Raw genomic sequence first — 52,724 nt, 5'->3', positions numbered from 1 at the left:
GGCCGTGCAGGACCCGCAGTTGGGCACCGGGCATGCCGTGCTGCAGGCTGAGGATGGGCTGGCCGGGTTTGCAGGCGTCGCGCTGATCCTGTTCGGTGACGTGCCGCTGGTGCGCGCGGACACGATGGCCCGTCTGGTTGCTGCCGTGAACGCTGGCGCCGCGATTGCCGTGCTGGGGTTCCGGCCGCCCAACCCGGGGGCCTATGGCCGGGTGATTGCCGACGCCGGGGACCGGATCCTGAAGATGGTGGAGGCGAAGGACGCCACGCCGGGCGAACTGGCCGTGCCCCTTTGCAATGCCGGGCTGATGGCGGTGGATGCCACGCGGCTGTTCGCGCTGCTGAAGCGTGTGGGGAACGACAATGCCGCGGGCGAATATTATCTGCCTGACATCGTGATGCTGGCGAATGCCGATGGCGACGTCTGCCGGGTGCTGGAAGCCGGCACCGACGAGGTTCTGGGCGTGAACAGCCGGGGTGAACTGGCCGAGGCCGAAGCGCTGTTCCAATCCCTGCGCCGCACCGAGCTGATGGCCGGCGGCGTGACGATGATTGCCCCCGAAACCGTGTTCCTGAGCTTTGACACCAGGATCGGGCGGGACAGCCTGGTGGAACCGAATGTGGTGTTCGGACCCGGCGTGACACTGGGCGACGGCGTGACCATCCGCGCCTTCAGCCATCTGGAAGGGGCTGATGTGGCCGGCGGCTGCGAAGTGGGGCCTTACGCGCGGTTGCGGCCGGGCACCGTGCTGGGCGAGGACGCGAAGATCGGCAATTTCGTGGAAACCAAGAAGGCGGTGCTGGGGCCGGGCGCAAAGGCGAACCACCTGACCTATTTGGGCGACGCGACGATCGGGGCGAAGGCCAATATCGGCGCAGGCACGATCACCTGCAATTACGACGGGTTCGGCAAATATCCCACCGCGATCGGCGAAGGCGCCTTCATCGGATCGAATTCGGCGCTTGTCGCGCCGGTGACCATCGGCGACGGGGCGATCGTGGCCGCCGGCAGCGTTGTCACGCAGGATGTGGCGGCGGATGCGCTGGCGCTGGGCCGCGCGCCGCAGGTTTCGAAAACAGGCTGGGCCGCGCGCTTCCGTGCCGCCGCCCTTGCCCGGAAAGGCAAGTAGCGCATGTGTGGAATCGTTGGAATCCTGGGGCAAGGGCCGGTCGCGGGTGACCTGCTCGACGGGCTGAAGCGGCTGGAATATCGCGGCTATGATTCCGCCGGCATCTGCACCCTTGTGGACGGCGAATTTGCGCGCCGCCGGGCGGAAGGCAAGCTGAAGAACCTGTCGGCCAAGCTGGCCGAAGACCCCTTGCCGGGCAGCATCGGCATCGCGCACACGCGCTGGGCCACGCACGGCGCCCCGACGGAGGACAACGCCCATCCCCACATCGTGGGCGACGTGGCCGTTGTTCACAACGGAATCATCGAGAATTTCAAGCCGCTGCGGGATGAACTTCTGGCCGAAGGCCGGGTATTCCTGTCGGAAACGGACACCGAAGTCGTGGGCCACCTGGTCGCGCGGGAACTGGAAGGCGGGAAATCGCCGCAGGAGGCGGTCGCCGCCGTGCTGCCGCGTCTGCATGGGGCCTTTGCGCTGGCGCTGCTGTTCCGGGCCGACCCGGACCTGCTGGTCGGCGCGCGGCTGGGCGCGCCGCTGACGGTGGGCTTCGGCGAGGGTGAAAACTACCTCGGCTCGGATGCGCTGGCGCTGGCCGGGCTGACGCAGCGCATCGCCTATCTGGAGGAAGGCGACTGGGTAATCGTGCGGCGCGGATCGGTGGAGATCTTCGACCGGATGAACCGGCCGGTTTCCCGCCCGGTCGTCAAGTCGGGCGTTTCCGCCACGATCACGGAAAAGGGCAATTACCGGCACTTCATGCAGAAGGAGATCCACGAGCAGCCGCTGGTGGTGGCCCAGACGCTGCAATCCTATCTGAAGCCGCTGCAGGGGCAGGTGGCGCTGCCGATCCCGGATTTCGATTTTTCCGGCGTATCCCGCGTGCAGATCGTGGCCTGCGGGACGAGCTATTACGCGGGCATGGTGGCGAGCTATTGGCTGGAGCAGTTCGCGCGGATCCCGGTGGAAATCGATTTCGCCTCCGAGTTCCGCTACCGCGAGCCGGTTCTGGAGGCGGGCGGGCTGGCGCTGTTCATCAGCCAGTCCGGCGAAACGGCGGACACGCTGGCGGCGCTGAGGCACGCCCGGGCCGAGGGGCAGAAGATTGCGGCCGTGGTGAACGTGCCCACCAGCAGCATGGCGCGCGAGGCCGACCTGCTGCTGCCCACCCACGCCGGAACCGAGATCGGCGTGGCCTCCACCAAGGCCTTCACCTGCCAGCTGGCGGTGCTGGCGGCGCTGGCCGCCAACCTGGCCCGTGTGCGCGGCAAGCTGAGCGCGGAGGCCGAGCGCGAGATCGTGACGCACCTGGCCGAAGCGCCGGCCGCGATGAACGCGGCGCTGAACCATGACGAAGCGGTGCTGGCCATCGCGCCGCTGGTGGCGAAGGCCCGCGACGTTCTGTACCTGGGGCGCGGCACGGATTTCGCCATGGCGCTGGAGGGGGCGCTGAAGCTGAAGGAGATCAGCTACATCCACGCCGAAGGCTATGCGGCAGGCGAGATGAAGCATGGCCCGATCGCGCTGATCGACGAAAATGTGCCGGTGATCGTGCTGGCGCCTTCGGGGCCGCTTTTCGAAAAGACCGTCTCCAACATGCAGGAGGTGATGGCGCGCGGCGGCAAGGTGATCCTGATTTCCGATGCCGCCGGAATTGCCGCCGCCGGCGACGGCTGCATGGCGACGCTGGAAATGCCGCAGGTGCATCCCCTGATTGCGCCGCTGGTCTATGCCGTGCCGATCCAGCTGCTGGCCTATCATGTGGCGGTGCTGAAAGGGACAGACGTGGACCAGCCCCGGAACCTTGCCAAATCCGTGACGGTTGAGTGACGGCTATGTTGCTGATCGGGCAGTATGATTCCCCTTTCGTGAGGCGGGTGGGGATCGCGCTGACCCTTTATGGGATGCCATTCCGGCAGGAAGGCCCATCGGTGTTCCGCAACGCGGACGAGATCGCCCGGCACAATCCCCTGCGCCGGGTGCCGACGCTGGTGCTGGACGACGGGCTGGCCTTGACCGACAGCATGGCGATCCTGGACGTGCTGGACGACATGGCGGGCCGGGAGCGGGCGCTGTTTCCGGTTGCCGGGCGGCCGAGATGGGAAGCCCAGCGGGCGGCTGCGCTGGCCTGCGGCATGGCGGAAAAGGCCGTCAGCCTGTTCTATGAGCGCGCCTTGCACGAGGTGACGTCTGACCTGTGGGAACAGCGCTGCATCGCGCAGATCCTGGACACGCTGGACAGGCTGGAGGCGGATTGGGCCGCACGGCCCGGCCCCTTCTGGGCCGGCGGCGCGATCGGCCATGCCGATATCGCCATGGCCTGCGCCTGGCGCTTCACGCAGGAAGCGCATCCGGGCCTGATCCCAAACGGGCGGCACCCCCATCTGGAGGCGCTTGCGGCCCGGTGCGAAGCGCTGCCTGCCTTCCGGGCGGTTTCCCAGCCCTTCTCTCCTCCGGCGCGATCCGGCCGGGGCTGATCTTCGCGCGGGCCGATCTATCAGAGTGAGAAGCAGGCTTTGTTGGCGCAGGGCCGGGCAGAGGCCTAAGGGGGCGTCATGGACTTCGACTATGATTATTTCGTGATCGGTGCGGGCTCTGGCGGGGTCCGCTCGTCGCGGATCGCGGCCGGGCATGGCGCGAAGGTGGCCGTCGCGGAGGAATTCCGCGTGGGCGGCACCTGCGTGATCCGCGGCTGCGTGCCCAAGAAGCTGCTGGTGATCGGCGCCCATTTTGCCGAGGATCTGGAAGACGCCCGCCGCTATGGCTGGGAGATCGAGGGCAAGCGGTTCGACTGGCCGACGCTGCGTGATAATGTGCTGGCCGACGTGGACCGGCTGGAGCGCGCCTATCAGTCCACGCTGGACAGCCACAAGGTGGAGACGATCCGTGGGCGGGCGACCCTGACCGGCCCGAACCGGGTGGCGGTGGACGGCCGCGAGGTGACGGCCCGCCATGTGCTGGTGGCGACGGGTGCGCGGCCGATGGTGCCGGCGATCCCGGGCGCGGATCTTGGCATCACCTCGAACGAGGTGTTTCACCTGCCCGCCCTGCCCAGGCGGGCGATCATCGTGGGCGCCGGCTATATTGCGAACGAATTCGCCGGAATCCTGCACGAACTGGGCGTGGACGTGACGCTGGTGGTGCGATCGGACACGCTGCTGCGCGGCTGGGATCGTTCGCTGGCGGACCGGCTGCTGGCGATCTCGACCGAAAAGGGCATCCAGTTCCGCTTCAACACGGTGCCGGCAAAGTTGGAGCGCCGGGACGACGGCAGCATCGCGATGACCTGCGAGAACGGCCGGGTGCTGGAAACCGACCTGCTGATCTGGGCCATCGGACGGGTGCCCAACAGCGAAGGGCTGGGGCTGGAGGCGCTGGGCCTTTCGCTGAAGCCGAACGGGGCGATTCCGGTGGACGCCGACAGCCGGAGCGCGCTGCCCTGGCTGCACGCTGTCGGCGACGTGACGGACCGGCTGCAGCTGACGCCCATCGCCATCCGCGAAGGCCATGCCCTGGCGGACCGGCTGTTCGGCAGCCGTCGCTGGCGCGTGGATCATGATTGCGTGCCGTCCGCCGTGTTCAGCCATCCGCCGCTGGCCAGCGTGGGATTGACCGAGGCAGATGCCCGCAACAGGCTTGGGGACGTTCGCATTTATACGAGTGATTTCAGGTCCATGAAGAACGTTCTTGCGGGCCGGAATGAGCGTTGCCTTTACAAGCTGGTGGTGGACGGCACCACGGACCGGCTGGTCGGGGCGCACATGATCGGGCCCGACTCGCCGGAAATTTTGCAGGCGCTGGCGATTGCCGTTAAGGCGGGCCTGACGAAGACGCAGCTGGACGAAACGGTCGCGCTGCATCCTTCCATGGCTGAAGAACTGGTGTTGATGCGATGACGAAAGCGAAGTGGACGCCGGAAAGCTGGCGCAAGGCCGAAGGCCGGCACATGCCATTGTGGCCGGATGCCGCGAAGGCGGCCGCCGTGGAAGCCGAAATGCGGAGCTTTCCGCCGCTGGTGTTCGCCGGCGAAACGCGCCAGCTGAAGGATCGGCTGGCCGATGTGGTGGCCGGTCGCGCTTTCCTGCTGCAGGGCGGGGATTGCGCCGAGAGCTTTGCGGAATTCCATCCGAACAACATCCGCGACACCTTCCGCGTGCTGCTGCAGATGGCCGTGACGCTGACGTTCGCCAGCCACATGCCGGTGGTGAAGGTGGGCCGGATGGCCGGCCAGTTCGCCAAGCCGCGGTCCTCTGACGTGGAAGAGGCCGGCGGGATCACCCTGCCCTCCTACCGGGGGGATATCGTGAACGACATCGCCTTCGAGGAAGCGGCGCGCGTGCCCGACCCCGAACGGCAGAAGCGCGCCTATATGCAGGCCGCCGCGACCCTGAACCTGCTGCGCGCCTTCGCGACGGGCGGCTATGCCAATCTGCACCAGGTGAACAAGTGGAACCTGGATTTCGTGGCCCGTTCCCCCTGGGCGGAGCGCTATGCCGAGGTGGCGAGCCGGATCGGCGAGGCGCTGGCCTTCATGGAAGCCTGCGGAATCTCGCCGGACACCGTGCCGCAGCTGAAGGGCACCGAATTCTACACCAGCCATGAAGCGCTGCTGCTGGGCTATGAAGAGGCGATGACGCGTCAGGACAGCCTGACCGGCAGCTGGGTGGACACATCCGCCCACATGTTGTGGATCGGGGATCGCACCCGGTTCGAGGGATCTGCCCACATCGAGTTCCTGCGCGGCGTGATCAACCCAATCGGCCTGAAGTGCGGGCCATCCATGAAACCGGACGAGCTGCTGCGCCTGATCGACACGCTGAACCCGGCGAACGAGGCCGGGCGGCTGACGCTGATCAGCCGGTTCGGCGCAGACAAGGTGGACGCGCATCTGCCCGCGCTGGTGCGGGCCGTGCAGCGCGAAGGGCGGCACGTGATCTGGTCGTGCGATCCGATGCACGGCAATACGGTGAAGGCCGGCTCCGGCTACAAGACGCGCCCCTTCGATCGCATCCTGGCAGAAGTGCGGCAGGTGTTCGCGGTTCATCGCGCCGAGGGCAGCTATATGGGCGGCATCCATATCGAGATGACCGGCCAGAACGTCACGGAATGCACCGGCGGCGCCGTTGCCGTCACCGACGAAGCGCTGGCGGACCGGTATCACACGCATTGCGATCCGCGCCTCAACGCCTCTCAGGCGCTGGAGCTGGCCTTCCTGCTGGCCGAGGAGCTGGCTGCCGTCCGCAAGGGCACGGCGAAGGCCGCCTGACGCCGGCTCAGGCGGGCGGCTGATCCGCCAGCAGGCGATCGGCCGCCGTCTTCCGGTGGCCGGTCGCGGGTGTCGTGCCCAGCGCCCTGCCCAGCCCGAATGCCGGCATGTTGCCATAGATGCATTCCACCTGTCCGGGGCGAAGCTCGATGGTTTCGTGGAAGATGCCGACGCTGGCGCCATCCGCGATCCCGACATTGCGCATGAAGGCTGTCCATGCCGGGCGGTGGAGCTGGCCGGCATCGCCCGCATAGCGGATCAGATCGTCGGTGGAGCGCCAGTATTGCTGCACGAGAATCCGTCGCCAGCCCACCCAGGTTTCGGCGGCGAGAAAACCTGAATCCGGATCAGCCGACAGCTCCGCGATCATCGGCCCCATCGACTTCGCGACCGGCACCCATTCCCGCATGGCCCGCCAGCGATTGACGCGCATGCCGATCAGGAACAGCACGCATGGGGCCTGAAGCGCGACCGTGTGGCGACCGAAACGGATGCTCATCCCGAATTCCTCCCGGCGGGAGCATGTTTCATTGGCCGTTGCTGTCAAGCCGCGTGCCGTCGGCGTTGCAGCGGCGGCCCGGATTGCGTATATCCGCTCCGCAAAAATCAGAACAAATGCATGTCGAGGGAGTAACGAATGAACGCACCGGTGAGCCCGAAGGACCTCTATCCTGCGGATCTGAAGTCCTGCGACTTCGAGGATCTGAAGCATGTGCCGGGGCCGGTGCCGGGGGGTTCCAGAACGCTGCGGACGATCAGGTTCCTTGCCGATCCACGCAAGATGATCGCCGAGCAGGCCGAAAAATTCGGCCCGGTGTTTCGCCGGCAGGATTATATGGGCTGGGGCGTCACCCTGCTGGGCCCGGACGCCAACGAACTGGTGCTGTTCAACAAGGACAAGATCTTTTCCAACAAGCTGGGCTGGGATCCGGTGCTGGAGCTGGTGTTCCCCAACGGCCTGATGATGATGGATTTCGATCCGCACCGGCAGGATCGCAAGACCCTTTCGGTCGCGTTCAAGCCGGCGCCGATGAAGGTTTATCTGAACGGGCTGAACGAGGGGATCGAGCGCCGGATCGGCAAGTGGAGCAGGACGGACAGCTTCAAATTCTATCCCGCGATCAAGGACCTGACGCTGGATCTGGCCGCCGGCTCCTTCCTGGGACTGCCCTGGGGGCCGGAGGCTGAAAAGATCAACCAGGCCTTCACCGACATGGTGCGCGCCTCTGTCGCCATCGTGCGGCGGCCGCTGCCCTTCACCCAGATGCGGCGCGGGGTTCAGGCGCGGGCCTATATGTGCGACTTCTTCGCGAAGGAGATCCCGAACCGCCGCGGCAAAGAGGGCGATGATTTCTTCACCCAGTTCTGCAACGCGCGGGACGAGGACGGCAACCTGCTGGGCGACCAGGCGATCATCGACCATATGAACTTCCTGATGATGGCGGCGCACGACACGCTGACATCCTCCATCACCTCGCTCGTCTATTGTCTGGGCATCAACCCCGAGTGGCAGGAGAAGCTGCGCGAGGAGGTGGACGGTGTGCGGGCACGGCATGGCGACGTGCTGCCCTATGAAGCGCTGGGCGAGCTGGAACTGGTGGAAATGGCCTTCAAGGAAGCCCTGCGGCTGGTGCCCCCGGTGCCGATGATGCCGCGCCGCGCGATCAAGGATTTCGAGTTCCAGGGCTACCGGATTCCGGCTGGTTCCGGCGTGGGCATCAACCCGCTCTATACCCACCATATGGAAGAGCATTGGCCCGAACCGGAGCGGTTCGATCCGCTGCGCTTCACCACGCAGATGTCGGCCAACCGGCACAAATATGCCTGGGTGCCGTTCGGCGGCGGGGCGCATATGTGCCTGGGGCTGCACTTCGCCTACATGCAGGCCAAGGCCTTCTTCTTCCGCCTGCTCTCTGAACGGCGGATCGTGCTGCCGGACGGCTATACCAGCGAGTTCTGGATGGTGCCGATCCCGCGCCCGAAGGACGGGCTGCCCGTCAGAATGCTTCCCCGCTGAGGCGCCGGAGGCGTTCCTTGGCGAGCGCCTCCACCCGCCCTTCCGCGATCGCATCGCGCAGGCCCTGCATCAGCTGCTGATAGTGCCAGATGTTGTGCTGCGTCAGCAGCATCGGGCCCAGCATTTCTTCCGCCTTGAACAGGTGGTGCAGATAGGCCCGGCTGTAATGCGCGCAGGTGGGGCATGGGCACTCCGCATCGAGCGGGCCGGTATCTTCCGCATGGCGGGCATTCCTGAGGTTCAGCGTGCCATCCATCACGAAGGCCTGGGCGGTGCGGCCCGAACGGGTGGGCAGCACGCAATCGAACATGTCCACCCCGCGCAGCACCGCGCCGATGATGTCCGACGGCTTGCCGACGCCCATCAGATAGCGCGGCTTGTCGTTCGGCAGCAGATCGGGTGCGTAATCCAGCGCTTCCAACATCGCCTGCTGGCCTTCGCCGACCGCAAGGCCGCCGATCGCATAGCCTTCGAAGCCGATCTCGATCAGCCGTTCGGCGGATTCCCGGCGCAGATCCGGAAAGAGGCTGCCCTGCTGGATGCCGAACAGGGCAGGCGCAGGGTTCGCTTCGAACGCGTCGCGCGAGCGTTTCGCCCAGCGCATCGACAGGCGCATGGAGCTTGCGGCCTGTTCGTGGGTGGCCGGGTGCTTCGTGCATTCGTCGAACGCCATCACGATATCCGACCCCAGCAGGCGCTGGATTTCGATGGAGCGTTCGGGGGAGACGAAATGCTTCGAGCCATCGACATGGCTCTGGAAGGAAACGCCTTCTTCCGTGATCTTCACAAGGCTCCCGAGGCTCATCACCTGGAAACCGCCGCTGTCTGTGAGGATCGGCTTTTCCCAGTTCATGAAGCGATGCAGCCCGCCCAGCCGGGCCATGCGCTCTGCCCCGGGGCGGAGCATCAGGTGATAGGTGTTGCCCAGGATGATGTCCGCGCCGGCGGCCCGCACCTGTTCGGGGTGCATGCCCTTCACGGTGGCGGCGGTGCCCACCGGCATGAAGGCAGGCGTGCGGATGGTGCCGCGATCCGTCTGGATCGTGCCCGTGCGGGCGCGGCCGTCTGTGGCGTGAAGCTGGAAATCGAACATGGTTGCGGCAGCGCTTAGGGCAGCAGCAGCGACGAGTCACCATAGCTGTAGAAGCGATAGCCATGCGCGATGGCGTGGGCATAGGCCGCCTGCATCCGATCCAGCCCCATCAGCGCGCTCACCAGCATGAACAACGTGCTTTTCGGCAAGTGGAAGTTCGTCATCAGCCCGTCGATGGCGCGAAAGCGATAGCCCGGCGTGATGAAGATGTCCGTGGTGCCCGTGAACGGCTCCAGCCCGGAGGATTCGAGCAGGCGCAGCGAGGTGGTGCCAACGGGGATGATGCGCCGACCTTCCGCCTTCGCCGCCTTCAGCCGGGCCGAGACATCGGCTGGCACATGGCCCCATTCGCTGTGCATGCGGTGATCCGCCGTGTCTTCTGCCTTCACGGGCAGGAAGGTGCCCGCGCCCACATGCAGTGTCACCGTTTCCCGCGTGATGCCGCGCGCGTCCAGCGCGGCCAGCAGATCGGCGGTGAAATGCAGCGCGGCGGTGGGGGCGGCGACCGCGCCGGGATCGCGGGCAAAGATGGTCTGGTAATCGCGGGTGTCGGCCTCGTCGATGCCCCGCTTGCGGGCGATATAGGGCGGCAGCGGCATCCGGCCGGCACGCTCCAGCGCCACTTCCAGCGGCTCGCTGCTTTCGAAACGCCAGTGGATTTCGCCGCCCTCAGCCTTGGACAGCACGATACCGTCCAGATCGGGGCCGAAACGCACCCGGTCCCCCGCCTTCAGCCGCCGGGAATTGCGAACGAACGAGAGCCATTCATAGGGGCCCAGCCGCATGTGCAGCGTGACATCGATGGTCGCTTCGCCCTTCCGGCCCGAAAGCTGGGCCGGGATCACCCGCGTGTCGTTCGTCACCAGCACGTCGCCCGGCGACAACAGCGCGGGCAACTGGTTCACGATGTGATCGGAAAGGCCCTGTGGCGAAACCCGCAGCAGCCGGGCGGAATCGCGCGGAACGGCCGGACGCAGGGCGATCCTGTCCTCTGGCAGCACGAAATCGAAATCGGCGACGCGCATGGGCGCAGCCTCAGTTCTTCGGCTGCTGGGCCTGTTGCAGCAGCTTGGCGGCTTCCTCGGCGACGGGATCGGTCGCGGCCTTCGGTGCCGGGAAGGCGGGCGGGGCCTTGTTGTCTGCCGCGATGGAGGCCTGCAGGATGCGCGACGGATTGGCGGGCGGCTCGCCCCGTTCGATCGCGTCCACCCACTGCATGCCCGAAAACACCCGGCCGAACACGGTGTAGGTGCGATCCAGCCTGAGAAGCGGCTGGAACATGATGAAGAACTGGCTGTTCGCGCTGTCCGGATCCTGGGTGCGGGCCATCGAAACGGTGCCGCGCACATGCGGCAGGTCGTTGAACTCGGCCTTCAGGTCCGGGAGGTCTGAACCGCCCTCCCCCGTGCCCTTGGGATCACCGGTCTGCGCCATGAAGCCGTCGATCACGCGGTGGAACAGGATGCCGTCGTAGAAACCGCGGCGTGTCAGCGTCTTGATCCGCTCCACATGGGCTGGCGCCACCTGCGGGCGTAGCAGGATCGCGACGCGACCACCGGTGGAGAGATCGAGATACAGGATGTTTTCCGGATCCATCAGCGGCGATGGCGAGGTTGCGACCACCGTGGGCGGCGCCTTGCCGGCATCCGCCTTCGGGGCGGATTCGTGCGGCAGCTGGCCGGCGAGGGCGGGCGAAGCGAAGGCCAGCGCAGCGGCTGCGAGCAGGAGGCGGATCATGAAAATGGTTTCTCGCTGGCGGACTGTTTCGGCAGGCTGAACGGCAAGAGATCAGCCCTTTCTGGCATTTGCGGCGATGCGTGCCTGCACTTCGGCGGCGATGCCTGCAGACACGAACTTGTCGATTACGCCGCCGTATGTGGCGATTTCCTTCACCAGCCGCGAAGCGATGGGTTGAAGCGCGACATCCGCCATCAGGAACACGGTTTCGATGTCCGCGTTCAGCTGCTGGTTCATGCCCGCCATCTGGAATTCATATTCGAAGTCCGCAACCGCGCGCAGGCCGCGCACGATCACGGATGCGCCCTGCTGTTCTGCAAAGTGCATGAGAAGGGCATCGAAGGACACCACTTCCACATTGCCGATGTGGGCCGTTTCCCGGCGGACATGGCCGACCCGCTCCTCCAGCGAGAACAGGGGCGACTTGGACGGGTTGGTGGCGACGCCGATGATCAGCTTGTCCACCAGCTTCGCGCCGCGCGCGATGATGTCCATATGCCCCAGCGTGATGGGATCGAAGGTTCCGGGATAGACACCGATCCGCATCAGCGGTCCCTTTCGATTGCGAAGCGGGCGATGGCGCGCAGAAGATCCGCTTCCGGGCCGAAGCCCTGGAGATGGTGGATGGCCTGATCAATCAGCATTTCGGCCTGCTTGCGGGCGCGTTCCACGCCAAGCAGCGAGACGAAGGTGGATTTGCCCCGCCCTTCATCCTTGCGCAGCGCCTTGCCGGCCGCTTCGGCGTCGCCCTCAACGTCGAGCAGGTCGTCCGCGATCTGGAAGGCGAGGCCCAGATCCCGTGCATAGCCCTTCAGCTTCAGCCGCGTCTGCGGGCCGACCTTGCCCATGATGGCGCCGGATTCGACCGCGAAGCCGATCAACGCCCCGGTCTTCAGTTGCTGAAGCCGGGTGGTGGTGGGCAGGTCGAAGGTGGCATTCTCGGCCTCGAGATCCATCATCTGGCCGCCGGCCATGCCGGCCGGGCCGGATGCGCGGGCCAGTTCCAGCACCAGTTCCGATCGCACGAAGGGGTCCTCGTGCGTCGCTTCATCCGCCAGAAGCTCGAAGGCGACGGCGAACAGGCTGTCTCCGGTCAGGACGGCGATGGCTTCGTCGAACGCCTTGTGGACGGTCGGCTTGCCGCGCCTGAGGTCGTCGTCGTCCATGCAGGGCAGATCATCGTGGACGAGGCTGTAGACATGGACCAGCTCGATCGCGAGGGCGACGCGCAGGGCGCGTTCCCTGTCGACGTTGAAAAGGTCGCAGGCTGCCACGACGAGCAGCGGCCGCATCCGCTTGCCGCCGCCGATCACCGAATAGCGCATCGCTTCATAGAGGCGGCGGCGGGGATCTTCCGGCAGGGGGAACAGCCGGTCGAACCGGGTATCGACGGCTTCGCTGATGGCTTCGAGCGCGGGTTTCAGATGGTGGTTTGCTTGCATGGGATCCGTTCAGCCGGGAAAGGGGGTTTCGCCGGCAGGGCGGCCGTCGGGGTCGATCTGGAGCTGGGCGATGCGGGCTTCGGCCGCCGACAGCCGGGCTTCGCAATGGGCCTTCAGCGCCTGCGCTTCCTCGTACAGGCCGATGGCGGCTTCCAGCGGGGCATCGCCGGATTCCAGCTGCTTCACGATCGCCTCGAGGCGCTGCAGCGCGGCTTCGAAACTCAGCGTGGAAATGTCGTCTGTTGCGGCCATACACTCTCCGGCTTGGGCCTTTGGACGGCGGCGGTTGGCCGGTCAAGCCATCTGCGCCACTTGCCCGGCCCGCCCCCCGGTCCTAGCGTTCGCCGGCACATTTCAAGGAGCCCTCTTTTGCGCCAGTTCGCCCTTGCCGCCCTGCTGATGTCCATGCCGGCCGCTGCCGCCGTTCCGCTTGCAAAGGTGGAGGCGGAAGCCAACGCGATCGAGGCGAAAGTGATCGGCTGGCGGCGCGACATCCACCAGCACCCCGAACTGGGCAACCGCGAGGTGCGGACGGCGGCCCTGGTGGCGAAGCATCTGCGCGCGCTGGGCTATGAGGTGCGGGAAAAGGTGGGCGTGACCGGCGTTGTCGGCGTGCTGAAGGGCGGCAGGCCCGGCGGCGTGGTGGCGCTGCGGGCGGACATGGACGCCCTGCCCGTGAAGGAGGCGACCGGCCTGCCCTTCGCCTCCACCGCCACGGGCACCTATAATGGCGCAACCGTGCCGGTGGCCCATGCCTGCGGGCATGACGCGCATGTCGCCATGCTGATGGGCGCGGCGGACGTGCTGGCGAAGCTGAAGGCCGATGTGCCGGGCACGGTGGTGCTGATCTTCCAGCCCGCCGAGGAAGGCCCGCCCCCCGGCGAGAAGGGCGGCGCGCAACTGATGAAGGACGAAGGCGCCATCGCCTCGCCCGTGCCGGATGCGATCTTTGGCATCCATGTATGGCCGGCGCGGGCGGGCACGCTGGCGTGGCGGCCGAAGGGCATGATGGCCGAAGCACGGCGGGTGAAGATCACCATCGACGGCAGCCAGACGCACGGCGCGCAGCCCTGGCGCGGGATCGACATCATCTCGCAGGCGGCCACGACCATTCAGGAGGTGAACAGGCTGACGGCGCGGACGATCGACCCGACCAGTTTCCCGACCGTGCTGACCATCGCCACCGTGAATGCCGGGGTTCGCTTCAACATCATTCCCGACCAGCTGGAAATGGGGGGAACGATGCGCACCTTTGATGTGGCGCAGCGCGACCGTCTGATGGCCGACGTGACGAAAATGGTGGATTCAGTGGCACTTGCCTATGGCAGCAAGGCGAAGACCGAGTTTTTCCTGTCGGGCCCGCTGACCTATAACGAGCCTGCCCTTTCGGACTGGCTGCAGGGGCCGCTGACAGAAGCGGCGGGGACCGGCAACATCAATCCGGCCGCCACGCCGGTCACACCATCCGAGGATGTGAGCGTGTTCATGGAGGCTGTCGGCGGCGTCTATTATTTCCTGGGCATCAGCCCGGACGGCGTCTCGGCGGAGGACACGCCGCCCAATCACAGCCCCTTCTTCACCGTGAACGAGAAGGCGCTGACAACGGGGGTGAAGGCGCATGTGCTGAGCGCCATGCGCTTTCTGGAACAGCAGCCCCGCCGCGACCGGCCCGCAAACTGACGGATGAAGGGGCCGGTGCGGCCCGTGCCGCACCAACCCCCCGCAGCAAGCCCGTCAGGCAGCGACGACGCGCAGGCGGCGGCGGGCAGAGGCGCCGACCAGGCCGAAACCGAAGATCATCATCGCCCAGGTCGCCGCTTCCGGCACCCCGGCCGTCACTTCGGTGACGCTGATCGTGGTGAGCGGCGTGAGCGCGGCATAGCCGCCGCCGGGATTGTCGACGCTGTTGGTGATGCCCGGCCCGCCATAGTCATAGAGATTGTACGACACGCCGCCGGCGGTGAAGGAGATGCCGTTGATCGTGAAATAGGGGGCGCCGGCCAGCAGGGTCTGGTTGGCAGATGCAAAGCTGCTGAGGCCCGTGATCATGTTGCCGTTCAAAAGGCCGTCGATCCCGACGACGGTCGACGGCGCGCTATCCAGCGTGTGGAAGTGCCCGCTGCCCGTGTAGCCCGGTGCAGTGAAGTTGAACAGGTAGGTTGCGGACATCGCCGGCGTGGCCATTGCCACCACCAGGCCGGCAATCACGGCGCGTGCGGACTTCATGTTCATTTTGCGACCCCTTGTGCTTTTCCTTGTTCTTGTCAGCACAATGGCGCAGGCCGTGTTGCAATTCCATTTAAAATTCTAATTGTAAATCAATATATTAATACTGTTTCACAATGTGAAATCCGAATTCGGTCATGCCGCTCCGGCAGCCTTGGCGCGTTCTTCGGCCTCCAGTTCCTTGCGGCTGAGCTTGCCGATCATCGTCTTGGGCAGGCTCTCCCGGATGTCCACGCCGACGACCCGTTCATGCTTGCCCAGATGGCCGTTCAGCCATTTCAGCAGCTCGTCAGGGGTGGCGACGGCTTCGTCTGCGAGCGTGACGAAGGCCTTCGGCCGTTCGCCCAGATAGGCGTCCGGCACGCCGATCACGATCGCCTCCTTCACTGCCGGGTGGGTGTAGAGCACATCCTCCACCTGGCTGGGGAAGACCTTGAAGCCGCCGACGATGATCATGTCCTTCAGCCGGTCGACGATGCGGTAATAGCCGTCGGCGTCCACATCTGCGACATCGCCCGTGCGCAGGAAGCCGTCAGCGAAGACGCCGACATTGTCGTGCTTCCAATAGCCCTTCATCATCTGCGGGCCGCGGAAGGCCAGTTCGCCGTTCGCGCCTGGCGCAGCAGGCTTCGTGGGGTCGTCCTTGTCCAGCAGGCGGATTTCCGTGCCGGGCACGGGCTGGCCGATGGTGCCGGGCTTGCCGCCCGAATAAGGGTTCGCCGCAACCACGCCGGAGCTTTCCGTCAGGCCATAACCCTCGATCAGCTTTGCGCCCGTCGCCGCCTCGAACGCGATCTGCAGCGGTTCCGGACATGGCGCACCGCCCGAAATGCAGATGCGGATCGAGCTGAGGTCGTAGCGGCCGAGCTGCGGGTGATCGAGAAGCGCGCGATACATGGTCGGCACGCCGGGAAGCGCGGTGATCTTCGTGCGCGCGATGGTTTGCAGTGCGGCCTTCACCTCGAACTTCGGCAGCAGCACCATCTGCGCACCCTTCAGGATGGTGCGGTTCATGATGCAGGTGTGGGCGAAGATGTGGAACAGCGGCAGCGCGGCCAGGATGCGGTCCGGCGCGTCCGGCTGATCGTCTATGGCGTTCACCTGCTGCGCATTGATCGAAAGGTTCGCGTGCGTCAGCATGGCGCCCTTGGGCGCACCCGTGGTGCCGCCGGTATATTGCAGCAGCGCGACTTCGTCCGTGGTGGGGGTCGGCCCCTGCGGCTGATACTCCGCACCGGCCAGCAGGGTCGCGAACGGCACATGCCGCTCATCCTGTTCGAAGCGGCTGCGCTCGCTGCGTTTGAACAGGCGATAGAGGAGCGATTTGGCCGGCGGCAGTGCTTCGGCCACATTGCCGATCACCAGCGCCTTCAGGCGGCTGGACTTCAGCACCGCTTCGATCGTGGGCAGCAGGGCCTTGGCATCCAGCGTGACCATCACATCGGCCTCGCTGTCCTCCACCTGGTGGCAGAGTTCATCGACCGTGTAGAGCGGCGAGAAATTGGCCAGCCGGGCGCCCACCGTCCAGGCGGCGTAGGCGGCAATCACATAATGGGGGCAGTTGGGCAGGAACAGGCCAACGGTGGAGCCGGGCCCGATCCCCATGGCGCGGAACCCGGCCGCCGCCTTGCGCACCTGTACCGCCAGTTCGCCATAGCTGGTGACGGCGCCCATGAAGTCGATCGCAGGGGCATCCGGCAGCCGCGCGGCGGTGCGGAACAGCAGGTCCGGCATCCAGCTGGGTTCGAACACCGTGTCCAGCGGCGTCGGGTGGTCATATCTCGGCATGATCGTGTCAGGGCTTTCGGGTTGCGGTGATGCGGATCTTCACGGGAACCGGAAACGCGACCCACGCCCCCGGGGCGTCGCTTTCCATCCCGATCCGGAAACTGCGGCGGTCGAGGCTGGTCTGACCGGTCATGACGGCGGTGTTGCCCTGGATCGCAAGCGTGAAAGGAAGCGAAACCGGAACGCTGACGCCGCGCAGGCTGAGCGTGCCTTTCGCCAGATACTGGCCGGGCTTCACCTGCGTGATGCTTGTGGATTGAAAGCGCGCGACCGGGTTCTTCTTCACATCGAACCAGTCCGCGCCGGGCAGGCTTGCGTTCACCGTCTTGTCGTTGGTCGTCGCTGCCGCAAGATCGATGCTGACATCGACACGCGCCTGCGCCAGCTTCGCCGGATCGAACCGGATGGCGGCGCTGAACTTCGGGAACCGTCCCTCGACCGCCTCCCCGTTCCAGCCCGGGCTGAAGGCGATGCCGGATTGCGCAGGCACCACGAGCCAGTCGCTGGCGGCCGCCGGGGCGGCCACCAGCAGGATCAGGAGGGCGGCGATGGCCCGCATCAGGCCGCCGTCTTGCGCAGGAACGGCAGCATCCGGGCCAGCACATCGTCCCTGTCGAGGAAGTGGTGCTTCAACGCCCCGCCCACGTGCAGCACGAACAGGCCGACGCCGATGAACGCCATCACCTCATGCGCTTCGGAAGCCGCGCCGCTGATCGCCGCGCTGGTCGCGACAGGCAGGTGCGGCCATTCGAAGAGCCCGAAATACATGGTCGGGAAGCCGAGCGGGCTTGCCGACACCATCACCCAGCCCGACAGCGGCACGAGGATCATGATGGCGTAGAAGCCCACATGGGTGACCTTCGCCAGCAGCCGTTCGATCGAAGTCATGTGCGCGGGCAGCGGCGGCGCCCCCGCCGTCAGCCGCAGGGCAAGCCGCGCGAGACTGAGGACGAGAACGGTGAGCCCGAAGCTCTTGTGCAGTTGCACGATCGTGAAGCCCAGCTGCTTCTGCGCGGCGGTTGCGTCGGGCTTCAGCAGGTCCTCCATCAGCAGGCCGCCGACGAAGTTGCCGATGATGAGAAGCGCGATCAGCCAGTGAAGGGTGATCGCGACGCGGCTGTAGCTGCTGCGGGGCGCGCTCACTTCTTGAAGAACTCGGCTTCGATGATCACCTTGATCTCGTCGCCCAGCGGCCCCTGAAGTGCGGCCGAGCCGAAGTCGGAGCGCTTGAAGCTGCCGGTGGCGCTGAAGCCGAGGACCGGAATCTTGCGCATCGGATGCTCCTTCGCGCCGTTCAGCGTGACATCCAGCGTGACCGGCTTGGTGACGCCCAGCAGCGTGAGGTCGCCCGTCAGCTTGCCGGTGGTCGCGCCCGTCGCCGTCAGCCCGGTCGACTTGAAGGTGATGGTGGGGAACTGGCCTGCCTGCAGGAACTTCTCAGCGATCACCTTGTCGAAATCCTCCTTCTCGGGGAAGGGAAAGTCGGTGCGAACGGATTTCGGATCGATCGTGACGGTGACGGCGGAGTTGGTCGGCACCTTCGGATCCAGCGTGATCGTCGCATCGAAGCTGGCGAAGCGCGCGGTGTAGTTCGAAAGACCGAGGTGGCTGATCGTGAAGGTCAGGCTGCCGTGCGTCTTGTCGAGGCCATATTCGCCCGCGGGCACGCCGAGCGGCGCGGCCTGCGCCAGAAGCGGCGCTACGGGCGCCATGGCGAACATGGCCGCAGCCGCGATCATCGAATGGACAAGCTTCATCATTGCCTCCTGCATCGGAATTGACAGGCGCTGATGCTAGTCGGCAGCCCCCCGACCGACAAGGCCGGCCGGGGGATAGAACATCTATGGGGCCCCTCAGGCGGCCGCGAGTTCCGGGTTTGCCATCGCGAACAGGGTGCGCATCTGCGACAGCGAGAAGAGGTGCGCATAGACAAGACCAAGCATGCCGTTCTGCACCATCTTGCGGGCCTGATCGCCGCGGATATTCTGCAGCTTCTGTTCGTCGATCATCTTGAAGCCGGCGAAGGTCGCGGGCTGGTCCATGCCGGGGTTCTGGATCTGGGCCTGGCCGTCCATCAGCAGGCCAAGCTTGTTCAGCTCGTCCATGAAGCTCTTGGTGCGGGCGATGGCCTGTTCGAACTGCTCGCAGAATTGCAGCACATTCTTCGTGGCCTGCGTGGGTTGCTTGTCCGCGTCGAACAGCTTGTTGTCCCCACCGTCCACAACCAGGCCGGCCTGATCGTCGAACACCAGGCTGAGCACATTGGCGTCGGGCGTCAGCCGGGCCAGCATGAAGGGGTGGCGACGGATATAGGCCGGGACATAAGTGCCCTCCATCCACCTGCCGTCGGCATCTACGAACAGGTTCTCGCCCTCGCGCAGGCCGACAAGCGCCAGCGGAACGCCCTCAGGCCCGTCCGAAAAGACGATCGGGTAATGGCGCTGGGCCGACACGAATTCGTCAACCGTGATCGGCACGGCATGGGTGCCGCGCGCGAACTTCAGTTCCGTGCGTTCGACAAGGCCATGATTGGCGTGCAGGTCAGAGGTCAGCGGAATGAGGTTCTGGTAGAAAAGGGGAAGCGGGGCTGCGGGTTGGCTGGCCATCTGGAATTCCTGCTTGATCCTGTGGAAGGCGCCGCGCAGTTCGCCACGGCATGCCGGTTTTGGCGGCGGCTCTAGCGCGGCATCAGGCGGGGCGCAAGCAAGCCGCCGTCAGGCGAACAGCTTGCCCGGATTCAGGATCCCCTGCGGATCGAGCGCGGCCTTGATCGCGCGCATGGCGGCAAGCTTCGCTGGATCGCCAAGGCGCGCCAGTTCCGCCGCCTTCAGCGTGCCGATGCCATGTTCCGCCGAGATCGAGCCGTGGAAGCGGGCGATCAGATCATGCAGCTGCGTGCGGGCCTGTTCGCCGTCCTGCTTCAGCCAGCCGGCCGGCGCCCCGACGGGCGGCAGGATGTTCCAGTGCAGATTGCCGTCGCCCATGTGGCCGAAAACGAAGGCGCGGGTTCCCGGATGCGTGGCCGCCAGCAGGCGAACGGCTTCGGCATGAAAGGCCGGCACATCGGCAACGGCCACGGAAATGTCGTTCTTGATCGAGCCGCCGTCGCGCTTTTCGGCCTCTGGTATGGATTCCCGGATCGCCCACATGCCGCCCGCCTGCGCATCCGACGCGGCGATTGCGGCATCCTCCACCTCGCCCGCGTCGATGGCGGCGGCGAGAACCGATTCCATCACCGACGGCGGCGCGCCCAGATCGATCAGCACATGATAGCGATGCGCGCCGGACAAGGGCGACCGGAGCGCGGGCATGTGATGGAGCGTCAGGTCATGCGCCTCGGCCGAGATCAGCTCGAAGCTCTCCACCGTTTCGCCCGCTTCGGCGCGAAGCCGCCGGAGCAGCGCCAGCGCCTGTTCGGCCGAGGCCAGGCCCGCCCAAGCGGTTGTCCGCTGCGTGAGCGCGGGCGCGAGCCGCAGCGCAACGCGGGTGACGACGCCAAGCGTTCCTTCCGCCCCGATCAGCAGCTGTTTCAGATCATAGCCGCTGTTGTCCTTCCTGAGCGCCGACAGCTGGTTCAGCACCGATCCGTCGGGCAGCACAGCCTCCATCCCCAGCACCAGCGACCGCATCGTGCCGTGCCGCAGCACCTGCACCCCGCCCGCATTGGTGGAAACCAGCCCGCCAACGGTGGCGCTGCCCTTTGCACCCAGCGACAGCGGAAAGCGGCAACCCGCTTCCTCGGCAGCCGAATGGACATTGGCGAGGATCGCGCCTGCCTCCGCGACCATGGACAGGCCGGCCGGGTCGATCGATTCGATCGCCGCCATGCGGCGCATGGACAGGACCACAACGGGCCCAACCGGCTGCGGTTCCGGAACGCCGCCGCCGACAAGGCCGGTGTTGCCGCCCTGCGGCACCAGCCCCACGCCATGACGGCCCGCCCAGCGGACAATGCTGACCACGTCCGCCGTGCTGCGCGGCAACAGAAGCGCATCCGCCCTGCCCGTCTTCTGGCCGCGCCAGTCCGTCAGGTGCGGGGCGAGATCTTCCGGTGCCGTGCGGACGATATCGGCCGGCAATTCGGCGAGCGCGGCCTGCGGCAGGCTGGACATCCCCGGCCCGCCTCAGTCCTTCACCAGTTTCTCGATCTTGGCCTGAAGCGCCCGAAGCTCGGCCTTCAGGGCCTTCACATCGTCTTCGGCTTCGGGGGCCGCCTGCGGTTGCGGCGCGCCGGGCTGCGTTCCCCACATGTCGGCGGCAGCCTTCATCATCGCCATGTTCTGGCGGGCCAGCGCCTCGAACGGGTTCGAGCCGCCCGCCATCATGCCCATCATGGTGCTGCGCACCTGTTCCTGGTTGCGGCGGAAGGCTTCCATCGAAGCCTCGAGATAGTGCGGCACCATCGCCTGCATCTGATCGCCGTACATGGCGATCAGCTGGCGCAGGAAGCTGACGGGAAGCAGGGTCGTGCCCCTATTCTCTTCCTCGACGATGATCTGGGTGAGAACGCTGTGGGTGATATCGTCGCCGGACTTGGCGTCCACCACCTTGAACTCGCGTCCCTGCCGCGTCATCGCAGAGAGATGTTCCAGCGTGATGTAGCTGGAGCTTTCCGTGTCATACAGGCGGCGATTCGCGTATTTCTTGATGATGACGGGGGCGGCATCGCCTTCGGTGGATTGGGGCATTGGTTCCGATCCGGGAGAAAAATGGAATGGAAACCGACTTAGCATGTGCAGCAAGGGGCCGCAAACGGCGTGCGTTTGCAGCCGTGCTGCGCAGCATCGGCGTCCGGCATGACTGAGCGGCGCAAGGGCCGCGGGCGCGGGCCGCATCCGCTGCCCCTGTTCCTGTCTCTGGCCAGCCGGAAGCTGGGCGACGATCCGGAGCGGTTGAAGGCGGTTCTGGACGGGCTGAACCGTTACCAGTCTGCGCCGCCGACGGCGCCGATGCCGCCGATGGCCGAACTGGCCCGGCGGGGCGGCGTGCGGCTGCTGGAGGCGGGCGGGCCTGTGGACGGGCCGCTGCTGGTGGTGATCCCCTCGCTGATCAATGCGCCGGCCGTGCTGGATCTGGCGCCGGGCCGATCGCTGGTGCGGCACCTGGCGGCCGAAGGGCATCATGTGCTGCTGCTGGACTGGGGGCCGATGGGCCGGAGCGAGCGCAGGCTGGGCATGGCCGGGCTGGTTTCCGCGCGGCTGATGCCGTTGCTGCGCCAGCTTCCGGGGCAGGTTTCGCTGCTGGGCTATTGCATGGGCGGCACGCTGGCCGTTGCCGCCGCACAGCTTCTGGGCGCGCGGCTGAACCGGCTGGCGCTGATCGCGGCGCCCTGGCACTTCGACGGCTTCCCGGCAGAGGCGCGCCGCGCGGCGCTGGAGACATGGACGACGATAAGGCCGCTGGGCGCGGGCCTGGGCGCGGTTCCCGTGACGCTGCTGAACCCGCTGTTCTGGAGCCTGGACGAGGACGCCGTGCTGGCGAAGTTCGAGGCGCTGTCCCGCCGCCCGGCGGATGATCCGCATGTCGGCTGGTTCGCGGCCGTGGAGGACTGGGCCAACAGCGGCGCGCCCCTGCCCCTGCCCGCCGCGCGGGACATGTTCCTGAAGGCGTTCGGCGCAGACCGGATCGGGCGCGGCCTGTGGCGCGTGGGCGGGCAGGCGATCGATCCGGGCGCGATCACCGCCCCCATCCTGGATTTCGGGGCGACGAAGGACCGCATCGTGCCGCCGGCCGCGCGCCTGCGCAGGGCTGGGATCGACCGCCGCGACGTCAATTCCGGGCATGTCGGCATGGTGGTCGGCTCCGGCGCGGCCGAAACCCTGTGGGTGCCGCTTTCAAACTGGCTGCACGGCCGCTAGAGCGGGGCGGAAACGGCCCCGCCGCGCGGTTCCCCTCGCCGGGCCACAGGACCACGAAAGGACGCCCCGATGACCGAAGTCGTGATTGCCGCCGCCCGCCGCACCCCTGTCGGCAGCTTCATGGGCAGCTTCGGAAGCACGCCGGCGCATGTGCTGGGCAAGGCGGCGATCGAGGCTGCGCTGGCCGATGCGGGCATTGCCGGCGCGGACGTGGGCGAGGTGATCCTGGGCCAGGTGCTGACGGCGGCGCAGGGGCAGAACCCGGCGCGGCAGGCTTCCATGGCGGCCGGCGTGCCGCAGGAGGTGCCGGCGTGGGGCGTGAACCAGGTGTGCGGATCGGGCCTGCGCACCGTCGCGCTGGCGGCGCAGGCGATCCGCAACGGCGATCATGCGATCATGGTGGCCGGCGGGCAGGAATCCATGTCGCTTTCCACGCATGCGCAGGCGCTGCGCGCCGGGCAGAAGATGGGCGCGCTGGAACTTGTGGACACCATGATCAAGGATGGCCTGTGGGACGCCTTCAACGGCTATCACATGGGAATGACGGCGGAAAATATCGCGGAGCGCTATCAGATCAGCCGGGCCGCGCAGGATGAGTTCGCCACCGCCAGCCAGAACAAGGCCGAAGCCGCGAAGAAAGCTGGCCGGTTCCGCGATGAAATCGTTCCCGTCACGCTGAAGGGCCGCAAGGGCGATGTCGTGGTGGACAGCGACGAATATATCCGCGACGGCGCCACGGTGGAGGCGATGGCAGCGCTGAAGCCCGCCTTCAAGAAGGACGGCAGCGTGACGGCGGCGAACGCCTCTGGCCTGAACGACGGGGCGGCTGCGCTGGTGCTGATGTCGGCGGCGGAAGCCGCCCGCCGCGGCGCGCCGGTTCTGGCAAAGGTGAAGAGCTGGGCGTCGGTCGGCGTCGATCCGGCCGTGATGGGGCTGGGGCCGATCCCGGCTTCGAAGAAGGCGCTGGAAAAGGCGGGCTGGAGCGTTGCCGACCTGGACCTGATCGAAGCGAACGAGGCCTTCGCCGCGCAGGCGCTGGCGGTGGGGCAGGAACTGGGCATCGATCCGGCGAAGCTGAACGTGAACGGCGGCGCGATCGCCATCGGCCACCCCATCGGTGCATCAGGCGCGCGCATCCTGGTGACGCTGCTGCACGAAATGCAGCGCCGCGACGCGAAGAAGGGCCTTGCCACCCTGTGCATCGGCGGCGGCATGGGCATCGCGCTGACCGTGGAGCGCTGATGTCGGCAGGCGAGGCGATTGCGGGCGAGGAGCTGGCGCCCGCGCGGTTGAACAGGCGGCCTTCGCCGCCCGGCGAGGGCGAGGCGATCCTGTGGCAGGGCCGCCCGCGAATGCTGGTGCGCAAGCTGTGGGAGCTGGCGGGATTCCTGCTGCTGCTGGGCCTGCTGACCTGGGCGGCCGTGGGGCTGATCCGGCCGCATCTGGCGGGTTCGCAGTTTGCGGGACAGCCGGACAACCCGTCGATGCCGCTGATCCTGTTGATGGTGGCGGGGATGGTGATGATCATCGCCCTGCCCGTCTGGCTGCGATCCAGCGCGCGGGCGCGGGCGCATTACATGCTGACAAGCCGCCGGGCGCTGGTGTGGGTGGGCGGCCGCATCGCGGGCGAGGCGCAGCTGTTCGGCGCGGAGATGGAATCCGGTGCGCAGGAGCTGCGCTTTTCAGCCCCGCACATGTATCTGAGCTGGCGGCTGAAGGACGAAGGCGCGGACCGGCTTCGCTTCGAGCAGATCGCGGATGCCCCGGCAGTCGCCGCGCTGGCCGAGGAGCATGGCGCGCGCTGGCTGAACCGGCCGGAAGACGAGCAAGCCGGCGGAACGCCGTCAGGCGGCTGAGGACGGGCGGGCCTTGATGCGGGCATGATAGGCCTGCACGTTGGGATGTTCCGCCCCTGCGCGCAGGTTCACCCATTTGGCGAAGTCGATCGACACGAAGGCGGTGATGTCGGCCACGCTGAACCGGTCGATCGCGACAAACTCCCGCCCTTCCAGATGCCGTTCCAGCCTGTCGAGCCAGTGGCGGGCTAGCAGCAGCCCGCGTTCGGTGAGGCCGGGAATGCGCGGGGTTGCGGGGGAAGCGCCGGCCGCCCCGCGATCGGCATAGGCCTCCGCCGAGTTGCGGAAGGCGGCGGCGATGTTGAACAGGCCCTCGAACTCCATCCGCCGCTGCTGCTGCTCCACCTCTGCCTGTTCGAAGGGCGTTTGGCCGAACAGGTCGGGTTCAGGATGCAGGGCTTCGAAATAGCGGCAGATGGCCATGCTTTCGTCCAGCACCCGGCCGTCATCCAGCTGCAGTGTCGGCACCAGGCCTCGCGGGTTGATCGCCAGATAGTCGGCCGAGAGATTTTCGCCCGACGGGATGTCCACCGGCACCATCGGCACGTCGATGCCCTTTTCCGCCAGGAACATCCGCACCCGGCGCGGGTTGGGCGCCTTCGCCATGTCATAGAGTTTCATGGGTCTTTCATTTCCTCCCCATTGTCGCTATACGCCGCGCCACCATGCAAGGTCACGTCTCCAAACAGCTAATTCGACGCGGCTGACCGCCGCGCGCCCCGCATTTGGGCGCAGCGCGGCGGGCGGGTGGCTGGCGGCCATCCGGCGGGGCAGAAGCCCCCAGGGAGAAGAGGCAGTTTCGGGCAATCGGGTTCGGGTAAAGCCTCCGGAAGTTCAAACTTCCTTCATGATCACGAAACAAATCAATTGCATGGACGCGCCTGTGGACTTTCTATCTCAAGATGCCGTGTCCCCCGCACGGGTGGACGACCTTCTGGACCTCTGTTTCGGGCCTGCCCGGCAGAAGCGCACCGCCAGCGTCCTTCGCGCTGGCGCGCCGCGCATCGATCGCGCCAGCTTCGTGGCGCTGGACGGCGACGAGCTTGTTGGCAGCGTGGAATGCTGGGACCTGGAGTGGCGGCACCCCATGGGAACCCGCCGCATCGCGCTGCTGGGGCCGCTGGTTTCCCACCCCGGCCGGCGTGGCGAACAGATCGGCGTGCGGCTGATGGACCTGGCGCTTGCGGAGCTGGACGCCCTGCACCTGCCCGTGATGCTGATCGGCGACGAGCCCTATTATGGCCGCTGGGGCTTTTCCGCCCAGCACACCGGCGAATGGACGCTGCCGGGGCCAGTCGACCGGGACAGGCTGCTGCTGCGGGCAAAGGCCGGGCACCGGCTGCGCGGCCCTGCCCAGCTGGCGGCGCACGGCATCGGCAGCGCCGCCGCCTGACAGCCCCGGCGCCACCTCGCAGCTTCGCTGCTTGACGCCGGGGGCAGCGGGCCGCATGTCCGCCGCCATGGTCTCGACTGCGGAACCGATCAGGCCTGACGCGCTGGATCTTTCCCGCGCCAGCCTCGCGGATATCGCGAAGGCGGCCGCGGAAAAGCGGCTGCCGCCGGTAGATCAGTGGAACCCGACGCATTGCGGCCACAGCGACATGCGCATCCGCGCCGACGGAAGCTGGCTGCATGGCGGCACCCCCATCGGGCGCCCTGCCCTGGTGAAGCTGTTTTCCACCATCCTGAGGCGGGAAGCCGATGGCCATTTCGTGCTGGTCACCCCTGTCGAGAAGCTGGACATCGACGTGGAGGATGCGCCGTTCCTGGCTGTCGAGGCGACGAGCGACGGCGAAGGGCGCGACCGGCTGATTGCCTTCCGGCTGCTGACGGATGAGATCGTCATTGCCGGGCCGGGCAATCCGCTGCGCGTGGAAACGACGGTGGACGGCACACCGCGCCCCTACCTGCATGTGCGCGGGCCCGCCGGGCGGGCGCTGGACGCGCTGGTGAACCGCCCGGTCTTCTACCAGCTGGCCGATCTGGCGCTGGCCGAGCAGGAGCAGGCGGGCGGCCCGCTGGGGCTGTGGAGCGGAGGCGCCTTCTTTGCCTTCGCTGATTGAACGGGTCCGCGCAGGGTTGCTGGCATCGGGCAGCCCGGTTCTTGCCGGCGACCAGGATTTTGGCGGCTTCGGCACCGCGCCATCGGGCATGCTGGTGCCGGCCGCCGTGCTGGTGCCCATCATCCGTGCGCCGGATCCGCGCCTTCTGCTGACGACGCGCACCTCGCATCTGCGCAATCATGCCGGACAGGTCGCCTTCCCCGGCGGGCGGATCGACACCGGAGACGACGGGCCGGTGGCGGCGGCCCTGCGCGAGGCGCAGGAGGAAATCGGGCTGGAACCATCCGCCGTCGAGGTGATGGGCATGGGCGATGTCTATCAGACCGGCACCGGTTATTCGGTGCAGCCGGTTGTGGGGACGATCGAGCCGGGCCTGTCGCTGTCTCCCAACCCGCATGAAGTGGCGGATCTGTTCGAGGTTCCGCTGGATTTCGTGCTGGACAGGCGCAACCATCTGTTGCGCGAAGCGGAATGGAAGGGGCGCCTGCGCCGATATTATGTGATTGAATATGAAGGACGAATGATCTGGGGCGCGACGGCGGGCATGCTGGTGAACCTGGCGTCGCGGCTGGCATGACGGGGCTGAACCCTTCCTTGTGGGCAGACCGGCCCGGCATGGGCAAGCTGCTGCGCGCGCTTTCGGCAGAGGCGGGCGAGACAAGGCTGGTCGGCGGCGCCGTGCGGGACTGGCTGCTGAAGCTGCCCGTTTCCGATCTGGATTTGGCCACGCGGCTTTCGCCGCAGGCGGTGATCGAGCGGCTGGAAGCAGCGGGCATCCGGGCGGTGCCGACGGGCCTTGCCCATGGCACGGTGACGGCGGTGGCGGGCGGCACGCCCTATGAGGTGACGACGTTGCGCCGGGATGTCGCCACCTTCGGCCGGCACGCCGAAGTGGCATTCACGCCCGACTGGAAGGAAGATGCCGCGCGGCGGGATTTCACCATCAACGCGCTCTATGCCGATCCGCTGACGGGCGAGCTGTTCGACTGGTTCGCCGGGCTGGAGGATCTGGCCGCCCGGCGGGTGCGGTTCATCGGCGAACCGCTGGCGCGCATTGCCGAGGATCATCTGCGGATCCTGCGCTTCTTCCGCTTTTCGGCCCGCTTCGCACCGGACCTGGACGGCCCCGGCCTGGCCGCCTGTGCGGCGAGAGCGAACGACCTGATGGCGCTTTCGCGAGAGCGCATCCGGGACGAACTGCTGAAGCTGCTGGCCCTGCCCGCCCCTTCGGCCACGCTGTCCGCCATGCTGGCGCATGCTATTCTGAAGCCCGTTCTGCCCGAGATCGTGGCGGAGAGGGTGCCCGGTCTGGATCGGCTTATCCGGGCGGAGGCTGACGCGCATGTTCAGGCCGATGGGCTGAGACGACTTGCCTGCATCATTCCAGAAAATACTGAAACGGCAATGGAAATCGGAAACAGATTGAAGCATTCCAATGCCGAGAAATCGCGGCTGATCCAGGCGGCGACCCGTACGCCGGTGCCGGATGACCCACGGGCGCTCGCCTATTCCATCGGCCCCGCCGCAACGCTGGACCGTTTGCTGCTGACGGGGGACGCGCGTGCCGCGCAGTGGGCAGGGCCGCTTTCCGCCTATGCCCGCCCTCGCCTGCCGATTTCCGGCAAGGATCTGATCGCCATGGGCCTTGCGCCGGGGCCGGCTGTTTCCCGCCGGCTGGCCGAGGTGGAGCATCGCTGGATCGAGGCGGGCTTTCCGGCCGACCGGAACCAGGTGATGGCGATCGCCCGGGATGTGCTGGAGGTGCGCTGATGGGCCTGAAGCTCTCCGTTCTTGACCAGTCCCCGATTTCCGACGGCGGCAGCGGGGGGCAGGCGCTGCGCAATTCGCTGGAACTGGCCGCGCTGGCGGACAGGCTGGGCTATCACCGCTTCTGGATGGCGGAACATCATGCGACGCCGGCGCTTGCCTCGGCCTCCCCGGAAATCATGCTGGCAGCGATCGGCCGGGAAACGGCGCGTATCCGCATCGGAACCGGTGGCGTGATGCTGCCGCATTATTCCCCCTTCAAGGTGGCCGAGAGCTTTTCCATGCTGGAAGCGCTGTTTCCCGGACGCGTGGACCTGGGCCTGGGGCGCGCGCCCGGCGCCGACCAGCTGACCGCCTATGCCCTGCAGCAGGACCGGCGGCAGCGCACGCCGATGGAGTTCCCGCAGCAGGTGCAGGAGCTGATGGCCTATTATGACCGCGCATTTCCGCCGGAGCATCCGTTCCGGCACCTGGCGATGAACCTGCCCGGAGGCCCCGCGAAGCCCGCGATCTGGATGCTGGGATCAAGCCCCGACAGCGCGGACCTCGCAGGGGCGCTGGGCCTTCCCTATTGCATCGCCGATTTCATCGCGGGCGAAGTGCCGCATCTGGCGGATCGCTATCGCGCCGCGTTCCGCCCGTCGCCCCGCGCCGAACAGCCTAAACTGGTGGTGGCCTGCTGGGTGGTGGCGGCCGACAGCAGCGAGCGGGCGCAATGGATGGCCGGGCCCTCGCGCATGATGTTCGCCCACCTGCAACAGGGGCAATTGATCGCCGTGCCCGCGCCGGACATCGCTGCCGGCTGGCTGGCGGCCAACCCGGTGCCAATGCCGACCGCGCGCCGGCCGATCATCGGCACGGCTGCGGAATGCCGCGCAGCGCTGGAGGCGAAGGCAGCGCTCTATGGCGCGGATGAATTGATGCTGGTGAACATTCTGCACGACCATCAGGACCGGATGCACAGCTACCGGCTGATGGCGGAAGCCTTCGGGCTCTAGCCGCCGCGCGGGACCTGCCGAACCATCACCACCTCGTCCACTGCGAAGGCGTGGGTGAAATGGCCCGGTCGCGTCGCTGCTTCGGCGATGGCCCCATCCATGCGGATCGCCAGCACCCCTTCGATGAGACTGCCGGATCGCAGAAGGAGGCAGACGCTTTCCGCACGGCCCGATCCGAGGGCTGACCAGGCGGTGGCGAGCAATGACAGCCCGACGCGGCCGGAAGCCTCCTCTCTGGGGAGCTGGGCGGACCCCATGCGAAAGGCCCTGTGCCCGCCAAGATCCATTGCCTGCGCCCTTCCTTCAGCCGAAACCGGGGGCGTCAGCCCTTCCCCGGTTCACGGCCGTGGCGCGCGGGAATTGAACGCAGCCCCGATCAGCCGGCCCCGCCGTTCGCCTTCAGATAGGCGATCAGGTTTGCGCGCTTCTGCGGATCGGCAATTCCGGCGAACGCCATCGTGGTGCCGGGCACCGTCGCACGGGGATTTTTCAGATATTCGAACAGCTTCTCTTCCGTCCAGACGATCCCGCTGCCCTTGTTGGCGTCGGAATAGCGGAAATCGGCTACATGCCCGGCCGTCGCGCCGATCACCTTGTGCAGCGACGGGCCCACGCGATTTTCGCCTTCCTTCAGCGAATGGCAGGCCTGACACTGGATGAACACGGTCTTCCCGGCAGCGGCATCACCGGTCAGCTCGGCGAAAACCTCAGGGGCAGGCGCTGGCGCAGGCGCTGCTGGTGCGGCGTCGGCGGCGGGCGTGGCCTCAGTTGCCGTCGGTTCGGCGGCGGGCGCAGCGGTTTCCGCTGGCTTGGAGCCGCATGCGGCGAGCAGCAGGAGCAGCGCGGCCGACCCCGTAAGGCCCGGAATTCCCTTGTTCATCGACACCCCTTCACTGGCAGGCGTGGCCCCCTGGCCCGCGATTCCGCAACGTGGCAAGTCTATAGCGAGGCCGGGTGGCACTGCAACGCAATTGGCCGTGGCACGACGCCGCTGCACGCACGGCGCCGATAGCGCACACCATCGAAGAATTTCGGGTAACCTGCTGATTTTGCACAAATGTGGCGGAGTCGGAGGGATTCGAACCCTCGGTACCGGTTACCCAGTACGGCAGTTTAGCAAACTGCTGGTTTCAGCCACTCACCCACGACTCCGAGCAGCAGCAGACGGCGGGCTATAGAGAGGGAAGTCCGCCGTTGCAACCGGTTGGCAGGCCAGCCGCTAACGGCCGATGCCGCTGTACTGGAGGCCGTGGCGCGCCATCTCGTCGGCGCGATAGACATTGCGCAGATCCACCACCACCGGAGACTTCAGCAGGCTCTTCACCCGCGCCAGATCGAGGGCGCGGAAGGCATCCCATTCCGTCACCAGCACCATCGCGTCCGCGCCGTCCAAAGCGGCATAGGGGCTGTCGGCATAGTCGACATTCTGCAGCACCAGCTTTGCCTGCTCCACGCCTTCAGGGTCAAAGGCGGAAACCCTTGCGCCCGCGTCCTGCAGGGTCTGGATGATCGCGATCGCCGGGCTGTCGCGCATGTCGTCGGTGTTCGGCTTGAAGGTAAGGCCCAGCACGCCGATCTTCTTGCCGCGCACATCGCCGCCCGCAGCCGCGATCACGCGGCGGCCCATGGCCCGCTTGCGGTTGTCATTCACCTGCGCGACCGTTTCCACGATGCGCACCGGCGCGTCATTGTCCTGCGCGGTCTTGATGAGGGCGAGCGTGTCCTTCGGGAAGCAGCTGCCGCCATAGCCCGGCCCGGCGTTCAGGAACTTGGAGCCGATTCGATTGTCGAGCCCGATGCCGCGTGCGACATCCTGCACGTTTGCGCCGACCTTTTCGCACAGGTCCGCAATCTCGTTGATGAAGGTGATCTTCACCGCCAGGAAGGCATTCGCGGCATATTTGGTGAGTTCCGACGTTCGCCGGCTCGTCACCATGATGGGCGCCTGGTTCAGGTAGAGCGGGCGATACAGCTCCTCGAGAACGGCCTGCGCGCGATCATCCTCCACCCCGACTACGATGCGGTCCGGGCGCTTGAAATCGGCGATGGCCGCGCCTTCGCGCAGGAATTCAGGATTGGAGGCAACCGCGAAATCGGCCTTCGGATTGGCTTCGCGGATGATGCGTTCCACTTCATCCCCCGTGCCGACGGGCACCGTGGACTTGGTCACGATCACCGTGAACCCTTCGATATTCTGCGCGATTTCCTTTGCTGCCGCATAGACATAGCTGAGATCGGCATGACCGTCGCCCCGGCGCGAGGGTGTGCCCACGGCGATGAAGACGGCCTGTGCGCCCTTCATCCCCTCGGCCAGATCGGTCGTGAAGCTGAGCCGCCCGGCTTTCACGTTGGATTCGACGAGATCGTCGAGGCCCGGCTCGTAGATCGGCATCACATTGGCCTTCAGCCGCTCGATCTTGCCGGGATCCTTGTCCACGCAGACGACATCGTGCCCGAAATCCGCGAAACATGCGCCGGACACCAGCCCGACATATCCCGATCCGATCATGGCGACGCGCATCTGCAATCCGTTCCCGCTGTTGAGATCGGCCCCTCGTTAGCCGGTGCAGCATTGCGGGCGCAAGCGGGCCGGCTGGTTAAGGCGCCGGTTGCCCCTGTGGAGCCGCCTGCGGCTGCGGGGGCGCAGGCGCATCCTGCGCGATCCTTGCCGCTGCATCGTCGATCGCTGCCCCTTCGAGCCGCGACAGGGCCGCATCGGCGGCCTGCAGCAGCCGCGCATCCGCCGTCCATTGGCGAATGCCCTGCGTCTGCGGCAGCGGTTGCAGCGCTGCGATCGCCAGGGTCACGTCTCCGGCCGCCATCGCGTCTTCGGCTTTCGCCATCTGCGCCTGATGGTCGACCGGTCGCGAGCCACCCGATTCCCGCACGGTCACAAGGCCGCCCAATCGCTCCTTCAGCCGGTCCCACCAGCCCTTCTCTGCCGGCTTGTGCGCCGCAACCTCTCCGTTCAGCGCATCCAGCCCCAGTTTCAGCGTATGGCGGGACTGCGGCGCGCGGGACCATGCCAGAAGCGCGTCGAGCGCTGCGGGTTCCGACTGGCGGTAACGGGCCTCCAGAGCAGGCTCCAGCGAAGTCAGCGGGCGCCCGGCCTCCAGCATGCGACGGGCCAGCGCCAGCAGGAACAGGTCTTTCAGGCGGCTGTCTTCCAGGGCAAGGGCATTGCTGCTGCGCGCCTGTTCGGCCGCAAGCGCCTCCACAGCGGCCGCCAGCGTGCCGGCCTGCGATTCCATCGCTGCCACGCGGTCGTCCAGCGCATCCACGGCCGGCGCCTGTGCTTGCGATGTCGCGGGCAGCGCCGGCGGGGGAGCAGCCGATTCCAGCCGTTCGATCCGTTCGACAAGCCCGTCCACGCGGGGATCGGGCGCAGGCAGGGATTCGCTGCGCAGTTCGACCGGCATGTGGCTGCGCGCCTCGCGCTCGAACCAGGGGCTGCCGATCATTCCCAGCGCAAACGCCAGCAACACGGCGGATATCACCCAGGGCCAGACCGGGCGACCGGGACGGCGCTTCGATTCGGCTTCGCGTGCGGCAAGGCTTCGGGCCGCCAGGCGGTCCAGTTCATCAAGCGGGCCATCAACCATGGCGCTTGCCTTGCCACAGCGCCATCGCGGCGGCCAGAGCCTGTTCCCGCGTGGGCGACGCCGCGACACCAACGTCCTGCCAGCCATCGCCCGCTGCCTCTGCGACGGCGGAACTCAAGGCGATGATGCGCTGCGCCCCGACCACCAGCCGATGCTGATCAAGCAATTGACGGAAATGCGCGGCGGTGCGCGGCGAGAACAGCAGGGTCGCGAACAAGGCGCCGGACCGCAGGGCCTCCAGCGCGGCCTCCGGCAGGTCGGCCGCAAGCCTGGCGGCATAGACCGGCACGCGGGTGAGACGGATGCCCTCTGGAACATCCAGCCTCGCGGCCTGTTCGCCGGCCATGTGCAGCAAGTTTCGGACGCCCCCTGCGGCCGCCCGGGCCACGATGGCGCTGCCATCCGCTTCGCCAACTGCGGCGAGGCGGAAACCGGCCCTGCCGACCGCAGCGGCCGTGTTCGGCCCGACGGCGTAAGCGGGCAGGCTTCGCAGATCCGGCCTGCGCGATGCCACGATGTGCGGGGCGCGGGCGCTGGTGAACAGCAGGGCATCCGGCGCGGCGTCGGCCGGCAGCGACCAATCCAGCGCGTCGATATGGAGGAGCGGAGCGGACAGCGTCTCGAAGCCGGCTGCGCCGGCGGCACTTGCAGTCGCCTCGGCCTCCTCCCCGGGCCGGGTCAGCAGCAGAAGGGGCCGCGTCAAGCCGGCGCCTGCTCCAGGGATTGCAGGATCGCGGGCGTTGCGCGGTTCATCAGCGTGCGCGCCAGGTGCAATCCGGCGGCATGCGGATCGGTCGTCACATCGGCCTCCCCCCTGATGCTGTCCCGGCCGTCCGGGCTGAGCAGCTCGGCACGCAGATTCCCTGTCGGGCTGGAATCGGCGTGTACGGCGACAGCCGTGTGACAGCTGCCGCCCAACCCTTCCAGCACCGCGCGCTCCGCCCTCAGCGCCTGGAACGCCGCCGCATCGCTGATGGCGGCAAGCAGCGGGACAATCCGGGCGTCGCCGTCCCGGCAGGTGATGCCGACGATCCCCTGCGAGGCCGCCGGCAGCCACTCATCCAGCGACAATGCGACGCCAGCCGAAATCCCCAGCCTGTCCAGCCCGGCGGCGGCCAGGAAGGTGGCGGCCACCCGTCCGTCTGCGATGGCGCGCAGCCGGGTCTCCACATTGCCCCGCAGGCTTTCCACCCGCAGGTCGGGCCGCCGGTTGAGCAGTTGCGCGGCACGGCGCGGGCTGGAGGTGCCGACGATGGCGCCCGCCGGTATGTCGGCGATCGAATCGGCACCGATCAAGCGGTCGCGCGCGTCGGCGCGGGGCAGCACGGCCGCCAGCATCACGCCAGCCGCGAGCCGGGTTTCGACATCCTTCATGGAATGAACGGCGAAATCGATCTCACCCTCGATCAGGGCGCGATCCAGTTCCTTCGTCCAGAGGGCCTTTCCGCCAATCTCGGCCAGCGGCCTGTCCTGCACCCTGTCTCCGGTGGTCTGGACTGGCAAGATTTGGACATCGCCTTCCCTAAGGCCATGCGTCAGGGAAAGGGCGGAAGCCGCCATCCGGGCCTGCGCCATCGCCAGCGGAGAGGCGCGCGTGCCAAGGCGGATCGGTGCGACTGTCATCACAGGCGCCCTTCTGCCTGCTTCATCGACGGGCGCCAAGCTCTGTTGAGCGCCTTTGTCAACAATCAGGCTTGAAATATGAAACAGCTTCATGCAAGGCGCGAAAACTTCGTGGCGGCGCAACATGCGTTCGCGCCGTCCACGGGTTTGCGGCCGCAAGGTCCCAGTTTTGGGTTTGCCCCCATGGCCTGCAACAACTTGGGACATGTGCCCGATCAGGAGGTCAGAATGAACAAGGCTCTCACCATCGCTGCCGTTGCCAGCCTCGCCGTCCTCGCCGCTTGCGGCGAAAAGAAGGCCGCCGACGCGACCGCCGAAGCCGCTGCCGACACGGCCGCTGCTGCCGACGCCACCGCTGAAGCTGCTGCCACCACGGCTGACGCCGCTGCCGCCACGGTTGACGCTGCTGCCGACACGGCCGCTGCTGCCACCACCGACGCTGCTGCCGGCGCGACCGCCGCTGCCGCCGACGCGACCGCCGCTGCTGCTGGCGAAGTCGAAGCGGCTGCTGCTGCTGTCGAGCAAAAGGCTGCCGAAGTCGCCAAGTAAGCGACTTTCAAGCTGAAAAGCGGAAGGGCCGCGATCTTCGGATCGCGGCCCTTCTTTTTTGCCGTAGTGCCTGTTGCCGTGGTGCCTTGCGGCGTTACCGGCCCGTCTCAGATCTCGACCTGGCTCCCCAACTCGACGACGCGGTTGGTCGGCAGCTTGAAGAACTCCATCGCGGATTCCGCGTTGCGCAGCATCCAGGCGAACAGCTTTTCGCGCCAGATCGCCATCCCCGGCCGCTCGGAGGGCAGAAGCGTCTGGCGGGCGAGGAAGAAGCTGGTGTCCATCATCTTGATCTGCGGGCCGCAGTTTTCCACGATCTTCAGCGTGGCGGGCACGTCGGGCTGCTGCATGAAGCCGTAGCGCAGGATCATCCGGTAGAAATTCTCGCCGAGATCGACGACTTCCACCCTGTCCTCCAGGTCGACGAAGGGAATCTCGTCGATCACCACCGTCAGGATCAGGATGCGGTCGTGCAGCACCTTGTTGTGCTTCAGATTGTGAAGCAGCGCATGCGGCACGCCCTGCGGCGTGGACGTCATGAAGACGGCGGTTCCATGCACCCGCGTCGCCGTCCGCGCAGCCGACTTGATGAACACCTCCATCGGCATCGCCGATTCGGTGAGGCGCTGGTTCATCAGGTAGCGGCCGCGCGCCCATGTCGTGAGCAGGGTGAAGGCGAACAGGCCGATCGCCAGCGGGAACCAGCCGCCATCGGGAATCTTCGTCAGGTTCGCGCTGAAATAGGCCCCGTCGATGATCAGGAATGTGCCGATCACCAGCCCTGCCAGCCAGCGGTTCCATTTCCATACATAGAGGATCAGGATCCCCATCATGCAGGTGGAGATGAACATCGTGCCGGTGACGGAAATGCCATAGGCGGCCGCCAGGTTGGAGGAGGTTTCGAAGCCGAGGACCAGGATGATCACCAGCACCAGCAGCGTCCAGTTGATGAAGGGGATATAGATCTGACCTTCCGTCGACGCCGAGGTGTGCAGGATCCTGAGGCGCGGCAGATAGCCGAGCTGGACGGCCTGCCGGGTGATGGAGAAGGCGCCCGAAATCACCGCCTGCGAGGCAATGACCGTCGCCATGGTGGCAAGGATCACGAGCGGAAGCCGCAGATGTTCCGGCGCCAGAAGGAAGAAGGGATTGCGGATGGCGGACGGATCCCCGATCAGCAGCGCGCCCTGCCCGAGATAGCACAGCATCAGCGACGGCAGAACGATCGTCATCCAGCTGAGCTTGATGGGATTGCGGCCGAAATGCCCCATGTCGGCGTAGAGCGCTTCGGCCCCCGTGACGGCCAGCACCACCGATGACAGCGCGAGAAACGCCAGCAGCCCATCTGTCCGGAAGAAGTTGACCGCGTGGTGCGGCGAAAGCGCCTGCAGGATCACCGGGTTGGCGAGGATGTTGATCACGCCCAGCGTCGCCAGCGTGAGGAAATAGACGAGCGTGATCGGCCCGAACAACGCCCCCACCTTGGATGTGCCATAGGCCTGGATCAGGAACAGCGCGACGATGATCCCGATCGAGATCGGCAACACCAGCGGCTGAAGCTTCGCCTCAACCACAGTCAGCCCCTCGACGGCGGACAGCACCGAGATTGCGGGCGTGATGATGCTTTCCCCGAAGAACAGGGCGGTTGCCAAAATGCCCAGCACGACCACCCAGGGCGCCCAGCGCCGCCCATGGCCGTGCCGCATCAGCAGCGCCTGGAGTGCGATCGTCCCGCCCTCCCCACGATTGTCGGCACGCAGGATGATGCCCACATATTTCACCGTGACGATCAGCATCATCGTCCAGAAGATCAGGCTGATGACGCCTTGGATGTGATAGGGATCAACCGGCAGCGGATGGTGCCCGGCAAAGGTTTCCCTGAGAGCGTAGAGCGGCGAGGTGCCGATGTCGCCAAAGACGACCCCCAGCGCGCCGAGCATCAGCTTCGGCAGCCCATCCTTCGCATGGGCTGAGCCGGCATGATCCGATCCTGTTGATGTCATCCGCGCCAACCTTGCGCGATCGTCCCGAACCGTTGGAAGCGGCAACCGAATCTCATATTTTCACCGTGCAACGGCGGCCTCTCGCGAGGTCTGATAGCCGGGGCGCTAGCACCGTTTCGCAGCAGCAGCAACGGGGGGGTCAGAGGAAGGCGTAGGGCCCGCCCTTTTCCAATGCGCGCTGATAGGCCGGCCGCATCTGGAAGCGGCGAACCCAGGCATCGATCGCCGGATACTGGCCGCGGACGCCGAACACACCAGCAACCTCACCGACGAAGCTCATCTGGATGTCCGCGCCCGTGATATCCCCGCCCACCAGCCAGTCCCGGCCGGTGAGCTCGGATTCCACCCAGCCCAGGTGACGCGCGATCTCGCTGTCGATCCGGGGCTTCAGCGGTGCGCCCCCTTCCCCCAGGCGGCCGACATAGAGCTGGAGCATCAGCGGCAACATGGCCGAACCTTCGGCATAGTGGAGCCACATGATGTAGCGATCATGATCCGGGCTGTCGGCGGCGGGGGTCAGACGTCCGCCGCCGGCCTTGCGGATCACCGTTTCGATGATCGCGCCGGATTCGATCAGCAACCGCCCGTCGAAGTCCAGCATGGGCGACTTGCCCAGCGGATGCACTGCCTCCAGCTCGGGCGGGGCGAGGTTCGTGACGGCATCCCGTTGATAGTTCAGGATTTCGTAGGGCAATCCAAGCTCTTCCAGCAGCCAGAGAATCCGCTGGGAACGGCTGTTGTTCAGATGATGGACACGGATCATCGCGCGCTCTCCCCCTGGGCGGCCATGCCGGGCTGCGGCATCATCCCCTGCCCCACCCCCATTTGCTTCATGGTTTCGGCCACCACAATCTGACGATCGAGCAAGGGTCGCCAGGGCGCATCGGGGGCGCTGCGGGCCTGAAGCGCGCGCCAGGTTTCCAGCGCGCGATCCACTTCGGCGGATTGCAGCCAGGCAAGACCCAGGAAATAGCTGGGCGCCGGATGCTCAGGCGAAAGCCGCGCGGCGCGATCGAAGGCGAGCCTTGCTGCGGGAACCACCTCGCCGTCAGCATGGGCGACGAGGGCCACCCCCATCTGCACCCACAGATCCGCATTGCCCGGAATCGCTTCCAGCGCGCTTTGCAAAGCTGCCACGGCACTTTCTGTCCGCTTCGCCCGAATCAGCGCGTCAGACAGGGTCAGCCAGGCGCGGACATCGCCAAAATTGTCGAGCAGCGCCTTCGAGGCCTGTTCGGCCTGCGGCGTGAGGTCAGGGTTCGGCTGGAATCTTGGCGCGGGGGCGGATTGAAGGCCCGGTCGCCCGACCATCGCATAGCCCCCGAGGCCGGCGGCCAGCGCAATCGCGACGGCCAGGACGGGTTGCCATTTCATTTCCGGAATCTCCGCGCCACGAGTGCGATGCCGATCGCCAGGAACAGCAAGGGTGCAGCCCACAGAAGCGCGGTATCCTGCCGGGCGGGGGGAACGAAGCTGACCCAATCCCCGTAACGCTCCACGAAGAAGGCGCGCACGGCTTCAGGCTCTTCACCGGCTGCGATCCGCTCCCGCACTTCGGCGCGCATGGCCTGCGCCTGGGCGGCGTTCGAATCGGCGATGGTCTGATTCTGGCAGGTCAGGCAGCGAAGCTCAGCCATCAGGGCCTTCGCCTTCGCTTCCTGCGCCGGGTTCTGAAGCGGCACATCAGGCGGTGGCGGCGGTTCCGCATGGAGGGGCGACGCGGCGAGGATCAGAAGGGCAATGGCAAACGGCTTCATCGCGCCTTCTCCAGCTCTGCCAGCAGCGGGGCGACATGTTCCGGGCGGATTTCGCCCAGATGCTGGTAACGAACAACGCCCCTGCCATCGATGACATAGGTTTCCGGCACGCCCGACGCCCCGAAGGCCAGCATCATGCGCCCACCCGGATCCTGTCCGATGCGGCTGAAAGGATTGCCGTGGCGGGCAAGGAAGGCCTCCACATCCTGCGGCCGGTCCCGAAGCGCGATTCCGTGAATGACCGCGCCGCGGGTCTGAAGCGTCTGAAGCTGCGGCGCCTCCACCGCGCAAGGCAGGCACCAGCTGGCGAATATGTTCACCAGCACCGGCCCGCCCCCCTGCAGGTCAGCCAGCGACAGGCCCGGTGCCCCGGCCACGCCATCCAGCGCGAAACCGGCAAGCGGCTTGCCGACCATCTGGCTGCGGATCAACTGCTGCTGCGGCGCGCCCAGATGATTTGCCATCAGCGCGACAAGCCCGGCGAACAGCAGGAGCGGCAGTAGCCACACAAGGCGGAACCGACCCGGCATCTCAGGCGGCCTGCGGCTGGGCTGCGCGCGGGCGGCGGCGCGGGAAACGCGCCCGCACCCGGCCACCCAGCGCCAGCAATCCACCGAACGCCATCAGCAGCCCGCCCCACCAGATCAGGCGGACCAGCGGCTTCACCCAGAGATGAATCTGCCAGCGCCCGGTGCCGTCCGGCTTGCCCAAAACCGAATAGACTTCCCCGCCCCACCAGCCGGCACGGCCCGCTTCCGTCGTTTCCTGAGGCGGGGCAATGAACATGCGCGACTGCGGCTTCAGCACCGCCACCGGCCGACCGCCACGACGGACATCCAGAGTCGCTTCGATCGCCGTCCAGTTGGGGCCGGCCACCGGGCGGACATCGACAAGCTCGGCGACCCAGGGGCCCATCTCGACCGCGTCGCCCACCCGTAGCGATACCAGCGCCTCCCGCTGGAGGGCGCCGGAGGCTGTCGCCCCCAGGATCGACACGGCGACCCCCAGATGCGCAAACGCCATGCCGGCAATGTTCAGGGTGAGGCCGCGCTGCACCAGCATCGACAGGCTGGCGACCCCCAGCCAGGCCGCGACCCCGAAGCCCATGAGAGCGCCGACGCCCCTGACACCCAGAGGCCAGATCGCAACGACGGCCACAGCCGCAGCCGCGATCCCCGCCGGCAGCAGGCGCGCGGAGAGATGGCCTGTCGCGCTGCGCCGCCAGCCAAGGAAGGGGGCAATCGCCATCAGGATCGCTGCCAGCAGCAGCATCGGCAGCGTCGTGCGGTTGAAATAGGGCGGGCCGACGGAAATCTGTGCGCCGCCCGCCGCTTCCAGCGCCATCGGATAGAGCGTGCCGAGCAACACGACGCCGAGAATGGCCGACATCAGCAGATTGTTGGCGACAAGGGCCGATTCCCGGCTGACCAGCGCGAACTGACGCCCTTCGGCCACGCGCCCGGCGGCCAGCGCATAGATGGTGAGCGCGCCGCCGATATAGAGCGCCATCAGCACCATCAGGAACAGACCGCGCGTGGGATCGACGGCAAAGGCGTGGACAGAGGTGAGCAGGCCCGATCGGACGATGAAGGTGCCCATCATCGAAAGCGAGAAGGCCGCGACCGCGAGCAGCAGCGTCCAGGCCCTTAGCGCGTCGCGCTTCATCACCACGGCGATGGAATGCAGCAGCGCGGTCCCCGCCAGCCACGGCATCAGGGCAGCATTTTCAACCGGATCCCAGAACCACCAGCCGCCCCAGCCCAGTTCATAATAGGCCCAGAAGCTGCCGAGTGCGATTCCGAGCGTCAGGAAAGCCCAGGCGCCCGCCACCCAGGGGCGTGTCGCCCGCGCCCATGCCGGGCCGACCTTGTCTTCCAGCATGCCAGCCACCGCGAAGGCGAAGGCGACGGAAAAGCCGACATAGCCGAGGTAGAGAAGCGGCGGATGGAAGGCGAGGCCCGGATCCTGGAGCAGCGGGTTCAGGCCCAGGCCTTCCGTCGGGGCGGGCGAGACCCGTTCGAACGGATTGGAGGCGATGAGCAGGAAGGCGAAGAAGCCGAGCGCCACGAAGGCCTGCACCGTCAGCACCCGGGCGCGGAATCGTGCGCCCAGCGTCGCCGGGGCGAGCGCCACGGCGGCGCCCGCCAGCGCCATGACCATCACCCACAGCAGCAGCGAGCCTTCGTGGTTCGCCCACACGCCGGTCAGCCGGTACATGTCGGGCTTCAGGCTGTGGCTGTTGCTGGTGACGAGCTTCACCGAGAAATCGGACACCCAGAAGGCCCAGGTGAGCGCACCGAAGGCGAGGAGCGTCAGCAGCGCCTGCGCGACCGCCGACGGCCGGGCGAGGGCGATCAGGCCTTCATCCCGGCGCCACAGGCCGATCGAAGGGGCGAACGCCTGCAACAGCGCCGCCGCGGCTGCGAGCCACAGCGCCAGATGGCCGAGTTCGGGGATCATGCGCCCCCGGCCCGCCCGGGCGTGCCCTGCCCCACCGGATGCCCATGTTCCTCCAGCTTCTTCGCCACTTCGGGGGGCATGTAATTCTCGTCATGCTTGGCGAGCAGCTCCTGCGCCACGAAGCGGCCCTGCGCATCGAGGCTGCCTGTCGCGATCACGCCCTGATTTTCGCGGAACAGATCCGGCACGATGCCGCGGTAGCTGGCCGGCGTTTCCGCCTTCATGTCGGTCACGGTGAAATGCAGCACCAGCCCGTCTGCCGACCGGCTGACGGAGCCCCCCTTGACGAGGCCGCCCAGACGGAATGTCTCCCCCGGTTGCGGGCGTTCGCCCGACAGATCGGACGGCGTGCGGAAATAGGACGCCGTATCCTGAAGCGCGAAGGCGGCGATGACACCCGCGATCGCCAGAACGGCCAGCGCCGCCAGCGCCAGCACCAGCCTTTGCCGCTTGGGTTTGGCGGCTGCCATCAATCCTCTCCGCCCAATGCGCGTTCCGCCCTTCGCAGACGGAGGAGCGACCAGATGATGAGCCCGCCGAGGCCGGCGAGCGTGACCGCATAGGCGGCAATGATGAAGGGAAGATGCGGCATGTTCTCGGTCCTCAGCCCGCCCGCGCGGCGCGGCGCAGGGCGCGCATGTCCAGCCGCTGTTCCGCGATCAGCGTGCGCATGCGGATCAGCACCAGCGCCGCGAACAGCAGCAGAAATCCCAGCGCAGACAGCATCAGCGGGGCCAGCATCTCGGGATGGATGGAGCTGCCCGACACGCGGATGGACGCCGGCTGGTGCAGGGTATTCCACCATTCCACGCTGAACTTGATGATGGGCAGATTGATGGTGCCGACGATCGCCAGGAACCCCGCCATCTTCAGTCCGCGCGCCCTGTCCTCGTGCAGGTGGATGAGGGCGATGACCCCCAGATAGAGTAGGAACAGCACCAGCATGGAGGTGAGCCGGCCATCCCACACCCACCAGGTGCCCCAGCTGGGCTTGCCCCAGATGGAGCCCGTGATCAGGCAGATGGCCGCGAACATGGCCCCGACAGGCGCAATGGCGCGCACACTGAGCGCAGCCAGCGGATGCTTCCAGACGAGCGCCGACAGGGCCGCAATCGCCATGCCCAGATAGCCGCCCAGCGCGAACCAGGCCGCCGGCACATGCACATACATGATCCGCACCATGTCGCCCTGAAGATAGTCGGGCGGCGCCAGGAACAGCCCGCGCCACAGGCCAATGCCCAGCAGCCCCAGGCCCGGCAGCAGAAGCCAGGGGGTCAGGACCGTTGCGAACCGCTGGAAGCGAAGCGGATTGGCCAGAGCGTGAAGATCGGGGGCAGCCATGGATGTGCATTCGGCCCTAGCATGGGAATTCGCAAGCCGTCAGCCCCACAGCTTGCCGCAGGGATGATCGGCCGATCAACCGCGTGAGGCGCGCAGCGCCGCGCCGGCTGCGAACGGCGCCACCGCCGCCAGCAGCAGCGCTGTCGCCACCGCCAGCCCCAACGCGCCCGGTTCCGCCGGGCTGCTGCCGAACAGCAGCAGCGGAATGGCGAGCGGGATCACCAGCAGCGCCACCAGCCCTGCCCCACCCCTGGCGCCCAGCGTGACCGATCCTGCCACGATCGCCAGCGCGGAAAGGCCCAGCGCACCTGCCAGAAGGCCGGGCAACAGGTGCCGCAGCGCACCGAACGGATAACCCAGCATCAGCGAGGCGACGGGGGCCGCCAGCAGCAGCGGCAGGCCGAAGCCCAGCCACAGGGCGATCAGCCGGGCAGCCGCCAGCGTTTCGGCGGCCACGCCGCGCACCAGCAGCTGATCCAGCGTGCCATCCGCCGAATCGAGCGCGAACAGCGTGGAAACGGGAATCAGGCTGGCGAGCAGCGCGCCGACCCACAGGATGCCCGGCGCCAGCCGTGCCAGCAGGCCGGGTTCCGGCCCGATGGCGAAGGGCAGCAGCAGCGCCACCAGCAGGAAAAAGGCGAGCGGCATCAGCCACTCCCCCGGCCGGGCGGCCATCAGGGACAGATCCCGCCGGATCAGCTTTCCGAACAGGCTCATTTCCGGAACAGCGAATCCGCTGCCGAGCGGAAGGCCGTGGCCGAATCGCGCTTCGCCTTTGTCCGCGCCACTTCGCCTTCCAGCAGGGCGATGCGTTCGGCCAGTTCATCCACCGAAAGCCGCTCCAGATCTTCGCGCATCAGCAGAGCAAGCGGGCTTTCAGGCCGCCGGGTGAGGAAATCTTCAACGTCCATGGGCGCCTCCTGCGCGGCACTCTTGCACTTTCGCGCGCGCCCCAGCAACGATTGCGGCATGACAGTTCCGAACCTGATGCGCGCGATCGATCCGGCCCGGCCGGGTGGCCCCGATGTCCTTGAAATCGTGGAACGGCCTGTGCCCTCCCCCGGCCCCGGCGAGGTGCTGATCCGGGTGCATGCCGCCGGCGTGAACCGGCCCGACGTTCTGCAACGCATGGGGCTCTATCCGATGCCGCCGGGCGCCTCCACGATCCTGGGCCTTGAAGCCGCAGGCGAAGTGGTTGCCTTGGGCGACGGCGTGGACAGCCTGGCTGTCGGCGATCCGGTGACGGCGCTTGTTTCGGGCGGCGCCTATGCCGATTATGTGGCGGCACCTGCCGTTCAATGCCTGCCCGTGCCCCCCGGCATGCGCTTCGCAGAGGCCGCGACCCTGCCGGAAACCTGGTTCACGGTATGGGCGAACCTGCATGATCTCGCCCACTGCCAATCCTGCGAATCGCTGCTGGTGCATGGCGGCACGTCCGGCATCGGGGTGACGGCGATCGATTTCGCACGGCTGCGCGGCCTGGACATCATCGTGACCTGCGGCACCGATGCGAAATGCGAGGCGGCGCTGGCAAAGGGCGCCACCCACGCCATCAATTATCGCGACGGCGATTTCGCCCCCATCGTTCGCGAGCTGACCGGCGGACGCGGCGTTGACGTGGTGCTGGACATGGTGGGCGGCGAATATTTCCCGCGGAACCTCGCCTCGCTGAAAGACGGCGGGCGGCATGTTTCCATCGCCTTCCAGAAGGGCGGACGGCTGGAGCTGGACATCAGCTTCGTGATGCGCCGCCGACTGCATGTGACGGGGTCGCTGCTGCGCCCGCGCAGCGTTTCCGAAAAGGGGGAACTCGCGCAGGCGCTGAAAACCGAGGTCTGGCCGCATTTCGCGGATGGCACGCTGAAAGCGCACCTGTTCAGGGAGTTTCCGCTGGAACAGGCGGAGGCCGCGCACAGGCTGATGGAACAGGGCGGCCACATCGGCAAGATTGCCCTTACCCTCACCTCTGCGGGAGGTTGACGAAAAGCCCTCACGAAGCGCCATTTCAAGCCATGCGTCACGCCTCGACCATCAAGCAGGAACTCGCGACCCTTGGCGCGGAAACCGAAGTCGGTTTTCGTGCAGGGCCGGCCGCGACCGCCCGCATCCGCGAACTCGCCACCGAGCTTGAGGGGATGAACCCCACCCCGGAACCGGCCCGCGCCGCCAGCCTGCTGCGCGGCCGCTGGCGGCTGCTCTATTCCAACTTCGAGCTGCAGCGGCGCACCACGCTTGCCCAGCTGTCGCTGGGAACGCTGCCGGCCGATCCGGTGGAGGTGGTGGAACTGTACAACGAGATCGATCCCCGGACCGGCCTCTACGACAATGTGATCCACATCCTGTTCGATGACGGCACGCCCGGGATCATCGTGAACGCCGGCCGCTACGAGGCGGAGGACGACCAGACGATCGACATCCGCTACACCGATGCCCTGCTGTTCGGGCCGGGATCCCCGGTGCGGATTCCGGCGACGGGGGGCCGTGTCGATTCGCTGAAGACCGAAGTGACCTATCTGGACGACGGCTTCCGGCTGGTTCGGGGCGCCTATGGCAGCCTCTATATCCTGGAACGGCTGGATCCAGCCCCCATGATGTGGAGCCGCGACAGCTGAGATCCCGGCCCGCCGGGCAATCCCCCCTGACATTGTTCAGGTCGCCCTGCCGCCATGGTGTCGCCTATGCCCTGTGTGTGCCCGCAAGCCGGGCCTGATGGGGAGATCATGATGAGCGAGAAGCCCGACGGCGTTGGCCGCGAAGTCCTCTACGAAGTCGTCGAAGGCCATATCGGCCTTGTGCGGCTGAACCGCCCTGACAAGCGGAACGCGGTGAACGGCGACCTTGCGGCCGCGATGGACTGGATCGTGAAGGAGACGGAGGCGAACCCGGACATCCGCGTGGTGATCCTGGCCTCCACCTCCGACGGCGCCTTTTCCGCCGGCGCGGACCTGTCCGAAATCTCCAAGGGGCGGGGCCACACCCTCTCCACGCCGGACGGCGGCTTTGGCGGGCTGGCCCGTGCGAAGCGGGAAAAGCCGTGGATCGCGGCCGTTGCTGCGCCGGCACTGGCCGGCGGCTGCGAACTGGCGCTGAGCTGCGACATGATCGTGGCATCCGACAACAGCCGGTTCGGCCTGCCCGAAGTGAAGCGCGGCCTGTTCGCGGGCGCCGGCGGCGTGTTCCGTCTGACCCGGCGGCTGCCGGCCGCGATCGCCTATGAACTGGTGGCGACGGGCGATCCGATCGACGCGCCCCGCGCCTATGCGCTGGGCCTGGTGAACCGGCTGACCACGGCCGACAAGGTGCTGGACGAGGCCGTCGCGCTGGCAAAGGCGATCAGCGTGAACGCGCCGCTGTCGGTGCGCGAATCGCTGAAGGTCTCCCGCATGAGCTTCGATGCGGCCGAAGAGGAGCTGTGGAAGATCTCCAACAAGACTTCGGCGCTGGTTTTCAGCTCGGAAGATGCGAAGGAAGGCCCCGTCGCCTTCCTCGAGAAGCGCGCGCCCGTCTGGAAGGGTCGCTGAGACGACACTTGGGAGGGCCGGGTTTCCCGGCCCTCCCCCCGTCCGCGCAATCCGCCGGGCCTCAACCCTGTGGATCGACCGCCGGTTCCAGCAGGCGGTGCAGATGCACCACCACATATTTCATCTGCGCGTCGTCCACCGTGCGCTGGGCTTCCCCGCGCCAGGCGGCTTCCGCCGTGGCGTAGTCGGGGAAGATGCCCACGATGTGCAGGGCCGACGGATCCTCGAAATCATGGCCGCGCGGGTCTTTCACCCGGCCGCCGAACACAAGATGCAGTTTGCTCATGCGGCGGCCTCTAGTGCGCGGAATTCCTCGGTCAAGCGGCTGAGCATGGATTGCAGCCATGCATCGAACTCCGGCCCTTCCCAGGCGCGGTGGTCGCCCTGCGCATAGGCAAGCGCATTGCGGTGATAGAAGAGCGCGTTCATCCGGTTCGCGACCCAGCTGTTGGCCATGCGGATCACCTTGGCCGGGCTGCCCACCACGATCGAATTGGGCGGCACGATGGTGCCATCCTTCACATAGGCGTGCTGGCCCACGATCGAATTGTCCCCGATGTGGGAGCCGCCGTAGATCGTGGCATTGATGCCCACCAGCACATTGTTGCCGATGCTGGAGCCATGGATGGTGGCGTGGTGGGTGATGGAACAATGGCTTCCGATCACCACCGGCCGGCCGGGATCCGTATGGATCATCACGAAATCCTGGATGTTCGTGAAGGCCCCGATATCCACATGCGCGGCTTCCGACCGGATCACCGCATTGCACCAGATGGAGCTGCCCTCCCCCATCCGCACCTTCCCATAGAGAAGGGCGCTGGGATGGACGAAGGCCGCCGCCGACAGATCAAGTTCGCTGTTCCCGCTCATGGCGGGCAGGTTATTTGGCCTTCTTCATGAAGTCCACAAGCGCATCGAAGCCGTTCTTCTCGATATAGGCCTTGAAGTCGGCTTCCTGCGTGAGCGCGACGTTCACGCCGTTCACGGTGATGTTCGAAACCAGCGGCTTCGCGCCGGGCTTCACCTGCCAGATCGCGTCGATCGGCTTGCCGCCCTTGGGATCGGTGATGCGCGTGAACACGTCCACTTCGCCGCGGTTGCCGCGCGGAACGGTGCGCACCACCGTCACCTTCGCGGTCGCGAAGTCATACAGCCGGTCCGAATAGGTGTTGACGATGAAATCCGGCAGCGCAGCGCGATAGGCGTTCACCTGCGCGTCGGTCAGCTTGATCGGGCTGCCCGGCGCCCGATAGGCCCGAATCAGCCGCAGGCCGGTGCCGTCCACATCGAAATTCGCGCGCAGCAGGGTGCGAAACTTCGTCCGCGCCTGATCCCGCGTCAGGCTCTTGTCGCGCAGCACGCCGAAGGCCTGGTTCGCAAGGCCATCGATGAAGTCGGCCGCCGCCTTCTGCTGCGCCGGGGTGGCGGGGCCGCTGGCGGCCGTCTGCGCCGCGGCGGGCATGGCGAAGGCGGCCGGAACGGCCAGGGCAATCGCAAGTGCAAGGGTGATGGGCTTCAATTCCATGCTCCGGTCTGGGGGCTGGCACTGAAAAGGGGCCGGCCGTTCGGCCAACCCCTTTCCATGAAACGACTTTCTGGCTGCTGAACGCCGGATCAGGCGCGGCGGCGGCCGGAAGCCGGCAGCAGCGCGCCGATCAGGGCGCCGGCGGCAAGCGCCACCAGCACCACCGTCGCCGGATTTTCCTGCGGCTGCTTCTTCGCCCAGTCTCCCGCTTCGCCGGCCGCGATCCGGGCCTTTTCGGCAGCATCGCGGGCAGCCTCGGCGGCTTCATGTGCCTTCTGGCGGGCGACGACGGCAGCTTCGGCGGCGCGCTCCTTCGCATCGGCCGTCAGGTCTGCCGCGCGCGAGCGGGCGGCATAATAGCTGCCTTCGGCCTTCTCCGTCAGGTGGACGGCCTCTTCCTTCACCTTACCCCAGGCCGTGGCCGCCTTTGCGGACAGCGCGTCATCCGTGTCGGTCATCAGGGGATCCTCCATGTCATAAGCCGCATAAAGCGGCGTTGGCTTCTTCCGGGTGGCAAACCAGGCGAGGCCGGCAGCTGCCAGCCCGACGAGCCCTCCGCCCGCGACAAGGGTTCGATTGTCGCGCACCCAGTCCATGCTGTCGTGCACGAGATCCTCGGCAATGTTCAGAACGTCATCCGTCACTCGATCCACCTCCGCCCAGGCCCTGTCCCTGGCTTCCTGCACCAGGTTGCCGGGCCGCATGCGGACCGACAGCTCATCCAGATTTCCCGCCAGCCGCATGCGCCTGGCATTGGCTTCGGCCCTCAGGGCCTCCATCCGCACATCGTCCGCCTCAGGCCGCTTCACGAACGCCCCCGCTCTCCGCCGGCCTGCCCGGCACCTCGGGCAGGGGCGCCCGATCCGCCAGCAGATCCAGGTCCCGGCCCATCCGTTTCAGCACGCGTTCGGGCAGGATCGGCTGGCCGGATACGCCGTCCAGCCCCTTCGAGACCAGCAACCAGCCGGCCCCAAGGCAAAGGACGGCGACAACCAGCAGAGCCAGCAGCAGGCCGATGAATTCCGACAACGCCACCACGGCCGCAATCGTCAGGAACACCAGCGCCATCAGCGCCAGCATGCCGCCGATCACGATCTTGGCCGATTCGCGGCCGATCAGCTTCAGGTTCCGTTCCGTCTCGGCCCTGGCAAGCGCCGCTTCCGCCCGGACGAGGCCGCCGGCATCCGCGACAACCTCGGTCCAGGTTTCGACGATCGAGCGCCGCCGTGGTTCGGCTGCGCCCGGTTCGCCGCTGTCGAACTCAGGCCTCGCGGCCACCCGAACCCTTCAGGAAACGAGCAAGGGCAAAGCCGATAACGGCCGCCGCGCCGACAGCGATGGCGGGGTTGTTGCGGACGGCGCTGCGGGCGTCCTCGGCAATTTCGTCCACTTCCTTCTCGCGAAGCTTGGTGGAGAATTTGTCGATCGAGTCCGCAGCCTTGCGGGCAAATTCGGCCGCCTTGGCATTGCCGCTGTCAGACGGGGAATCGCCCAGCTTGCCGGCAATCTGCCGCGCGGCGTCGGCCAGACCCGCCAGCCCTTCGGCTGCGTAGTCCTTGCCGGTCGAGGCTGCAGTTTTGGCGCCTGCACCCGCCTTCTCGAAGATCTCGGCTGCTTCGCCCTTCACTTCGACGATCACGTCCGAAGCCTTATCGGCCGCCTTTTTCGACGCCGTCCGGGCCTTGCCCGCCACGTCGTCGGCCAGGTCGGTGATGGTCTTGCCGTTGGTTGCCATGGTCAGCTCCTCATCCAGCGCCCCGGCTATGGGGGCAAAACCTCTCTCACCTGACTAGTTAGGGTGGCTGCCGGCCGGTTCCAACCCCCTTCAGGGGAATGGCTGCCAGCCGGCAGCGGGGATCAGAGAACCTCGAACAGGCCGGCAGCCCCCATGCCGCCGCCCACGCACATCGTCACCACGACATGCTTCACGCCCCGGCGCTTTCCTTCGATCAGCGCATGGCCGACGAGCCGTGCCCCGGACATGCCGAACGGATGGCCGATGGAAATGGCCCCGCCATCCACATTCAGCCGATCCATCGGGATGCCCAGCTTGTCGGCGCAATAGAGAACCTGCACCGCAAACGCCTCGTTCAGCTCCCACAGGCCGATATCGTCCACCTTCAGGCCATGCTGCTTCAGCAGCTTGGGAATGGCATAGACGGGGCCGATCCCCATTTCGTCGGGCTCAAGGCCGGCCACCGCCATGCCGACATAGCGACCAAGCGGCGTCAGGCCCCGTCGTGCGGCTTCACCCGCCTCCATCAGAACCGAGGCGGAGGCCCCGTCCGACAGCTGGCTGGCGTTTCCGGCGGTGATGTTCTTGCCCGGGCCGCGCACCGGCTGGAGGCCCTTCAGCCCTTCGAGCGTGGTTTCCGGGCGGTTGCCCTCGTCCTTCGACAGCGTGATCACATGTTCGGAGACTTCCTTCGTCTCCTTGTTCACCATCTTCATGGTGGCCTTCACGGGTACGATCTCGTCGTCGAAGCGGCCGGCCTGCTGCGCCGCCGCCGTGCGCTGTTGCGACTGGAGCGAATATTCATCCTGCCGGTCGCGGCTGATGCCATAGCGGGCCGCCACAGTCTCGGCCGTATCGATCATCGGCATGTAAACGGTCTGGTGGATGGCGATCAGCTCCGGGTCGGCCTCCACGCGGAACTTGTCGTTCTGGACGGTGGAGATCGAATCGACGCCCGCGCCGACGGCGATCTGCATGCCGTCCACGATGATCTGCTTCGCTGCCGTCGCGATCGCCATCAGGCCCGACGAGCATTGCCGGTCGATCGTCTGGCCCGACACGGTGACGGGCAGCCCCGCGCGCAGCAGGGCGAGGCGACCGATGTTGGGCGCGCCGGAGCCCTGCGTCAGGACGCAGCCCATCACGACATCGTCGATTTCGGGCCCGTCCAGCTTTGCCCGCGCGACGGCCGCCTTCACGGCGTGGCTCGCGAGCGTCGGCGTCAGGGTTGCGTTGAACGCCCCGCGATGCGCCTTTCCGATCGGCGTGCGGGCGGTGGAAACGATGACGGCTTCACGCATCTTGATTCTCCCCAGATCCATTCCGTTGACGCAGCCGGCAAGCCGCGCCGCAATCACATATCAGGCATCACACATAGGCGAGGGTGACCCACTCAGCCGCAAGCGCCGGCTTGTCTTCACCTTCGATCTCCACCTTCACCTCGACCGTCGTCTGCACGACGCCGGGCGAACGCTCGCTCACATCCTTCATGGCGAAATGGCCGCGAACCCGCTTGCCGCTTTTCACCGGCGCCAGGAAGCGCACCGAATTCAGGCCATAGTTGACGCCCATCTTCGTGCCCTCGATCCCCGGCAGCACGCCATAGGCCATCGCCGACAGCAGCGAGAGGGTGAGATAGCCGTGCGCAATGGTGGTGCCGAACGGCGTCTGTTTCGCCAGTTCAGGGTTCACATGGATGAACTGGTGATCCCCGGTCGTCTCGGCGAACTGGTCGATCCGCGCCTGATCCACCAGGATCCAGTCCGACGTCCCCAGTTCCTTGCCCTTCAGCGCCAGATAATCTGCAAGCGGAAGTCCTCGCCCCATGTCTCTCTCCCCGGAAATGGCGTTTCGAATGTGCTGCGTCCTTGCCGACTGCCCCTGCCGGGCGCAACCCCGCAAAGAGGAGGCCCGGCGCCGGCGCCCTGCCCGTTCAGCCCTTTCAGCGCGCCCGCCCCCGCGGAACCGCCGACCCGCCGCCGGGCGGGTGGGGATCCACGATGTGACCATCGGGCCCGGCCAGGAAGCTCAGCTGCGACGGGAAGGCGAACTGGATGCCCAGTTCCCCGAACCGGCGGATCGCGGCGATCATGACGGCCTGGCGGGCATCGAACATGGATTGAAGATCCGCCTTCTGCACCGTGAACACCAGTTCGTAATCCAGCGCCGAGGGCGCGAACTGAAACAGGTGGGCGCGATCGAAGCGGCAGTCCGTCACGCCGTTCACGATCCGCTCCAGCTCTGCCGGGATCCGGTCCAGAAGCTTCGGATCCGTCTGATAGATCACCTCGATCAGCATCGCGACGCGGCGGTGCGAATAATCCGCGAAATTGTTGATCTGCTGGTTCAGCAGGTTGGCGTTCGACATCACGACGACTTCGCCTGACAGCGCCCGCAGGCGGGTGGTCTTCAGCCCGATGTGCTCCACCGTGCCGACAACCCCCTGCGGCCCGCCGATCTGGATTGTTTCCCCGCGCCGGAACGGCTGGTCCAGCAGGATCGACAGCGCGGCGAACAGGTCTGAAAATATGCCCTGCGCGGCAAGGCCGATCGCGATACCCCCGATCCCGAGGCCGGCGACCAGGGCCGTGACGTTCACGCCGAGGTTGTCCAGCAGGATGATCAGCGCGAACGCCCAGACCACGACATTGATCAGGACGGTGAGCACGCCAACCGCCGACGACATGGTGGCGTCGCCGCTCTGCGCGGCGGCCTTGCGTTCGACCAGTGCGATCAGGAATTCGCGCACCCAGAAGGCGCCCTGCACCGCAGAGGCCACCGTGAAGAGGAATGCGATCAGCCCTTCCCAGGCCGCCGGGGCCTGGAAGAAGCTGGTGACGATCCGCGCGGACACCATCACAAGGAAGAAGCTGCGGGTTTTCGATAGCACCCTGAGCGCCACCCAGCCCCATGTCCCGAACACCGAGCTGCGCGCCAGGCGCCGTCGCGCCCAGCTCCGCAACGTCCAGAACAGGCCGTAAAGTAGGGCGCCGATCGCCAAGCCGGCCAACAGGCCCAGGCTGTCTGTCCGCAGCCAGTGGAACAGCTCGCGCGTCAGCTGCTCGGTCTGTTCCGGCAGGCTCAGCAGATCCTCGGTGGCTTTTTCGGACAGCGGCGCGCCCTTGCCTGCCGTGCCGGACGCCGCGATTTTCGGAACTGGAATGGACATGGCGCCATCTAGCCGCACCCCACTAGCCGAGGCAAACTGCCATCCCTATGGCTGGCACCATGCTGCTGCCCGATGAATTCCGCCTGGAGTCCGGCGAAGCCCCGATCGCGCTGGTGACGGGCGGCGCAAAGCGCGTCGGCCGTGCCCTTGCCGATGCACTGGCCGCGCGCGGCTTCCGCATCGCCCTTCATTACAACCGGTC

At 66.8% G+C, this 52,724-nt stretch carries 61 protein-coding genes and 1 tRNA gene (1 of these 62 running past the window's edge); 19 read left to right on the top strand and 43 right to left on the bottom strand.

From position 1 onward, the window contains the following. The 5 genes from glmU to ACE3O8_RS01425 form a co-directional block, all read left to right on the top strand. A protein-coding gene (gene glmU, locus ACE3O8_RS01445; protein ID WP_374386017.1) for a bifunctional UDP-N-acetylglucosamine diphosphorylase/glucosamine-1-phosphate N-acetyltransferase GlmU crosses the window boundary here: on the top strand, positions 1–1,129 show its 3' portion. It extends 227 nt beyond the left edge of the window; the window shows 1,129 of its 1,356 coding nt (coding positions 228–1,356); its start codon lies off the left edge, out of view; it ends in the stop codon at positions 1,127–1,129. Positions 1,130–1,132: 3 nt separating this feature from the next. After that, positions 1,133–2,956, top strand: a complete 1,824-nt coding sequence (gene glmS, locus ACE3O8_RS01440) for a glutamine--fructose-6-phosphate transaminase (isomerizing) (protein WP_374386015.1) — start codon at positions 1,133–1,135, stop codon at positions 2,954–2,956. A 5-nt stretch (positions 2,957–2,961) separates the two neighbouring features. Further along, positions 2,962–3,603, top strand: a complete 642-nt coding sequence (locus tag ACE3O8_RS01435; RefSeq protein WP_374386013.1) for a glutathione S-transferase family protein — start codon at positions 2,962–2,964, stop codon at positions 3,601–3,603. Between the two features lie 78 nt (positions 3,604–3,681). Next, positions 3,682–5,022: a glutathione-disulfide reductase gene (gene gorA / locus ACE3O8_RS01430; RefSeq protein ID WP_374386011.1), complete on the top strand. Its 1,341-nt coding sequence runs from the start codon at positions 3,682–3,684 to the stop codon at positions 5,020–5,022. Continuing rightward, entirely contained in the window at positions 5,019–6,392 is a 1,374-nt protein-coding gene (locus ACE3O8_RS01425) for a class II 3-deoxy-7-phosphoheptulonate synthase (protein WP_374386009.1), read from the top strand. The genes gorA and ACE3O8_RS01425 overlap by 4 nt, the downstream gene beginning before the upstream one ends. Positions 6,393–6,399: 7 nt before the next feature. On the opposite strand, the gene ACE3O8_RS01420 is transcribed toward ACE3O8_RS01425, so the two are convergent. Then, positions 6,400–6,891, bottom strand: a complete 492-nt coding sequence (locus tag ACE3O8_RS01420) for a DUF4188 domain-containing protein (protein ID WP_374386007.1) — start codon at positions 6,889–6,891, stop codon at positions 6,400–6,402. 138 nt (positions 6,892–7,029) lie between these two features. Between ACE3O8_RS01420 and ACE3O8_RS01415 the strand changes: the two genes are divergently transcribed. After that, positions 7,030–8,409: a cytochrome P450 gene (locus tag ACE3O8_RS01415; protein ID WP_374386005.1), complete on the top strand. Its 1,380-nt coding sequence runs from the start codon at positions 7,030–7,032 to the stop codon at positions 8,407–8,409. On the opposite strand, the gene tgt is transcribed toward ACE3O8_RS01415, so the two are convergent. Genes tgt through ACE3O8_RS01385 form a run of 6 tightly spaced genes read right to left on the bottom strand, consistent with a single transcriptional unit; the run spans position 8,390 to position 12,933 of the window. Further along, the gene (gene tgt, locus ACE3O8_RS01410; protein WP_374386003.1) at positions 8,390–9,502 is read right to left on the bottom strand and encodes a tRNA guanosine(34) transglycosylase Tgt; all 1,113 of its coding nucleotides are present in this window, start codon (positions 9,500–9,502) and stop codon (positions 8,390–8,392) included. The two genes, ACE3O8_RS01415 and tgt, sit on opposite strands and share 20 nt — an antisense overlap. A gap of 14 nt (positions 9,503–9,516) precedes the next feature. Next, positions 9,517–10,527, bottom strand: a complete 1,011-nt coding sequence (gene queA / locus ACE3O8_RS01405; protein WP_374386001.1) for a tRNA preQ1(34) S-adenosylmethionine ribosyltransferase-isomerase QueA — start codon at positions 10,525–10,527, stop codon at positions 9,517–9,519. 10 nt (positions 10,528–10,537) lie between these two features. Next, complete coding sequence (locus ACE3O8_RS01400) at positions 10,538–11,239, bottom strand: peptidylprolyl isomerase (RefSeq protein WP_374385999.1); 702 nt, start codon at positions 11,237–11,239, stop codon at positions 10,538–10,540. Positions 11,240–11,290: 51 nt separating this feature from the next. After that, complete coding sequence (coaD, locus tag ACE3O8_RS01395) at positions 11,291–11,785, bottom strand: pantetheine-phosphate adenylyltransferase (protein WP_374385997.1); 495 nt, start codon at positions 11,783–11,785, stop codon at positions 11,291–11,293. Continuing rightward, entirely contained in the window at positions 11,785–12,681 is an 897-nt protein-coding gene (locus ACE3O8_RS01390) for a polyprenyl synthetase family protein (RefSeq protein WP_374385994.1), read from the bottom strand. The genes coaD and ACE3O8_RS01390 overlap by 1 nt, the downstream gene beginning before the upstream one ends. A gap of 9 nt (positions 12,682–12,690) precedes the next feature. Then, on the bottom strand, positions 12,691–12,933 hold the full coding sequence (locus ACE3O8_RS01385) for an exodeoxyribonuclease VII small subunit (RefSeq protein ID WP_374385992.1): 243 nt from the start codon (positions 12,931–12,933) through the stop codon (positions 12,691–12,693). Between the two features lie 117 nt (positions 12,934–13,050). On the opposite strand from ACE3O8_RS01385, the gene ACE3O8_RS01380 reads away from it, so the two are divergent. Then, on the top strand, positions 13,051–14,361 hold the full coding sequence (locus ACE3O8_RS01380; protein ID WP_374385989.1) for an amidohydrolase: 1,311 nt from the start codon (positions 13,051–13,053) through the stop codon (positions 14,359–14,361). Positions 14,362–14,415: 54 nt separating this feature from the next. On the opposite strand, the gene ACE3O8_RS01375 is transcribed toward ACE3O8_RS01380, so the two are convergent. The 8 genes from ACE3O8_RS01375 to phaR form a co-directional block, all read right to left on the bottom strand. Next, positions 14,416–14,913 carry a PEPxxWA-CTERM sorting domain-containing protein gene (locus ACE3O8_RS01375; RefSeq protein WP_374385987.1) on the bottom strand — a complete coding sequence of 166 codons (498 nt, stop codon included), beginning with the start codon at positions 14,911–14,913 and terminating at the stop codon, positions 14,416–14,418. Positions 14,914–15,042: 129 nt separating this feature from the next. After that, entirely contained in the window at positions 15,043–16,695 is a 1,653-nt protein-coding gene (locus ACE3O8_RS01370) for a long-chain fatty acid--CoA ligase (protein WP_374385985.1), read from the bottom strand. Positions 16,696–16,702: 7 nt separating this feature from the next. Beyond that, entirely contained in the window at positions 16,703–17,254 is a 552-nt protein-coding gene (locus ACE3O8_RS01365; protein ID WP_374385983.1) for a YceI family protein, read from the bottom strand. Next, the gene (locus ACE3O8_RS01360) at positions 17,254–17,838 is read right to left on the bottom strand and encodes a cytochrome b (RefSeq protein WP_374385981.1); all 585 of its coding nucleotides are present in this window, start codon (positions 17,836–17,838) and stop codon (positions 17,254–17,256) included. Before ACE3O8_RS01360 ends, ACE3O8_RS01365 begins: the two co-directional genes overlap by 1 nt. Continuing rightward, the gene (locus ACE3O8_RS01355; RefSeq protein WP_374385979.1) at positions 17,835–18,452 is read right to left on the bottom strand and encodes a YceI family protein; all 618 of its coding nucleotides are present in this window, start codon (positions 18,450–18,452) and stop codon (positions 17,835–17,837) included. Before ACE3O8_RS01355 ends, ACE3O8_RS01360 begins: the two co-directional genes overlap by 4 nt. Before the next feature lie 96 nt (positions 18,453–18,548). Next, complete coding sequence (locus ACE3O8_RS01350) at positions 18,549–19,301, bottom strand: SapC family protein (protein WP_374385977.1); 753 nt, start codon at positions 19,299–19,301, stop codon at positions 18,549–18,551. A gap of 108 nt (positions 19,302–19,409) precedes the next feature. Continuing rightward, on the bottom strand, positions 19,410–20,807 hold the full coding sequence (locus ACE3O8_RS01345; RefSeq protein WP_374385975.1) for an FAD-binding oxidoreductase: 1,398 nt from the start codon (positions 20,805–20,807) through the stop codon (positions 19,410–19,412). A 12-nt stretch (positions 20,808–20,819) separates the two neighbouring features. Next, complete coding sequence (gene phaR, locus ACE3O8_RS01340) at positions 20,820–21,383, bottom strand: polyhydroxyalkanoate synthesis repressor PhaR (protein WP_374385973.1); 564 nt, start codon at positions 21,381–21,383, stop codon at positions 20,820–20,822. 108 nt (positions 21,384–21,491) lie between these two features. Here phaR and ACE3O8_RS01335 point away from each other — a divergent pair, with 108 nt between their 5' ends. The 3 genes from ACE3O8_RS01335 (at position 21,492) to ACE3O8_RS01325 (ending at position 24,409) form a co-directional block, all read left to right on the top strand. Continuing rightward, complete coding sequence (locus ACE3O8_RS01335; RefSeq protein ID WP_374385971.1) at positions 21,492–22,553, top strand: alpha/beta fold hydrolase; 1,062 nt, start codon at positions 21,492–21,494, stop codon at positions 22,551–22,553. Between the two features lie 69 nt (positions 22,554–22,622). Then, entirely contained in the window at positions 22,623–23,795 is a 1,173-nt protein-coding gene (locus tag ACE3O8_RS01330) for an acetyl-CoA C-acetyltransferase (protein WP_374385969.1), read from the top strand. Then, positions 23,795–24,409, top strand: a complete 615-nt coding sequence (locus tag ACE3O8_RS01325) for a hypothetical protein (RefSeq protein WP_374385966.1) — start codon at positions 23,795–23,797, stop codon at positions 24,407–24,409. The genes ACE3O8_RS01330 and ACE3O8_RS01325 overlap by 1 nt, the downstream gene beginning before the upstream one ends. Here ACE3O8_RS01325 and ACE3O8_RS01320 read toward each other — a convergent pair. Further along, the gene (locus tag ACE3O8_RS01320; protein ID WP_374385964.1) at positions 24,398–25,030 is read right to left on the bottom strand and encodes a glutathione S-transferase family protein; all 633 of its coding nucleotides are present in this window, start codon (positions 25,028–25,030) and stop codon (positions 24,398–24,400) included. The two genes, ACE3O8_RS01325 and ACE3O8_RS01320, sit on opposite strands and share 12 nt — an antisense overlap. Positions 25,031–25,280: 250 nt before the next feature. Between ACE3O8_RS01320 and ACE3O8_RS01315 the strand changes: the two genes are divergently transcribed. The 5 genes from ACE3O8_RS01315 (at position 25,281) to ACE3O8_RS01295 (ending at position 29,237) form a co-directional block, all read left to right on the top strand. Further along, positions 25,281–25,802 (top strand): GNAT family N-acetyltransferase, encoded by a 522-nt coding sequence (locus tag ACE3O8_RS01315; RefSeq protein WP_374385962.1) that lies wholly within the window; start codon positions 25,281–25,283, stop codon positions 25,800–25,802. 67 nt (positions 25,803–25,869) lie between these two features. Beyond that, positions 25,870–26,472, top strand: coding sequence for a DUF1285 domain-containing protein (locus tag ACE3O8_RS01310; protein WP_374385960.1), 603 nt, complete (start codon positions 25,870–25,872; stop codon positions 26,470–26,472). Further along, the gene (locus tag ACE3O8_RS01305) at positions 26,456–27,049 is read left to right on the top strand and encodes a CoA pyrophosphatase (protein ID WP_374385958.1); all 594 of its coding nucleotides are present in this window, start codon (positions 26,456–26,458) and stop codon (positions 27,047–27,049) included. Before ACE3O8_RS01310 ends, ACE3O8_RS01305 begins: the two co-directional genes overlap by 17 nt. Then, positions 27,046–28,242, top strand: coding sequence for a CCA tRNA nucleotidyltransferase (locus tag ACE3O8_RS01300; protein WP_374385956.1), 1,197 nt, complete (start codon positions 27,046–27,048; stop codon positions 28,240–28,242). Before ACE3O8_RS01305 ends, ACE3O8_RS01300 begins: the two co-directional genes overlap by 4 nt. Further along, positions 28,242–29,237 carry an LLM class flavin-dependent oxidoreductase gene (locus ACE3O8_RS01295; protein WP_374385954.1) on the top strand — a complete coding sequence of 332 codons (996 nt, stop codon included), beginning with the start codon at positions 28,242–28,244 and terminating at the stop codon, positions 29,235–29,237. The genes ACE3O8_RS01300 and ACE3O8_RS01295 overlap by 1 nt, the downstream gene beginning before the upstream one ends. Here the strand turns inward: ACE3O8_RS01295 and ACE3O8_RS01290 are convergent. From ACE3O8_RS01290 to hemC, 7 genes are all read right to left on the bottom strand, one after another. Then, positions 29,234–29,494 carry a hypothetical protein gene (locus ACE3O8_RS01290; RefSeq protein ID WP_374385952.1) on the bottom strand — a complete coding sequence of 87 codons (261 nt, stop codon included), beginning with the start codon at positions 29,492–29,494 and terminating at the stop codon, positions 29,234–29,236. The two genes, ACE3O8_RS01295 and ACE3O8_RS01290, sit on opposite strands and share 4 nt — an antisense overlap. 119 nt (positions 29,495–29,613) lie before the next feature. Continuing rightward, positions 29,614–30,117 (bottom strand): cytochrome c family protein, encoded by a 504-nt coding sequence (locus ACE3O8_RS01285; protein ID WP_374385950.1) that lies wholly within the window; start codon positions 30,115–30,117, stop codon positions 29,614–29,616. A 180-nt stretch (positions 30,118–30,297) separates the two neighbouring features. Further along, positions 30,298–30,389 (bottom strand) — tRNA-Ser (locus tag ACE3O8_RS01280). Between the two features lie 67 nt (positions 30,390–30,456). Further along, a complete protein-coding gene (locus tag ACE3O8_RS01275; RefSeq protein ID WP_374385948.1) occupies positions 30,457–31,758 on the bottom strand; it encodes a UDP-glucose/GDP-mannose dehydrogenase family protein in 1,302 nt (433 codons plus the stop codon). Positions 31,759–31,834: 76 nt separating this feature from the next. After that, positions 31,835–32,839: a hypothetical protein gene (locus ACE3O8_RS01270; protein ID WP_374385945.1), complete on the bottom strand. Its 1,005-nt coding sequence runs from the start codon at positions 32,837–32,839 to the stop codon at positions 31,835–31,837. Further along, positions 32,832–33,542 (bottom strand): uroporphyrinogen-III synthase, encoded by a 711-nt coding sequence (locus ACE3O8_RS01265; RefSeq protein WP_374385943.1) that lies wholly within the window; start codon positions 33,540–33,542, stop codon positions 32,832–32,834. The genes ACE3O8_RS01270 and ACE3O8_RS01265 overlap by 8 nt, the downstream gene beginning before the upstream one ends. Beyond that, positions 33,539–34,462, bottom strand: a complete 924-nt coding sequence (hemC, locus tag ACE3O8_RS01260) for a hydroxymethylbilane synthase (RefSeq protein WP_374385941.1) — start codon at positions 34,460–34,462, stop codon at positions 33,539–33,541. Before hemC ends, ACE3O8_RS01265 begins: the two co-directional genes overlap by 4 nt. Positions 34,463–34,690: 228 nt before the next feature. Between hemC and ACE3O8_RS01255 the strand changes: the two genes are divergently transcribed. After that, positions 34,691–35,011, top strand: a complete 321-nt coding sequence (locus ACE3O8_RS01255; protein WP_374385938.1) for a hypothetical protein — start codon at positions 34,691–34,693, stop codon at positions 35,009–35,011. Between the two features lie 107 nt (positions 35,012–35,118). Here the strand turns inward: ACE3O8_RS01255 and ACE3O8_RS01250 are convergent, their stop codons facing one another. The 11 genes from ACE3O8_RS01250 to ACE3O8_RS01200 form a co-directional block, all read right to left on the bottom strand. Continuing rightward, positions 35,119–37,014 (bottom strand): potassium transporter Kup, encoded by a 1,896-nt coding sequence (locus ACE3O8_RS01250; RefSeq protein ID WP_374385936.1) that lies wholly within the window; start codon positions 37,012–37,014, stop codon positions 35,119–35,121. Between the two features lie 139 nt (positions 37,015–37,153). Further along, positions 37,154–37,777 (bottom strand): glutathione S-transferase family protein, encoded by a 624-nt coding sequence (locus ACE3O8_RS01245; protein ID WP_374385934.1) that lies wholly within the window; start codon positions 37,775–37,777, stop codon positions 37,154–37,156. Further along, a complete protein-coding gene (locus ACE3O8_RS01240; RefSeq protein WP_374385932.1) occupies positions 37,774–38,388 on the bottom strand; it encodes a tetratricopeptide repeat protein in 615 nt (204 codons plus the stop codon). Before ACE3O8_RS01240 ends, ACE3O8_RS01245 begins: the two co-directional genes overlap by 4 nt. After that, entirely contained in the window at positions 38,385–38,771 is a 387-nt protein-coding gene (locus tag ACE3O8_RS01235) for a cytochrome c-type biogenesis protein CcmH (RefSeq protein WP_374385930.1), read from the bottom strand. Before ACE3O8_RS01235 ends, ACE3O8_RS01240 begins: the two co-directional genes overlap by 4 nt. After that, the gene (locus ACE3O8_RS01230; protein WP_374385928.1) at positions 38,768–39,301 is read right to left on the bottom strand and encodes a redoxin domain-containing protein; all 534 of its coding nucleotides are present in this window, start codon (positions 39,299–39,301) and stop codon (positions 38,768–38,770) included. The genes ACE3O8_RS01235 and ACE3O8_RS01230 overlap by 4 nt, the downstream gene beginning before the upstream one ends. Position 39,302: 1 nt before the next feature. After that, a complete protein-coding gene (locus ACE3O8_RS01225; RefSeq protein ID WP_374385926.1) occupies positions 39,303–41,231 on the bottom strand; it encodes a heme lyase CcmF/NrfE family subunit in 1,929 nt (642 codons plus the stop codon). Continuing rightward, on the bottom strand, positions 41,228–41,701 hold the full coding sequence (ccmE, locus tag ACE3O8_RS01220) for a cytochrome c maturation protein CcmE (RefSeq protein WP_374385924.1): 474 nt from the start codon (positions 41,699–41,701) through the stop codon (positions 41,228–41,230). The genes ACE3O8_RS01225 and ccmE overlap by 4 nt, the downstream gene beginning before the upstream one ends. Beyond that, entirely contained in the window at positions 41,701–41,823 is a 123-nt protein-coding gene (ccmD, locus tag ACE3O8_RS01215) for a heme exporter protein CcmD (protein ID WP_374385922.1), read from the bottom strand. The genes ccmE and ccmD overlap by 1 nt, the downstream gene beginning before the upstream one ends. 11 nt (positions 41,824–41,834) lie before the next feature. After that, positions 41,835–42,572: a heme ABC transporter permease gene (locus ACE3O8_RS01210; protein WP_374385920.1), complete on the bottom strand. Its 738-nt coding sequence runs from the start codon at positions 42,570–42,572 to the stop codon at positions 41,835–41,837. Between the two features lie 75 nt (positions 42,573–42,647). Further along, a complete protein-coding gene (locus ACE3O8_RS01205; RefSeq protein WP_374385918.1) occupies positions 42,648–43,289 on the bottom strand; it encodes a heme exporter protein CcmB in 642 nt (213 codons plus the stop codon). After that, entirely contained in the window at positions 43,286–43,483 is a 198-nt protein-coding gene (locus ACE3O8_RS01200) for a DUF1192 domain-containing protein (protein ID WP_374385916.1), read from the bottom strand. Before ACE3O8_RS01200 ends, ACE3O8_RS01205 begins: the two co-directional genes overlap by 4 nt. A 58-nt stretch (positions 43,484–43,541) precedes the next feature. On the opposite strand from ACE3O8_RS01200, the gene ACE3O8_RS01195 reads away from it, so the two are divergent. The 3 genes from ACE3O8_RS01195 to ACE3O8_RS01185 all read left to right on the top strand — a co-directional run bounded on the left by ACE3O8_RS01195 (position 43,542) and on the right by ACE3O8_RS01185 (position 46,093). Then, the gene (locus ACE3O8_RS01195; RefSeq protein WP_374385914.1) at positions 43,542–44,552 is read left to right on the top strand and encodes an NAD(P)H-quinone oxidoreductase; all 1,011 of its coding nucleotides are present in this window, start codon (positions 43,542–43,544) and stop codon (positions 44,550–44,552) included. Positions 44,553–44,584: 32 nt separating this feature from the next. Then, positions 44,585–45,184, top strand: coding sequence for a PAP/fibrillin family protein (locus ACE3O8_RS01190; RefSeq protein WP_374385912.1), 600 nt, complete (start codon positions 44,585–44,587; stop codon positions 45,182–45,184). A gap of 111 nt (positions 45,185–45,295) precedes the next feature. Further along, positions 45,296–46,093: an enoyl-CoA hydratase-related protein gene (locus ACE3O8_RS01185; protein WP_374385910.1), complete on the top strand. Its 798-nt coding sequence runs from the start codon at positions 45,296–45,298 to the stop codon at positions 46,091–46,093. A gap of 61 nt (positions 46,094–46,154) precedes the next feature. Here ACE3O8_RS01185 and ACE3O8_RS01180 read toward each other — a convergent pair whose 3' ends face one another. The 9 genes from ACE3O8_RS01180 to ACE3O8_RS01140 form a co-directional block, all read right to left on the bottom strand. Beyond that, entirely contained in the window at positions 46,155–46,379 is a 225-nt protein-coding gene (locus ACE3O8_RS01180) for a DUF4170 domain-containing protein (RefSeq protein WP_374385908.1), read from the bottom strand. Beyond that, entirely contained in the window at positions 46,376–46,963 is a 588-nt protein-coding gene (locus tag ACE3O8_RS01175) for a gamma carbonic anhydrase family protein (protein WP_374385906.1), read from the bottom strand. Before ACE3O8_RS01175 ends, ACE3O8_RS01180 begins: the two co-directional genes overlap by 4 nt. A gap of 10 nt (positions 46,964–46,973) precedes the next feature. Further along, entirely contained in the window at positions 46,974–47,618 is a 645-nt protein-coding gene (locus tag ACE3O8_RS01170) for a phospholipid-binding protein MlaC (RefSeq protein ID WP_374385904.1), read from the bottom strand. Between the two features lie 89 nt (positions 47,619–47,707). Continuing rightward, positions 47,708–48,427, bottom strand: a complete 720-nt coding sequence (locus tag ACE3O8_RS01165) for a DUF3618 domain-containing protein (RefSeq protein ID WP_374385902.1) — start codon at positions 48,425–48,427, stop codon at positions 47,708–47,710. Continuing rightward, complete coding sequence (locus ACE3O8_RS01160; protein ID WP_374385900.1) at positions 48,414–48,896, bottom strand: phage holin family protein; 483 nt, start codon at positions 48,894–48,896, stop codon at positions 48,414–48,416. Before ACE3O8_RS01160 ends, ACE3O8_RS01165 begins: the two co-directional genes overlap by 14 nt. Next, entirely contained in the window at positions 48,880–49,353 is a 474-nt protein-coding gene (locus ACE3O8_RS01155) for a hypothetical protein (protein WP_374385898.1), read from the bottom strand. Before ACE3O8_RS01155 ends, ACE3O8_RS01160 begins: the two co-directional genes overlap by 17 nt. A gap of 122 nt (positions 49,354–49,475) precedes the next feature. Then, a complete protein-coding gene (locus ACE3O8_RS01150; RefSeq protein ID WP_374386039.1) occupies positions 49,476–50,654 on the bottom strand; it encodes an acetyl-CoA C-acyltransferase in 1,179 nt (392 codons plus the stop codon). Between the two features lie 67 nt (positions 50,655–50,721). Next, entirely contained in the window at positions 50,722–51,180 is a 459-nt protein-coding gene (locus tag ACE3O8_RS01145) for a MaoC family dehydratase (RefSeq protein WP_374385896.1), read from the bottom strand. A 115-nt stretch (positions 51,181–51,295) separates the two neighbouring features. Continuing rightward, positions 51,296–52,522 carry a mechanosensitive ion channel family protein gene (locus ACE3O8_RS01140; protein ID WP_374385894.1) on the bottom strand — a complete coding sequence of 409 codons (1,227 nt, stop codon included), beginning with the start codon at positions 52,520–52,522 and terminating at the stop codon, positions 51,296–51,298. Positions 52,523–52,724 lie beyond the last annotated feature (202 nt).

It is taken from the genome of Sandaracinobacter sp., from assembly GCF_041909755.1.
In the GTDB taxonomy this organism is placed as follows: domain Bacteria; phylum Pseudomonadota; class Alphaproteobacteria; order Sphingomonadales; family Sphingomonadaceae; genus Sandaracinobacteroides.
Note: the sequence above shows the minus strand (reverse complement) of the source record. Positions and strands in the feature narration are given on the sequence as shown.

Excerpts from the sequence above, each read along its gene's own strand:
- glmS (WP_374386015.1), top strand. The coding sequence starts at position 1,133 with ATGTGTGGAATCGTTGGAATCCTGGGGCAAGGGCCGGTCGCGGGTGAC.
- ACE3O8_RS01435 (WP_374386013.1), top strand. The coding sequence starts at position 2,962 with ATGTTGCTGATCGGGCAGTATGATTCCCCTTTCGTGAGGCGGGTGGGG.
- gorA (WP_374386011.1), top strand. The coding sequence starts at position 3,682 with ATGGACTTCGACTATGATTATTTCGTGATCGGTGCGGGCTCTGGCGGG.
- ACE3O8_RS01425 (WP_374386009.1), top strand. The coding sequence starts at position 5,019 with ATGACGAAAGCGAAGTGGACGCCGGAAAGCTGGCGCAAGGCCGAAGGC.
- ACE3O8_RS01420 (WP_374386007.1), bottom strand. The coding sequence starts at position 6,891 with ATGAGCATCCGTTTCGGTCGCCACACGGTCGCGCTTCAGGCCCCATGC.
- ACE3O8_RS01415 (WP_374386005.1), top strand. The coding sequence starts at position 7,030 with ATGAACGCACCGGTGAGCCCGAAGGACCTCTATCCTGCGGATCTGAAG.
- tgt (WP_374386003.1), bottom strand. The coding sequence starts at position 9,502 with ATGTTCGATTTCCAGCTTCACGCCACAGACGGCCGCGCCCGCACGGGC.
- queA (WP_374386001.1), bottom strand. The coding sequence starts at position 10,527 with ATGCGCGTCGCCGATTTCGATTTCGTGCTGCCAGAGGACAGGATCGCC.
- ACE3O8_RS01400 (WP_374385999.1), bottom strand. The coding sequence starts at position 11,239 with ATGATCCGCCTCCTGCTCGCAGCCGCTGCGCTGGCCTTCGCTTCGCCC.
- coaD (WP_374385997.1), bottom strand. The coding sequence starts at position 11,785 with ATGCGGATCGGTGTCTATCCCGGAACCTTCGATCCCATCACGCTGGGG.
- ACE3O8_RS01390 (WP_374385994.1), bottom strand. The coding sequence starts at position 12,681 with ATGCAAGCAAACCACCATCTGAAACCCGCGCTCGAAGCCATCAGCGAA.
- ACE3O8_RS01385 (WP_374385992.1), bottom strand. The coding sequence starts at position 12,933 with ATGGCCGCAACAGACGACATTTCCACGCTGAGTTTCGAAGCCGCGCTG.
- ACE3O8_RS01375 (WP_374385987.1), bottom strand. The coding sequence starts at position 14,913 with ATGAACATGAAGTCCGCACGCGCCGTGATTGCCGGCCTGGTGGTGGCA.
- ACE3O8_RS01370 (WP_374385985.1), bottom strand. The coding sequence starts at position 16,695 with ATGCCGAGATATGACCACCCGACGCCGCTGGACACGGTGTTCGAACCC.
- ACE3O8_RS01365 (WP_374385983.1), bottom strand. The coding sequence starts at position 17,254 with ATGCGGGCCATCGCCGCCCTCCTGATCCTGCTGGTGGCCGCCCCGGCG.
- ACE3O8_RS01355 (WP_374385979.1), bottom strand. The coding sequence starts at position 18,452 with ATGAAGCTTGTCCATTCGATGATCGCGGCTGCGGCCATGTTCGCCATG.
- ACE3O8_RS01350 (WP_374385977.1), bottom strand. The coding sequence starts at position 19,301 with ATGGCCAGCCAACCCGCAGCCCCGCTTCCCCTTTTCTACCAGAACCTC.
- ACE3O8_RS01345 (WP_374385975.1), bottom strand. The coding sequence starts at position 20,807 with ATGTCCAGCCTGCCGCAGGCCGCGCTCGCCGAATTGCCGGCCGATATC.
- phaR (WP_374385973.1), bottom strand. The coding sequence starts at position 21,383 with ATGCCCCAATCCACCGAAGGCGATGCCGCCCCCGTCATCATCAAGAAA.
- ACE3O8_RS01335 (WP_374385971.1), top strand. The coding sequence starts at position 21,492 with ATGACTGAGCGGCGCAAGGGCCGCGGGCGCGGGCCGCATCCGCTGCCC.
- ACE3O8_RS01330 (WP_374385969.1), top strand. The coding sequence starts at position 22,623 with ATGACCGAAGTCGTGATTGCCGCCGCCCGCCGCACCCCTGTCGGCAGC.
- ACE3O8_RS01325 (WP_374385966.1), top strand. The coding sequence starts at position 23,795 with ATGTCGGCAGGCGAGGCGATTGCGGGCGAGGAGCTGGCGCCCGCGCGG.
- ACE3O8_RS01320 (WP_374385964.1), bottom strand. The coding sequence starts at position 25,030 with ATGAAACTCTATGACATGGCGAAGGCGCCCAACCCGCGCCGGGTGCGG.
- ACE3O8_RS01315 (WP_374385962.1), top strand. The coding sequence starts at position 25,281 with ATGGACGCGCCTGTGGACTTTCTATCTCAAGATGCCGTGTCCCCCGCA.
- ACE3O8_RS01310 (WP_374385960.1), top strand. The coding sequence starts at position 25,870 with ATGGTCTCGACTGCGGAACCGATCAGGCCTGACGCGCTGGATCTTTCC.
- ACE3O8_RS01300 (WP_374385956.1), top strand. The coding sequence starts at position 27,046 with ATGACGGGGCTGAACCCTTCCTTGTGGGCAGACCGGCCCGGCATGGGC.
- ACE3O8_RS01295 (WP_374385954.1), top strand. The coding sequence starts at position 28,242 with ATGGGCCTGAAGCTCTCCGTTCTTGACCAGTCCCCGATTTCCGACGGC.
- ACE3O8_RS01290 (WP_374385952.1), bottom strand. The coding sequence starts at position 29,494 with ATGGGGTCCGCCCAGCTCCCCAGAGAGGAGGCTTCCGGCCGCGTCGGG.
- ACE3O8_RS01285 (WP_374385950.1), bottom strand. The coding sequence starts at position 30,117 with ATGAACAAGGGAATTCCGGGCCTTACGGGGTCGGCCGCGCTGCTCCTG.
- ACE3O8_RS01275 (WP_374385948.1), bottom strand. The coding sequence starts at position 31,758 with ATGCGCGTCGCCATGATCGGATCGGGATATGTCGGGCTGGTGTCCGGC.
- ACE3O8_RS01270 (WP_374385945.1), bottom strand. The coding sequence starts at position 32,839 with ATGGTTGATGGCCCGCTTGATGAACTGGACCGCCTGGCGGCCCGAAGC.
- hemC (WP_374385941.1), bottom strand. The coding sequence starts at position 34,462 with ATGACAGTCGCACCGATCCGCCTTGGCACGCGCGCCTCTCCGCTGGCG.
- ACE3O8_RS01255 (WP_374385938.1), top strand. The coding sequence starts at position 34,691 with ATGAACAAGGCTCTCACCATCGCTGCCGTTGCCAGCCTCGCCGTCCTC.
- ACE3O8_RS01250 (WP_374385936.1), bottom strand. The coding sequence starts at position 37,014 with ATGACATCAACAGGATCGGATCATGCCGGCTCAGCCCATGCGAAGGAT.
- ACE3O8_RS01245 (WP_374385934.1), bottom strand. The coding sequence starts at position 37,777 with ATGATCCGTGTCCATCATCTGAACAACAGCCGTTCCCAGCGGATTCTC.
- ACE3O8_RS01240 (WP_374385932.1), bottom strand. The coding sequence starts at position 38,388 with ATGAAATGGCAACCCGTCCTGGCCGTCGCGATTGCGCTGGCCGCCGGC.
- ACE3O8_RS01235 (WP_374385930.1), bottom strand. The coding sequence starts at position 38,771 with ATGAAGCCGTTTGCCATTGCCCTTCTGATCCTCGCCGCGTCGCCCCTC.
- ACE3O8_RS01230 (WP_374385928.1), bottom strand. The coding sequence starts at position 39,301 with ATGCCGGGTCGGTTCCGCCTTGTGTGGCTACTGCCGCTCCTGCTGTTC.
- ACE3O8_RS01225 (WP_374385926.1), bottom strand. The coding sequence starts at position 41,231 with ATGATCCCCGAACTCGGCCATCTGGCGCTGTGGCTCGCAGCCGCGGCG.
- ccmE (WP_374385924.1), bottom strand. The coding sequence starts at position 41,701 with ATGGCAGCCGCCAAACCCAAGCGGCAAAGGCTGGTGCTGGCGCTGGCG.
- ccmD (WP_374385922.1), bottom strand. The coding sequence starts at position 41,823 with ATGCCGCATCTTCCCTTCATCATTGCCGCCTATGCGGTCACGCTCGCC.
- ACE3O8_RS01210 (WP_374385920.1), bottom strand. The coding sequence starts at position 42,572 with ATGGCTGCCCCCGATCTTCACGCTCTGGCCAATCCGCTTCGCTTCCAG.
- ACE3O8_RS01205 (WP_374385918.1), bottom strand. The coding sequence starts at position 43,289 with ATGAGCCTGTTCGGAAAGCTGATCCGGCGGGATCTGTCCCTGATGGCC.
- ACE3O8_RS01200 (WP_374385916.1), bottom strand. The coding sequence starts at position 43,483 with ATGGACGTTGAAGATTTCCTCACCCGGCGGCCTGAAAGCCCGCTTGCT.
- ACE3O8_RS01195 (WP_374385914.1), top strand. The coding sequence starts at position 43,542 with ATGACAGTTCCGAACCTGATGCGCGCGATCGATCCGGCCCGGCCGGGT.
- ACE3O8_RS01190 (WP_374385912.1), top strand. The coding sequence starts at position 44,585 with ATGCGTCACGCCTCGACCATCAAGCAGGAACTCGCGACCCTTGGCGCG.
- ACE3O8_RS01185 (WP_374385910.1), top strand. The coding sequence starts at position 45,296 with ATGAGCGAGAAGCCCGACGGCGTTGGCCGCGAAGTCCTCTACGAAGTC.
- ACE3O8_RS01180 (WP_374385908.1), bottom strand. The coding sequence starts at position 46,379 with ATGAGCAAACTGCATCTTGTGTTCGGCGGCCGGGTGAAAGACCCGCGC.
- ACE3O8_RS01175 (WP_374385906.1), bottom strand. The coding sequence starts at position 46,963 with ATGAGCGGGAACAGCGAACTTGATCTGTCGGCGGCGGCCTTCGTCCAT.
- ACE3O8_RS01170 (WP_374385904.1), bottom strand. The coding sequence starts at position 47,618 with ATGGAATTGAAGCCCATCACCCTTGCACTTGCGATTGCCCTGGCCGTT.
- ACE3O8_RS01155 (WP_374385898.1), bottom strand. The coding sequence starts at position 49,353 with ATGGCAACCAACGGCAAGACCATCACCGACCTGGCCGACGACGTGGCG.
- ACE3O8_RS01150 (WP_374386039.1), bottom strand. The coding sequence starts at position 50,654 with ATGCGTGAAGCCGTCATCGTTTCCACCGCCCGCACGCCGATCGGAAAG.
- ACE3O8_RS01145 (WP_374385896.1), bottom strand. The coding sequence starts at position 51,180 with ATGGGGCGAGGACTTCCGCTTGCAGATTATCTGGCGCTGAAGGGCAAG.
- ACE3O8_RS01140 (WP_374385894.1), bottom strand. The coding sequence starts at position 52,522 with ATGTCCATTCCAGTTCCGAAAATCGCGGCGTCCGGCACGGCAGGCAAG.